The sequence below is a fragment of the Bacillus sp. AR8-1 genome (assembly GCF_008042345.1).
GTDB classification, from domain to species: domain Bacteria; phylum Bacillota; class Bacilli; order Bacillales; family Bacillaceae_G; genus Bacillus_A; species Bacillus_A cereus.
In genome coordinates this window covers 65,375-123,045 of record NZ_QNUB01000008.1, presented here as the reverse complement: position 1 = coordinate 123,045, position 57,671 = coordinate 65,375, and the positions used below count along the sequence as shown (strand labels likewise).

Genomic DNA, 57,671 nt, shown 5'->3' with positions numbered 1-57,671 from the left:
GGGACAATTCATGCTGTGAATCAAGCTATTCAAATGCAACAACAAGCATATTTTGCACAAATGTTGCAAAGTCAGTATATGCCGTATTCACAACTTCCGATGCAAATTGTACATTACGATGTACATCCAGCTGGTTTATTTTCCATTCCATATGGCGGGACATATTTCTTATGAAAGAAAGCGACTCAATAGAGTCGCTTTTTTTATATTCCACCTAGCTTCATCCCAAGGAATGCGAAGAGGATACCGATTATGTAAGTAGCACTTAAATATAAAAGGAAGATGTACAGTTTTTTAAGATTGAGAAGCTGAACAGATTCTAATTTAAACGTAGAAAATGTAGTGAATGCGCCCATAAATCCAGTACCTAATAATAGTTTCCAGCCTGTAGTGACCCCGTTGCCAATTATATATCCAAGTAAAAACGCCCCTGTTATATTAATAAGGAATGTAGCAATTGGAAATTGTGTTTTATTTCTTTTCTTAAACCAATTGCTAATTGCAAATCGTGTAATCGCACCGAAAAATCCTCCTGTTGCGACTAATAAAGCTTCTATCATGAGTAATCACCTTCCGTAAGAGATTTCTTAATTAAGAAATCTCCAAGTATATAGCCAAGGCCAGACATAATGAGGCCACCAAGTATGCTACATGATACATATAAGAAGGCTATGCTCCACTCAGAATGATTGATCAATTGCACAGTTTCTACACTAAATGTTGAAAAAGTCGTAAAGGAACCGATGAATCCAGTTCCGATGCCTGTGATAACCTCTGAAGGTAAGATGTTTAGCCGAGCGATATAAGTAGTTAGCCATGCTAAGAAGAAGCAACCGATTAAGTTAATGAGTAATGTTGCCAATGGAAATGAATGATGCCAAAATGTGTTGATATTAAGACCTAAATAATAACGAGAAAGAGCTCCTAATATACCAGCAATGCCAACGATAATATAAATCAATTTTCTCACCTCTTTAAATAGCTTGCTCAAAAAAATAGACTCCTACCAGTATCCATACTGGTAGGAGTCATTAGCTAAGCAGCGTTTATGGCGAACTCCATCGCCTATGATTATTACATATAGTGTACTAAATATACCGTTTAATTTCCAGTGAGGAGGAGGGTGTAACTTTTCTTTTTTTGATGTCTGAAGGCTTTTTAAGTAATTAAAATGGGATCGATTACTTATCAACTAAATATAGTGATATAAGGTTTTAATTATGATAAAATGTTTCTTATGTGTGTCGTTTTGTTTTATTTGACTGAAAATAAAGAAAAATAAATTCGCGTGAAAAGGAGTCATTTATTTGAAGAAATTTTTTAAAATCGTATTTATATGTGTTTTAGTAGTAGCGGGCATTGTAGGAGGATTTCTAGCGTATATGACACTTACTAAAGAACAGCCTGCTGATGTTACAAGCTTGAAGGTGGAGAATAATAAGGAGCGCGTATTAGCGACTGGAAATGAATTTAAAGTTACAACATTTAATATTGGATATGCTGGGTTAGATAAGGATCAAGATTTCTTTATGGATGGTGGAAAGGGATCTGGTTCAAGTAGTAAAGAGCAAACGGAAACTAATTTAAAGAATATGCTTTCGTTTTTACAAAATGAGAATAGTGATTTTGCGCTATTACAAGAAGTTGATATAAAGTCACTTCGTTCATTTGATGTAAATGAACATGAATTTTTGAAAAAAGGATTACCTGATTATGTTTCGTCATTTGGCAAGAACTACGATACGAAATGGGTTCCAGTGCCAATAACAAATCCAATGGGCTATGCGGAGGCTGGATTAAGTACGTTTTCTAAATACACTGTTCAAGAAGCGAAGAGGTTCCAGCTTCCTGGAATGGAGCCTTGGCCAAAGCGTTTGTTTGATTTAGATCGAGCAATTGTGGAATATAAAATTCCTGTTAATAATGGAAAACATGTTAGACTCGTAAATTTACATTTGTCTGCTTATGATGAAGGCGGGAAAATTAGAAAACAGCAAGTAGAGTACTTAAAAGAATATATGAACAAGCATTATGAAAATGGTGATTACGTAATAATGGGCGGAGATTGGAATCAATTAGTTTCAAACGCTCAATTAAGTGATCCGAAGTTCGTGAAAGAGCGTCCTGAGTGGTTAGTAGAGTTACCGAAGGATTTTACGGACGGTGGCTTTAAGTGGGCTGTAGATCCGTCTGTTATGACTGTGAGAGATGATGTAAAGAAATATGTAGAAGGTGAAAATTTCGTCACTATTATTGATGGCTTTATCGTTTCACCGAATGTAGAGATTGTAAATGTACAAGGGAAAGATTTAAAGTTTGAAAATAGCGATCATAACCCAGTAAGTGCGGTATTTAAACTGAAGTAATTGATATGTATAAGTAGAAGGTGGGGCTTCATATGGAGTGGTTAAAGAGGACTTGTTTTTCTAACCTTGAGAAAGAATCACAGAAAAATCATTTATTACTGTTTATAACGATTTGTAGTTTCCTCCTTGGGATAATCGCGATTGGGTATTATGGATATATTTTTACAGAGAGAGCAATAGCGTTTTGGATTTGTGGTATTTCTGTCGTTGCATTTGGAACGCTTTTTACTTTTATAAAAAGTATGGAATCAGCGTATAAATATATCATGATATTTATGTTGCTTACAATGTCTTACATTATGGTACAAGCTTTTAATGAAAGCCCGGCTGTATTTCAAATGGTCTATTTTACATTAGCTGTTTCACTTATTTATTTAAGCGAGCGCCTCATTTTAATTATTGGCGGGGTAGCTGTTGTGATCACATTTATCCTTTGTAGCTATTGGCCGGAGCAATTTTTTGCTTATACAGCCTCATCTGAAGCTGCTAATTTCGCAAGTTTGTTAGCGATTGTAACAATCGCTATGTGGGGCGTCACGAAAATCGGTTCTAATCTGCTCCTTCGTTTAAGTGATGAGAAGCAAGAAGTAATGAGAAAAGCTCAGGAGTTAGAAGAGACGCAAAGACTTATTGAAGAAACAGTTGTGAAACTAGATAGTAATTTCAATCATTTAAGACAAAATATGAACACGTCGATGGAATCGATGAGTGAAATTAATTTTGCCTTTGAAGAGGTAGCAGTTGGTACGCAATCACAATCAGAAATGATGTATCGTTCGGTAGAAGTATTGAATGATATGGAGGGAAATATTGAACAAATTATATCTCAAGTAAGAACTGCATCGGCTCGTGTGGATAAAAGTTTAGAAATTTCAAAGGGTAGCGTACATACTTTAAGAAATTTTGAAGCTAACATGAGAAGTTTAAATGATGTTGTTTCACAGTCTGGAATTATATTTAGAGATTTAATGATGCAATCGAAACAAATTAATGAAATTGTAGATGTAATAACGAATATTTCAAGTCAGACGAGTTTGCTAGCTTTAAATGCAAATATTGAAGCTGCCAGGGCAGGCGAGCATGGAAAAGGTTTTGCTATTGTAGCGAGTGAAGTGTTAAAGCTTGCTGAAGAATCAAATCGTTCTGCGGGAAGAATTCAAGGGATTTTGAAGGAGTTTAGTAATCAAGCAAGTAAGGTAGAAGTGCAGGTAGAGAAGTCAGAAAGAGTACAAGAAGAGTGTAACGAAATGTTAGCAAGCGTTTTAACAAACGTAACTGATTTAGGGAAGTTTATTGATGCGATTAATAAAGTAATGCGAGAGGTTGTTGTTCATCAAGAAAGTTTCCAAGTTAAAACGACGAATATTGTAAAGGATGTTACGCATGCTTCTAACGTAATTCAGCAAACTTCTACAGCTACAGAAGAAGTGCTAGCGAGTGTGGAAGAAGAAAAACATCGAAATGATATATCGGTGAAGACGTTACATACTGTTAGCGAGCAAGTGAAGTTACTAGAAGATATTCTAGAAAAGTAATATTTCTTGAAAAGGGCACACCATGTGTGCTCTTTTTTCATTTAAATAAATACTTGATAGTAATTTAATTGCTTTTCTGCGCGTTTTCTGCCAAGCTTAAGGAGATAAAGTGAGACTAATACCTACTGATTATTAGTTGAACCTCGCAAATAGCGGGATAAAATACTTCAAAGAAAGAATTATATAGGTGACGAATATGATTGAAGTTAAGACTTCTGAACTTAGTGATGGAGAATTTAATAGAGGTGTATTTGCAACTCGTGATATTAAAAAGGGTGAGTTGATTCACTCAGCACCAGTTATCTCTTATCCGAATGAACAGCATGAACACATTGAAAAAACGTTACTTGCTGACTACGCATTTGAGTATGGGGTAAATCATACGGCATTCCTGTTAGGATACGGCATGTTATTTAATCATGCATATAATCCGAATGCAACGTATGAAATTGTCTTCGAGAATCATACTTTTAACTTCTTCGCGTATAAGGATATAAAAGCGGGAGAAGAAATTTTAATCAATTATAATGGTGAAGTGGATGACGATGAGCTATTATGGTTTGATAAGGAAACAGAAGAGAACGAAAAATAATTTAATGAGTATAGAAAGAGCACATTCTGTGGAATGTGCTCTTTTTTCATTGATGTAAATAAAGTAAAAAGTACAAAAAAATACCACTTTCTTTTTGTATGGTATAGTAAGATACTGAGGGATAGTGTTTTGAAAAAGTCACATATTTTACAAATTGTTGTCTTTCTGATGACATGTCAAGTTTAGTAGTCCATTTGGGTTGCTTTATTATGCAATATATATTTTAATATGAGTGGCACCTCTTATAAATTAAGAGGTTTATAGGTGTCTCGAATTGATTTTGGGTACACTGTATCCACCACTTTAGGTTCTTTCATGTACGTGGGGATATTATGGGCCCGTATAACGGGATAAAATGAATATAGAAATAGAGGAATCGTAAAATGAATATGCAAGAGGTTTATAAATATTTAAGTACGGTATTGCCTGAAGGACATGTTAAACAAGATGAAATGTTAAAGAATCATACGCATATTAAAGTTGGCGGAAAAGCAGATGTTTTCGTTGCGCCTACAAATTATGATGAAATTCAAGAAGTTATCAAATATGCGAACGAATATAATATTCCAGTTACGTTTTTAGGAAATGGATCGAATGTCATTATTAAAGATGGTGGAATTCGCGGGATTACAGTAAGTTTAATTCATATTACAGGTGTTACTGTAACAGGAACGACGATTGTAGCACAGTGTGGCGCAGCAATTATTGATGTATCACGTATTGCTTTAGACCATAACTTAACGGGTCTTGAGTTTGCTTGTGGTATTCCAGGTTCAGTTGGCGGAGCATTATATATGAATGCTGGTGCATATGGCGGTGAAGTATCGTTTGTATTAACAGAAGCTGTCGTAATGACAGGTGATGGAGAGCTACGTACTTTGACGAAAGAAGCATTTGAATTTGGATATCGTAAGAGTGTATTTGCGAACAACCATTACATTATTCTTGAAGCGAGATTTGAACTTGAAGAAGGTGTACGTAAAGAAATTAAAGCAAAAATGGATGATTTAACGTTTAAGCGTGAGTCAAAACAGCCTCTAGAATACCCTTCTTGTGGTAGCGTATTTAAGCGTCCACCAAATAACTTTGCTGGTAAGTTGATTCAAGACTCAGGACTACAAGGTAAGCGAATTGGTGGAGTAGAAGTTTCTTTAAAACATGCTGGATTTATGGTGAATGTTGATAACGGAACAGCACAAGATTACATCGATTTAATTCACTTCGTACAAAAGACAGTTGAAGAGAAATTTGGCGTGAAGTTAGAGCGAGAAGTAAGGATTATTGGAGAAGATAAGGAATAACGAAATACGTATGAAGATATGAATTATTTTAAAATAATATTTGGGTATTGTTGACAATTTGTTTTCAATTCAATATAATGCTAATAATTTAACAAATAACATACGTTGAAAGAGCCCAGTAGCAGTTTGTCACTGTTAACGAGAGAGCTAGGGGTTGCTGGAACCTAGCACAAACAAACTTGCGAATTACACTCTGGAGTATCTTAGGTAATGCTAAGCGGACTAGCAATCGATATTATTGCTAAGAGTGGTATGAGTAGCTATGCTATTTATGCAAACTGGGTGGTAACACGGTGAATAATCGTCCCTATGTCTATCGTAGACATAGGGGCTTTTTTGTTTTTAAAAAATAAAGGGGATGACAAAAAATGAATATTATTGATGAATTAGAATGGCGTGGCGCCGTTAATCAGCAGACTGACGAAGAAGGCTTACGTAAGCTAGTAGAAGAGAAAAAGATTTCACTATACTGCGGAGTTGATCCGACTGGTGATAGTATGCATATCGGACATTTGATTCCGTTTATGATGATGAAGAGATTCCAATTAGCTGGCCATCATCCTGTTATTTTAATTGGCGGGGCAACAGGAACAATTGGTGATCCGAGTGGACGACAATCGGAGCGTCAACTTCAAACGTTAGAAGTGGTTCAGCATAATGTAGATGCGTTAACAGCGCAAATGAAAAAGCTATTTGATTTTGGCGGAAATAGCGAAGTGAAGATGGTAAATAACTATGATTGGACACATGAAATAAATATTATTGAGTTTTTACGTGATTACGGGAAAAACTTTAGCATCAATAGCATGTTAGCGAAGGATATTGTAGCAAGCCGTTTAGATACAGGTATTTCTTTCACAGAATTCACATACCAAATTTTGCAAGCAATGGATTTCCATCATTTATACACGAAAGAGGATGTTCAACTTCAAATTGGTGGTAGTGACCAATGGGGAAATATTACGAGTGGTTTAGATTTAATTCGTAAGTTAGAAGGTCATGAGGCGAAAGTATTCGGATTAACGATTCCGTTATTATTAAAATCGGACGGTACGAAGTTTGGTAAATCAGCAGGTGGTGCGGTTTGGCTTGATCCCGAAAAAACGACACCGTTTGAATTTTACCAGTTCTGGGTAAATACAGATGACCGTGACGTAATTAAATACTTGAAATACTTTACGTTCTTAACGAAAGAGCGTATTGATGAATTAGCAGCGAAGGTAGAAGCGGAACCTCATAAACGTGAAGCGCAAAAAGTGTTAGCGGAAGAAATGACGAAATTCGTTCATGGAGAAGAGGCATTATTACAAGCTGAGAAGATTACAGCAGCGTTATTTAGCGGGGATATTAAATCGTTAACAGCTGATGAAATTGAACAAGGCTTTAAAGAAATGCCAACGTTCCAGTCTTCAAAAGAGACGAAAAACATCGTAGAGTGGCTAGTCGATTTAGGAATTGAACCATCTAGACGCCAAGCACGCGAAGACATTAATAATGGTGCGATTTCTATGAATGGTGAGAAAGTAACAGATGTGGGTACGGATGTTACTGTAGAAAATTCATTTGATGGAAGATTTATTATTATTCGTAAAGGGAAGAAGAACTACAGCCTTGTGAAGTTAGGCGAATAGTTTGTGTGAAAGGATGGGAGTAGGAAGAATACTTCCATCTTTTCGTATACACAATTTGGACATAAAATAATCAGTAAATTTAGATAATTAAAAGGGTTATATTATTCTTCTGCCGAATAAATAAGTTAGAGAAAATTACGGATAAAAATAGCCCGAACCATGCTGGGCATGATTCGGGCTTATATTCAGATTAGTAAGCTAAGCTGAATAGACCTTTAATGTGTGATAAGTAACGAACGTTACTTGCTTCTTTCATTAATGATGCTGGTAAGCCTTTAAGTGGAGTATTGCTTGCTCCAATTGTAGCAACCGCATCTTTACGTCCTAGACTAGCAAGTGTTCCAGAGTTTACAGGTGCGAACTCTTCGAATGCTTTGCCTTCTAGTGCTGCGTATAAGTTGTATCCAATTAACTCACCCATTTGCCAAGCGATTTGTGCAGTTGGTGGGTATGGACGTCCGTCTGGAGCGAAGACAACTGCGCTGTCTCCAGCAACGAATACGTCTTTGTGAGAAGTAGATTGTAGGTATGCATCAACTGTTGCACGTCCACGGTTAACTTCAAGACCTGATTCACCGATTAATGGGTTACCTTGTACGCCGCCTGTCCAAACGAATGTGTTAGCAACAAGTTTTTGACCGTCTTTTAAGTCGATTTCATTGCCAGCAACGTTTGTTACAGGAAGACCAGTTAAGAATGTAACGCCGCGTGCTTCTAGGCTAGTAGTTGCACGTTCGATTAAGTGGTCTGGTAATACTGGAAGGATCTTTGGACCTGCTTCAACAAGAAGAAGTTTAACTTCTTTTGGATTTACGCCGTGGCTTTTTGCAAGTTTAGGCATAATGTCAGCAAGCTCACCAACTAGCTCAACGCCAGTTAATCCGCCACCACCGATTACGATTGTAGCATCAGCTTCGTTTTTCGTTTTCGCGTATTCACGAATACGGTCTTCAACGTGTTTGTAGATTTTGTTTGCATCAGCAGCAGATTTTAATACCATGCTGTTTTCTTCTAGTCCTGGAATACCGAAGTAAGCAGTTTTACTTCCTAAAGCAACTACAAGTGCATCGTAAGATAAAGTAGTGCCACCAGCTAGTTTGATTTCTTTGCTATCAACTGAGAATGACTCAACTGTTGCAATTTTAAGATCGATATCTTTACCTTTGAAAAGCTTTGTAAGTGGCATTGCAATTGCTTGCTCAGACACGTTACCAGCTGCTAGGCGGTGTAATTCAGTGATGATTTGGTGTGTTGGGTATTGGTTAATCACTGTAACTTGTGCTTCTGATTTGCTGTAATATTTACGTACGTTTAAAGCGGCAAGAAGACCGCCATAACCAGCGCCTAAGATGACAATTTGTTTTGACATAGTATGATATCCCCCGTCTTTACTAATTGTTGTTATAAGTTAAATTATTTATTGTTACGTTCTGCACTAATTTGAAGATATGCGTTCACAAAGCGGAACATTTTTTGTGCTTGTGGATCTTTTAGTAATTTTAACAGACCGAATAGGCCGATAACTTCGTTGCTTTCGTCAGCACGATCTTTCGCTTCGATTGCAGTTGCAGCCATGCTTTTCACTGTATCTTTTACAGGTTCTACAAGCTCTGTAATTGCACCAACAGTGTCGCTTTTTAATACTTCATCAGTAGCAACAGTTTGAGCGAAGTCATAAGACTTAGTTAAAATGTTAACAAGCTCAGTTAATTTTGGAAGCTGTTCTACTAGTGTTGTTAATGATTCTTGTACCTCAGGTTTTAACAACTGATCAAGTACATCAAGTTGTCCTTGGCTAGCAGAAATTTGTACAGTTTCTTGTTCTGGCTTTGTTTGAGTCATAGTTTCTGGCATCTCCAATTCTCCTTTACGATAGCAATACTCTTATTTTTTATAAGTAAGATAGTAAACGTTTACGAAACTTTATGCAAAGTTTCACAAAACACAATAAAATGCCTTTAAATTTATGACAGCAAGTAAGCTGCAAACATAAATCTAAAACCATAACGTCTTACTTATTATTTATGAACTGTCCGATATATGGCTTGTCCGCATAATGGAAAAGCTCCGTTACCGGAAAGTGTATATAATATATATCCTATATTATATACTATATACACCTATGTTAACATAAAAATGATTCCTAATTATTTGATATTGAGTGTATAACGTAGTGCTGACAAGGTATGAAAGCGTATAAAATATTTTGTTTCAGTTAGAAATGTACATATATATATAGAAAAAAAGGAAAAAACGAACAAATTCATGTTCGTTTTTTCCTTTTTCCTATTATTCACCTTCTGCAATTAGCATCGATGTGTTACCTTCTTTTTCAAGATGGCATTCGCCCCAAGAACAAAGAGAGTCAAGAATGGATTCTAAAGACCAACCGTAGTCGGTAAGAGAATATTCTACTTTCGGTGGGACTTGGTTGTATACTTTTCTTTGAATGACCCCGTCGTCTTCTAATTCACGTAATTGCTGCGTTAACATTTTTTGTGTAATACCAGGCATTGAGCGTTTTAATTCACTCGTTCTCTTTGTACCTTTCGTTAAGTGACAAAGAATAACAACTTTCCATTTGCCGCCGATAACTTCTAAAGTCGCCTCTACAGGAATATTGTATTTCTTCATATGAACCCCTCCCTTTTTGAGTAAAGTAAGTTTAATAATACAAATGTTACTTTTTAGTACCTATAGCACTTTAAAGTACGTACTTTTTATTATGTTAAATATGTTTCATAATAGCACATGTAAGAGGCAAATGAGTAGTACGGTACCAAAAAGTGACTATGTTACTTTTTAGTGCCTATCGTACTTTAAAGTGCGTTCTTCAAAAAAGGAATGAAACCATTCATAATAGCATTTGTAAGTATGAAATATATTTTTTAGAAGATAAAAGGGCCTTTTTATCATACTATTATGATTGGATTTCTTGTAATAAGGAGGAATTCAATTGAGTTCATATACAGTACCATCTTCGGAAGCTCAGACGAATCGAAGAAGTATGTTTGCTTTATTAGCGCTAGCAATTAGTGCGTTTGGGATTGGTACGACCGAGTTTATTAGTGTCGGTTTACTACCATCTATTTCAAAAGATTTAAATGTTTCGGTTACAACAGCCGGTTTAACGGTTTCCTTATATGCGTTAGGAGCAGCGGTAGGAGCTCCTGTTTTAACAGCGTTAACGGCTAGTATGTCGCGAAAGACATTATTAATGTGGATTATGGTTATTTTCATTATTGGTAATGGCATTGCGGCGGTAGCAACAAGCTTCACTGTATTAATTATCGCAAGAATTGTATCTGCGTTTGCACATGGTGTGTTTATGTCAATTGGATCTACAATTGCAGCTGCAATCGTACCAGAGAATAAACGTGCTAGCGCAATTGCGATTATGTTTACTGGATTAACAGTTGCGACTATTACTGGTGTGCCAATTGGAACATTTATCGGTCAAGAGTTTGGCTGGAGAGCGTCATTTATGGCGATTGTCGTAATTGGAATTATTGCTTTCATCGCAAACAGTATACTCGTCCCATCTAATTTAAAAAATGGTGTACCTGTATCGTTTCGTGATCAATTTAAATTAATTAAAAATGGAAGACTATTACTTGTTTTCATTATTACTGCACTTGGATACGGTGGTACATTCGTAACATTTACGTATTTATCACCCCTATTACAAGAAGTAACAGGATTTGAAGCAAGTATCGTTACTATCATTTTATTAGTGTATGGAATCGCCATTGCGATAGGGAATATGGTTGGCGGGAAATTATCGAATCATAATCCGATTCGAGCGCTATTTTACATGTTCTTTATTCAAGCGATCATATTATTTGTTTTAACATTTACAGCGCCATTTAAAGTAGCTGGATTAATCACAATTATTTTCATGGGACTATTCGCATTTATGAATGTTCCAGGGCTACAAGTATATGTAGTTATATTGGCAGAGCGCTTTGTTCCAAGTGCGGTTGATGTTGCTTCAGCAATTAATATTGCCGCATTTAACGGAGGAATCGCTTTAGGTTCTTATATAGGTGGCCTCGTAACGAATTCGTTAGGATTAATCCATACTGCTTGGGTAGGCGGTCTTATGGTAGTAGGTGCTGTGATTTTAACAGCATGGAGCATGACATTAGAAAAAAGAGATCAAGTAAAATAAAAGGAGCGAAAATAAAATGAAAAACTTACAAAGTAAAACAGTATTAAATAATGGTGTAGAAATGCCTTGGTTCGGTTTAGGTGTATTTAAAGTAGAAGAAGGACCAGAACTTGTAGAAGCTGTAAAATCAGCGATTAAAGCAGGATACCGTAGCATCGATACAGCTGCAATTTACGGAAATGAAAAAGCTGTAGGTGAAGGAATCCGTGCAGGTATTGAAGCGACTGGTATTTCAAGAGAAGAATTATTTATCACTTCAAAAGTATGGAACGCAGATCAAGGATATGAAGAAACAATTGCTGCATACGAAGAGAGCTTAAAGAAATTAGAATTAGATTATTTAGACCTATACCTTGTTCACTGGCCTGTAGAAGGAAAATATAAAGATACGTGGAGAGCGCTAGAAACACTTTATAAAGAAGATCGCGTACGTGCAATTGGCGTAAGTAACTTCCAAATTCATCACTTACAAGATGTAATGAAAGATGCAGAAATTAAGCCAATGATTAACCAAGTAGAATATCACCCTCGTTTAACACAAAAAGAATTACAAGCTTTCTGTAAAGAACAAGGTATTCAAATGGAAGCATGGTCACCACTTATGCAAGGTCAATTATTAGATAATGAAACGTTACAAGAAATTGCTGAGAAACACGGTAAAACAACAGCACAAGTGATTTTACGTTGGGATCTTCAAAACGGAGTAATTACAATTCCAAAATCAACGAAAGAACACCGCATTATTGCAAATGCTGATGTATTTAACTTTGAATTAACAAAAGAAGACATGGAAAAAATCGATGCGTTAAACCAAAATCACCGCGTTGGTCCAGATCCTGATAACTTCGATTTCTAAGATTAAAGTAAGAAAGAAAAAAGAGTGCTTTTATGCGCTCTTTTTTTTGCATAAAAATATTTTCTAATTAAATACTACTTAGTATTAAGTTTGTTATTAAGGGGCTGTAAACATGAATATAAAGCAATCGTTCAAACTTTTAGCTATGTTTTTAAGTGTCTTATTTGTATTATTCCCACTTCAAAAAGCATTCGCAGAAGTTATGGATCATACAAAGTATGAAATGAATTGGAGTTATAGTAAGTCAAAGAAGAAACCAATTCGAACAGAACTTATTAAAACGGCAGATGGAAAAATTGCATTTTGCTTAAATGTAGATTTAAAATCTCCGAGTGGTCAAGATTTACCAGAAATGGGTAAAGTGGATATTAATGTGTACCGTGTACTGTTGAATGGATATCCACAAAAGAGCCCACAAGAATTAGGAGTATCTGATTGGAGAGAGGCGCATTACGCAACGCAGCTTGCAGTATGGAATGCGTTAAAACAAATTGATGTTAATGATTTAGATTTCCGAAATAAAAATGTAGAGAAAGTAACAAAAGATATCGTTGCAAAAGCAAATGCTAGCGAAGAGCTACAAGAAATTACGATGAGTGTAACTCCTACAGAAGAACAAGAAGCAGTATTAAAAAATGATTTCTTTGAAACAGGTTTATATACGGTAGAAACAAATGCAAAAAGCGGAACGTATAAAGTGCAAGCAACAGGTGCACCAGCGGGCGTGAAATTTGCAAATGAAAAAGGCGAAACAAAAACAGAATTTAATGTAGGAGAGAAGTTCCGCATTTTAATTCCGAAACAAACGCCAGCTGGTGGATTTAGCTTTAAAGTATCAGGAAATTTAACGAAACTACAAGGAATTGCGCATAAAGGTACACCGACTATTCAAAATGCAGTAGTATTACTTGAGCGTAGTGAAGAAAAAACAAGTCCAGAGTTAGCGGTAAGTTGGAAAAAGGCTGAGGCTCCAAATAAACCAAATAAGCCATATACTCCAAATGAACCGCATAAACCGAATCAATATAAAAGGTAAGGATGAAAGCATTGGTGTTAACCAATGCTTTTTATATATGAGTTTTAAAGTTATATCAAAATAATTATTTACTATATAAAACGCTGTTTTAATGATAGGAAAACTATTTAGAAATAACAAAATATAATAAAATCTAAACGTAACGATTAATAGATTAAATTCACAAAATTGTAACATTATTCTAATTGAAAAGTCTATCAAACAAAGTGTAAAGCGTGTACAATTCATTTGGAAAAACTACCTATAGATGGTCATATATGAAGAAAATGTAAGATGATATTGTTGTTTTTATTTTTAGATGTATAGATGACAAGACTAAAATATATCATTTACTATACCCTTTTTATGTAGAAAGAGAACTCATCACACGAGGAAAGAAGTTAGGAGGATACAGTACATCAAAATTTTATAATATAAGAAAGCGAATACATAGGAAGAAATGCGGTAGCAATTGATATAGGTGCGCGAAGTGTTAGCCTATTCATTACATGTTTTTATAAAAATAATAGGATTTCTTATTAAACGAATATATAGGGTAGTTTCTTTAAATAAAGGAACAGGGGACACAGATTATGTCGAAGAAAAAGACGAGTAGGGTATTAGTAGCTGGTGCTTGTTTAGTTACGTTATTAACGCCATATGGACTTGAAGTACCTAAGGTGTATGCAGAGATGACGATGGAAGATAAGGAGAAAGAGCAAGAAGAGCGAGTGTATCAATTGCTGCCAAAAGGTAATGTAGAAGAGATGCGTGAGTTGCATCAGCGTCGAATGAGTTTTTCTCCTTATGAACCAACGGGCATTTATGTAAAGCCGGGTGAAGAAGTAGTTATTCAAGTAGAAGGGACTCAACAGATTAAAGCTTATATTGGTACATATTCTTATGAAAAAGAAGAACCTAAACAATTCAATTTAAATCCTGGTGAGAATAAAATTTCTTCTTCAAATGGGGGACTATTATACTTTTATAATTATCACAACACAGGAGAAGTAGTCGCTAAAGTGAAAAAAGGTGGTACAACAAATCCTTTATTTATTTTAGGAAAGCATACGACAAAAGATTGGAAACGTATGTTGGCAGAGAATCCTGATCCATATGCAATAGAAATGAAGGGAGAAAATAGTTTATTAACTATGCATCCTGAGACTGTAGCGGAGCATTTAAAACAAGAAGATCCAGCTGCGTTATTAAAGAAACACGATGAAATAATTAATATAGAACATAAGATATCAGGTTTATCAAAAGGTGGTGTGGGTGTTGCGAATCAAGGTAAACATTCCATTCATTTTGTTGAAGACTGGTATACGGACAATTATATGTATGCGACTTATTATCGAACAGCTTATAGTAAAGGGAATTTAGGGCCAGTACTAAATCTAGAAGAGTTAACTAATGATGGATGGGGGCCTTGGCATGAAGTGGGACATCAACATCAACAGAATACTTGGTTATGGGATGGACTTGGAGAAGTAACCGTTAATATTTATTCTTTGGCAGTTCAAACTACATTCGGGCATAAAACAAGGTTAGAGCAAGAGGGGCGCTATGAAGCTGCATTTGCTTATTTAGGTAAACCAGATGCACAAGAAAAGATGGATGTATTTGAGAAATTAGTTATGTTTTGGCAGTTACATTTAGCTTATGGGGAACAATTCTATCCGAATTTACATCAAATGTATCGTTTGTTACATGACACAGAACTGCCTAAATCTGATGAAGAGAAAAAGCAGATGTTTATTTATATGACGTCAAAAGTGGCAGGACAAAATTTAATTCCTTTCTTTGATAAATGGGGATTATTTGCAAATGATGCTACGAGAGAAAAGATTGAAAAATTAAATTTACCAAAATTAGAAAAAGAAATATGGTTATCTACAGATAGCAATCCAATTCGTGAAAAACAAACTGAGTTATATGAAGTTCCATATGGCGAGCCAAATAATGAAAAAATACAAAATGTAGTAATCGGTACTACACATGATGAGAAAAAAGCAAAGGAACTTGTACAGAATTTAGGAGAAGGTGTAAAGACAACAGGTGTGATTATGCAAGATAAGCCTGAAGTTGGAGAAAAAACTGTAAAAGTAGAAATTGTAGATGGAAAAGGAAATAAGAATTTCATTCCAGTTGTAGTGAATGTTGGATATGGGGATAGCCTACTTGTATATGGATTGAAATATACCGGGGAGGGAGACTTGAAGTCAACCGTAACTCTACACCATGGTACAAAAAAATTTAGTGCAACAGATACAAAAAATTTAATTCACGATTATTTTCAAGATGAGAAGTATTTTGAATTTACACTGTACGATAAAGAGGGAAAAAAGAAGAAAAATATAGCGGTAAAAGGGTTGGAGAATACAGAAGCTTTTGCCAAGGAAGTAAATGGATTAGCATTTGAATATGGAGATGTGGTGAAAGTATATCATGCAGAATCTTCACGCTTACATTGGTATCAAAAGGGTTTATATGTGGGAGAAGGAAAAAATAAAGAAATAAAAGAATTATTCTTCAAAATTACTGAAAATGGATTTGAGAGATTAAAAACATTGCAAGAAGTAACAGCAAAGCCACAAACAGTAGTAGTCGGAACAGAAGTAGAAAAGCTAGAAGCGAAAAACTTTGTTGAAGTGAAAGACGGAGAGGTAATTGGCTTTGTAGAAAAGCCAACTACAACGAAAATCGGAAAACAAACAGCCAAAGTAGAAACGAAAGATCGTTTTGGAAATAACCAAGTAACAGAAGTACCATTAGAAGTGGTTTATGGAGATAGCATTGCATATGCAGGATATAACAATGATATTGCTTCAGTGGTAACGTTAAAGCATGATGAGAAGAAATTCCATGTGACTGATATGAATAGCCAGATTCATAAGTATTTTAATAAAGAGCTATACATGGGAATCACGTTATATGATGGAGAAGGAAAAGAGAAAAAACGTGTAACAGCAGAAGGACAAGAAACTTCAAAAAACTTTGCAGAACAAGTGAATGGTACGCAGTTTGAGTATGGAGATGTAGTGAAAGTATTCCATGCAGAACCAGATCGTTTGAAATGGTATCAAAATAATACTCTTACTGGTCAAGGTAAGAAAAAAGGAACAAAAGAACTATTCTTCAAAGTGACAGAAAAAGGTTTCGAGAAAATGGATATGTTGCAAGAAGTAACAGCAGTACCACAAAAAGTAGTTATTGGAACTGACGTTGAAAAATTAGAAGCAAAAGATTTTGTTCAAGTGAAAGATGGAGAAGTAATTGGATTTGTAGAAAAACCAATTACGACAAAAATCGGTGAACAAAAAATAAAAGTGGAAACGAAAGATAGCTTTGGAAATAAGCAAGTGACGGAAGTTCTCCTGGAAGTAACATATGGAGATAGCTTACTTGTATATGGGTTAAGCTATGGTGGTGACGATATGAAATCAATTGTAACGTTACATCATGATGCGAAAAAAATGAGTGCGACGGATACGAGTAATTTGATTCATGATTATTTTGGAGATGAGAAGTATTTTGCATTCACTCTGTACAACAGAGAGGGAAAAGAGAAGAAAAATATAGAGATAAAAGGGCTGGAGAGTACAGAAGCTTTTGCTAAGGAAATAAACGGACTAGCGTTTGAATATGGAGATGTGGTGAAAGTGTATCATGCTGAATCTTCACGCTTACACTGGTACAAAAAAGGTGTATATGCGGGAGAAGGAAAGAATAAAGAGATAAAGGAACTAGTCTTCAAAATTACTGAAAACGGCTTTGAAAGAATGGAAGCTAAGCAAGAAGTAACAACTGTACCGCAAAAAGTAGTAATCGGAACAAACGCTGATAAATTAGATGCAAAAAACTTTGTTCAAGTAAAAGACGGAGAAGTAATTGGTTTTGTAGAAAAACCGGATACAACAAAAATTGGTGAACAAAAAGCAAAAGTAGAAACGAAAGATAGCTTTGGGAATAAGAAAGTGACAGAAGTATCTGTGGAAGTTACATATGGAGATAGCATAGTATATCAAGGTGTGTCGAATGTAACACGTTCAATTGTTACGTTAAACCACGCTGAAAAGAAATTACATGCAACATTTACAAATGAGGAGATTCATTATCGCTTTGTAAATGAGCAGTATATAGGCCTTACGATTTATGATCAAAATGAAAATGAGAAAAAGCATGTAACGGCAGAAGGACAAGAGACTTCAAAGAATTTTGCTGGGCAAGTAAATGGAACGGCATTTGAGTATGGAGATGTGCTGAAAGTATACCATGCGGAACCGAGTCGTTTGAATTGGTACAAAAAGAATGAGTTAGTTAAAAAAGAGGATGCGATGAAGGGGCAAGAAATATTCTTTAAGATTACTCAAAATGGATTAGAGCAAGTGCAATAATAAGAAAAAGCTCGTAAAACATAATGTTTTACGAGCTTTTTTTATTATTCAGCTTCAGAAACTACTGTGAAGCGTTCGTTTACATGTTTTGGGTTTTCGATTTCATCAAGTGCTGCAACTGCGAAGTCTTCGTAACTTACGTAGCTATCACCTTTTGCGTTCACAAGAAGATTGTCTTTGCCAGCTTTGTAAGAACCAGTACGTTTTCCTAATGCAAATAGTGCAGAAGGGCTGATGAATGTCCAAGTAATATCGTTTGTTTGTTGTAAGATTTCTAAGTTTTTACCTTGGTTTTGAGCTGTTGCAAGGTATTCGCCTGGGAAACCTGGTGTCTCAAATACACGTGTTGTTTTTTCTTCGTCTACAAATAAGCTTCCGGCGCCACCAACTACAAGTAATTTTGTATTAGGTGTACCTTTCATAGCTTCAATTAGTACGTTTCCTGCATCTACGTGAAGGTGTTCTTGTCCTGCTGGAGCGCCAAATGCATTTACAACTACGTCGAATGCTTGTAGGTCGTTAGATGTAAGAGAAAATACGTCTTTTTCTAAAACTTTTACGTTTTCTTCTGTAATTTTTGCAGCGTTTCTTACGATTGCAGTTACTTCATGTCCACGATCTAATGCTTCTTTTAAAATACGACTTCCTGCTTTACCAGTTGCTCCGATAATTCCGATTTTCATAATAAATCCCTCCAAAGTGTTTTGTTAAATTGTATATCTGAAAGTGAATGAATGTATTGTAATTAAGTTTGTTACAACCTGTTGTAATTATTATAGTTACAGGTTGGTGTTTTTGTCAATGGGGTAGTTTGTAGATTTATTTTTTGTTTTAGTATGCACAGTTAGAGGGAGGAGAGTCATAAAGATATTGTTACTTCGCGCTTGGCTAATATTTGGAAATTGCAAATTGTCGAAAAATGTTGATTTTTGAATGTTTTTTAAATATAATTCGTTTTATGGAGAAAAGGAGGGGTTAATTGTATGAATATTTTGGAACAATTCGTTTCATCAACGAATACGATTCTTTGGTCATATATTCTTATTGCAATGTTAATTGGTTTAGGGCTTTATTTTTCTATTAAATTAAAATTCGTACAACTTACTCATTTAGGGGAAATGATTCGTTTAATGAGTGATGGACTAACTGGCAAGACACGTAAAAAGGGCAGCGTATCATCGTTCCAAGCATTTTGTATGAGTTCTGCAGCTCGTATTGGTATCGGGAACTTAGCTGGTGTAGCGTTAGCTATTTCTATGGGAGGACCTGGAGCTGTATTTTGGATGTGGGTTATTGCGATTATCGGTGCGTCTTCAAGTTTCGTAGAAAGTACGCTTGCGCAAATTTATAAAATAAAAGATGGCAGTGGCTTCCGCGGTGGTCCTGCTTATTATATGGAAAAAGGTTTAAATAAACGTTGGATGGGGATTTGGTTCTCTGTTCTGATTACAATTAGTTACGGTTTAATTTTCAACTCAGTACAAGCAAATACAGTAACATTAGCGTTTGAAAATGCATTTGGCTTAGAGCGTTATATTGTTGGTATTGTATTAGCTGCATTAGTTGGGGTTATTATTTTTGGTGGTGTAAAAAGTATTGCACGTATGTCGGAAATGATTGTTCCGCCAATGGCGCTTATTTATATTGCAGTAGCTATTTTTGTTGTCATTAAAAACTTCTATTTAATACCAGATGTGTTTACGGAAATCTTTAAAGGTGCATTCGGTTTAGATTCAGCTGTAGGTGGCGGTATCGGTGCTGCGATGAAATATGGTATTCAGCGCGGATTATTTGCGAACGAAGCAGGTATGGGTAGTGCGCCGAACGCGGCGGCAACAGCTGATGTAACGCATCCAGCGAAACAAGGTTTTATTCAAACAATTGGAGTATTAGTAGATACATTCTTAGTATGTACATCAACAGCGTTTATCGTACTATGTTCTGGTGCATATAAAGCAACGAATTTAGAAGGTATTGAATTAACACAAAATGCATTAAGTTCACAAATTGGCCCATGGGCGAGCAGTTTCTTAGCGATTATTATTTTCTTATTTGCATTTAGTTCACTTCTAGGAAACTACTATTATGGTGAAACAAATATTGAATTCATTAAGCAAAGTAAAACGTGGTTAACAATTTACCGTATTGCGGTAGTTGGAATGGTATTATTCGGTTCTGTTGCGACGCTTCAAGTTGTATGGAATATGGCAGACTTATTTATGGGTCTAATGGTAATCACGAACTTAATTGCGATTACACTTCTTGGCCGATTTGCGTATGCAGCATTAGCAGACTATGTAAGGCAAAAGAAACAAGGGAAAGATCCAGTCTTCAGTGCAGATTCTATTCCTGGTTTAACGAATACAGAGTGCTGGGATAAGTCAGCGGTAACAGATAAAGAAAAAGCAGTGTAATTGAAAAGGCGAGCATCGAGGTAAATTCGATGCTCGCCTTTTTTGTTGTAGTAAATGATGAAAAGGGTGAGAGGTAATTATCAATATAACTTTTTTTGTTTGTTTCTCTCGTTATTTATGGGGAACGTACTATTTTAAAAGTATGACTGGTCGAAGAGGATAAGTGATTGAGTATTGGATAAATGCATGTAATAGCTATATTTTTATGAAAAAAACACGTATGTTAATATGGTTAACATACTCATGTCATAAAACCTTACATAAAGTTCTTGATTACTTAAAGTTTTTAGAATATAATTTTCTTATTGTTAGGAAGAGGGGGCAATACAAATATGGATTTTTTAGCTAGGGTAATTGGGGATGTAAATAATATCCTTTGGTCATATGTCATTATTGCGATGTTAATTGGGTTAGGGCTCTATTTTTCATTTCGTGTGAAATTTGTCCAAGTTCGTTACTTCGGTGAAATGATTCGTTTGCTTGGGGATGGAGCAAGCTCGAAAACGAGGAAAGCGCAAAAAGAGAAGAGCGGCGTATCATCATTCCAAGCGTTTTGTATGAGTACAGCTTCTCGTGTAGGTACTGGTAACTTAGCTGGTGTAGCTATTGCGATCTCAGCAGGTGGTCCAGGAGCAGTATTTTGGATGTGGTTAATTGCGGTAATTGGGGGTGCTTCTGCATTTGTAGAGAGTACATTAGCGCAAATTTATAAAGTAAAAGATGGGAATGCATTCCGTGGGGGCCCAGCGTATTATATGGAAAAGGGTTTAAATAAGCGCTGGCTTGGAGCTATTTTCTCTGTATTAATAACAGTAAGTTTCGGATTAATTTTTAACGCTGTACAGTCTAATACTGTAGCAGCTGCTTTTGATGGTGCATTTAAAACAGATAGCAGATTGGTAGGTCTTGTTATGGCTGGTTTACTTGCAGTTATTATTTTCGGTGGGGTAAAACGAATTGCTCGCGCGGTTGAAATGATTGTTCCAGTAATGGCAATTATTTATGTAGCAGTGGCATTATTCGTTGTTGTAACAAACATTACGGCAATTCCATATGTATTTAAAGAAATTTTCTTACATGCTTTCGGAATTAAAGAAGTAGTAGGCGGAGGATTAGGAGCTGCGATTTTATTAGGGGTAAAACGTGGGTTATTCTCAAATGAAGCAGGTATGGGTAGTGCGCCAAACGCAGCAGCGACTGCAAACGTAACGCACCCAGTTAAACAAGGTTTCATTCAAACTTTAGGGGTATTTACTGATACATTATTAATTTGTAGTTGTACAGCATTTATTATTCTTTTATCAGATGTGCATAATGCAGCTGATTTAAATGGAATTCAATTAACGCAGCAGGCGTTAAGTCAACATATCGGTCCATGGGCTTCTATATTTGTAGCAGTTGCGATCTTCTTGTTTGCATTTAGTTCATTAGTAGGTAACTACTACTATGGTGAAACAAATATTGAGTTCTTAAATGGAAGTAAAGTGTTATTAAATGCATACCGCATTGCTGTACTTGGTATGGTTATGCTAGGATCTGTAGCGACAATTCAAATCGTTTGGGATTTAGCAGATTTATTTATGGGAATTATGGCTGTTATTAACTTAGTAGCAATTGTATTCCTTTCTAAGTACGCTTTCGCAGCGTTATCAGATTATATTAAGCAAAAGAAACAAGGGAAAGATCCAGTCTTTTATGCGGAGTCTATTCCAGGTTTGAACAATACAGAGTGTTGGGATAAGCCAGCGGTAGCTGATAAAGAAAAAGCAGTATAATGAGGTGAGCATCAAGTGAAACTTGATGCTCATTTTTTGTTGGTCCAGCTATTTGTGTGAAGTGAAAATCCTGCTCATTAAAGTTTCGCTTTATAATGAAAAAGACGAACATTAATGAATGTTTCATAATAAAATGTATTTTTTTAAGAAAAGTGCGGATATGAGTTGTGATTTGTGTTAGAATGGAAAATGCCTTTGAAATAAGAGGTTTTATGATCTTTCCTATCCGATTGAAGGTTTTGGAGGAGAAATGGAAAGTTCGGATTATTTCTTGTTTCGAATGGTCAGACGTTCAACGTTAATGAAGAGTTAAATGGAGGATTTTATTAATGAAGTTTGTTATGTTCCTTGTAGGATTACTCGTTGTATTTGTACTCGGTTTTCTTATAAGTGCCGATCGAAAGAAGATTAAGTATAAACCAATCGCAATTATGCTTATTATTCAGCTAGTATTATCTTATTTCTTATTAAATACACAAGTTGGTTATATTTTAGTAAAAGGAATTTCAGATGGATTTGGCGCACTTCTTGGATATGCGGAAGCTGGAATCGTTTTCGTATTTGGTGGTCTGGTTAATAAAGGAGAGGTTTCATTCTTCTTAACAGCGCTATTACCAATCGTATTCTTTGCGGTTTTAATCGGAATTCTGCAACACTTTAAAATTTTACCGATATTTATTCGTGCTATTGGTACGTTGTTAAGTAAAGTAAATGGTCTAGGAAAACTAGAATCATATAATGCAGTAGCAGCTGCCATTGTTGGACAAGCAGAAGTATTTATTACAGTAAAAGATCAATTAAGTAAAATCCCAAAACATCGTTTATATACATTATGTGCATCTTCAATGTCGACAGTGTCGATGTCAATCGTTGGTTCTTATATGAAAATGATCGAACCGAAATATGTAGTAACAGCACTTGTATTAAATTTATTTAGTGGTTTCATTATCATTCATATTATTAACCCGTACGATATTACAGAAGAAGAAGATACACTGAAATTAGAAAATAAGAAAAAACAATCATTCTTTGAAATGCTGAGCGAGTACATTATGCTTGGTTTCACGATTGCGATTACAGTAGCAGCTATGTTACTCGGTTTCGTAGCATTAATTACAGCAATCAATAGCTTGTTTGATACAATGTTCGGTATTACATTCCAAGCTATTTTAGGATATATTTTCTCACCATTAGCATTCGTAATGGGCATCCCGCAAGCAGAAATGGTAACAGCGGGACAAATTATGGCAACAAAATTAGTATCAAACGAGTTTGTTGCGATGCTTGACCTTGGAAAAGTAGCTGGTGATTTATCGGCTCGTACGGTTGGTATTCTTTCTGTATTCCTTGTATCATTTGCGAACTTCTCATCTATCGGAATTATCGCAGGTGCAACGAAAGGTATCGATGAAAATCAATCAAATGTTGTATCATCATTCGGTTTACGCCTTGTGTACGGTGCGACGTTAGTAAGTATTCTATCAGCGATTATCGTTGGTGTTATGTTATAAAAAAAGGATGGCTCTAGCTCATAGCTAGGGCTATTTTTTTTATGGTAAGTTTGCATGAAAAAACCAATTAATTAGGAATATATTAACATATAAAAATCTTTTAAAATTTATATTGCATTTCACCTAGATAACGCTTACAATTTGATTTGTAGGTGGTATCAATTTCAGACTTTCAAGTATGGTAGGAGAGAAGAAGCTACCTTTTATAAATTGTAATTTATGTAAACGCTTACTGATTTTAGATGACAGTTGAATAGTTTTAGGGGTTTTAAATTTTTTTAACAACAATGGTCAGACGTCATTCGTTATACGTTATACGACCAATAACTCTTGGGAGAAGTGGGGGATTCACATATGAAAATAGTAATGTTTCTAGTCGGTTTACTTGTAGTGTTTGTACTAGGTTTCCTTATCAGTTCAGATCGTAAGAAGATTAAATATAAACCAATTGCACTTATGCTTGTTATTCAATTGGTACTTGCGTATTTCTTACTAAATACAAAGGTCGGATTTGTATTAGTAAAAGGGATCGCAGATGGATTTGGTTCTATTTTAAAATTTGCGGAAGCTGGGGTTAATTTCGTATTTGGTGGTCTAGCAAACGATGGACAAGCACCATTCTTCTTAACAGTATTATTACCGATTATTTTCTTAGCAGTATTAATCGGGATCCTGCAACATATTAAAGTTTTACCGATTATCATTCGTGCAGTCGGTTTCCTATTAAGTAAAGTTAACGGTTTAGGAAAACTAGAATCATATAATGCGGTAGCAGCTGCAATCGTTGGTCAAGGGGAAGTATTCATTACAGTAAAAGATCAACTAAGCAAATTACCGAAAAATCGTTTATACACACTTTGTGCATCTTCAATGTCTACAGTATCGATGTCAATTGTCGGTTCTTATATGAAAATGATTGATCCAAAATATGTAGTAACAGCACTTGTATTAAACTTATTTAGTGGATTCATTATTGTTCATATTATTAATCCATATGAAGTAAAAGAAGAAGACGATATTTTAGAATTACAAGAAGACAAGAAACAAACATTCTTTGAAATGTTAGGCGAATATATTATGCTTGGTTTCTCTATCGCTGTAACAGTAGCGGCGATGTTAATCGGTTTCGTAGCATTAATTACAGCAATTAATGGTGTATTCGATTCAATTTTCGGAATCACATTCCAAAGCATTTTAGGATACATCTTCTCACCATTAGCATTCGTAATGGGTATTCCAACATCAGAGATGTTACAAGCAGGACAAATTATGGCAACAAAATTAGTAACGAACGAATTCGTTGCAATGCTTGACCTTGGAAAAGTAGCTGGCGATTTATCAGCTCGTACAGTAGGTATTTTATCTATCTTCCTTGTATCATTTGCGAACTTCTCATCTATCGGAATTATCGCAGGTGCAACGAAGAGTATCGATGGCAAACAAGCAAACGTTGTATCATCATTCGGTTTAAAACTTGTATACGGTGCAACGTTAGTAAGTATATTATCAGCGATTATCGTTGGGGTTATGCTTTAATAAATTAAGAAAAGCAATGAGCGTAGGCTCATTGCTTTTTTTGTTTAACTGGCTTTATCCAAGTCTCTTTTAAAACGTGGTTTCTCTAAATAAGTTCCCAGTCTCCAGACATATTCCACTGGCCCCATTCGGTATTTCTGGAGCCAATAGGTGCTAACGAATAATTGAATCGTATAAATTCCGATGGTTAAAAGAATACCGAAGAAATAGCCGATTTTCCCGTATAAGCCAAATCCATATGCGTAAAAAATGGTTGTTGCGATAATAGATTGCGCTAAGTAATTACTAACGGACATTTTCCCCATGTTCGCCATGTATGTTAGTAGACGGGTTGCTTTTTTGTAATGGAATAATAAAATGATTGTGCTTCCGTAAAAGAAGGTCATAGTTACTGGTGTAAGGCCATCTTGTAACATAATTAAAACCGGGTGTTTTATGAACATAGCTAAGATTTTAATTGTAAAAGAGAAGAGACCGGTGGCAAACCATATTTTTTTGACAGCAGGTATATGTTTACTGACCTCAAATAGCCAGCCTTTTTTCCCTACATACATTCCGAGTAGGAACAGTGGAGACATAAAAATTATTGCGAAAACTGATATAAAAAATAATCCGAATGCACCGTCAATTCCCATGTAATCAAAAGGATTTTCAGTCAATCTAAAGTTGACGTGATCCATATAGCTTCCAGTTTGATGGACTTTATGTTCTTTTTCAGTATAAGGTGCGAAATCATTTATATTTGTAGATGGATCAGTTTGATAAGACATAAGTGTAGTAAGTGCGAGTAGAATAATCGCCCAAATAAGCAAAGTTTTCGGTTTTCGATTGATGAATATCATTAAAAAAATCCCGATTATTCCGTATGCAAATAAAATATCTCCCTCCCAAACAAAAGTGCCATGAATGTAGCCGAGTAGTAAAAGAATGATAATACGTCTTATGTATGTGGGGAAGAATTTTTTTCCTTTTGCGATAATACTTTTTTGTAACAAAATAATGCTAAGCCCAAATAGAAAAGAAAATAGGGATATAAAGTTATGTGTGCCGAAAAATTGAATAAACCAATTAGCACCTTTATCAAGATCGCCAAATAGATAAGTTGGTTTTTCACTGGTGAAGAACCCAAATTGAATTAATGTCATATTGACTAGTAAAATGCCAAACAAAGCGAAACCACGAATTGCATCAACAGCTTCTACACGTTGATTCATTTTTCCTCTCCTCGTATATTCGTTTTTATATTGAAAATAATACCATTTTATATCTGGCACTATGTCGAATATGAGGAAATTTAAGGTGATTTTAAGATAGAGAGCAAACAAAAAAATCACCTTAATACATGTATTAAGGTGATTGAAATATTACTCAGCTGGAGGCGTAAATGTACGTTTCTCTAATTCAGCATCTAGCATAAACAGTGCGTTTGAATCGCTTGTAATACGTTTTAGTTTTTGGATGATGCTATCGAATGAAGCTTCTTCTTCAACTTGTTCGTCAACGAACCATTTTAAGAATGTAATTGTTGCATGTTCACGCTCATCCCAAGCGATATCAGATAAGTTGTAAATACGTTTCGTTACTTCACGCTCGTGCTCAAGTGCGACTTCAAAAGCGTTTAATACAGATTCGTATTCGTTATTCGGATTATCAAATCCAGTAATAATAGCGCGCTCTCCGCGGTCATTAATATAGTTGTAAAGCTTCATTGCGTGGAAACGTTCTTCTTCAGCTTGTACAAGGAAAAAGTTAGCGAATCCATCATAGCTCTCAGCTGTACAGTAAGCAGCCATTGCCATATAAGCATGGGCAGAGTAAAATTCAAAGTTCATTTGTTCATTTAATGCGTCGCGCAATTTTTTTGATAACATAAAATCCCCCTTAGTATTGTGACAAGAATATTATACCATAATTGATAATATTCTCATTTAGATACTTCGAACCTTTTCGAAAGCTTTGTGACGTGTGCGTCCATAATGTCTTGTAGGTCTAAATCATATTTTTGCGAAAGAATAATAAGGTTAGATAGTACATCGCCAAGTTCTTCTTTTAGTTCTTGTTTTAGCTCTTCTTCTGTTTTCGCATCTTCATCAGGGCGATCGCGGCCGATTTCAATAGCACGAACGACTCGTGAAACTTCCCCAACTTCCTCGGTTAAGAAATTTAAGCGAATAAAGGCATTATACTGTGACCAGCTTCGTTTTTCGTAAAATTCCTCAACCCATCTTTGAAATGCAACGATATCCATTTCTTCCTCATCTCCTCAATATGTTGTACAATGTCAATTGTATCATAACAATATATAGTTTCGGGGTGTAGGAATGAGAAAGATTTGTGTGTTTGCAGGTTCTAATTTAGGGGAGAGACCAGAATTCAAAGAGCAGGCAATTCAGTTAGGTAAAATGTTTGTTGAGAACGAGTATGAGCTCGTATACGGTGGTTCATGCGTTGGATTAATGGGAGAAGTAGCAAACGAAGTTCTTCGTTTAGGTGGACGTGTAACAGGTGTTATGCCACGCGGTCTATTCCGAGGAGAAATTGTGCATACAGGATTAACAGAATTAATTGAAGTAGAGACGATGCATGAACGTAAAGCGAAAATGGCAGAGCTTGCAGATGCTTTTATTGCGCTTCCAGGCGGATACGGAACGTTTGAAGAACTATTTGAAGTTGTATGTTGGTCACAAATTGGTATACATAATAAGCCGGTTGGTTTATTAAACATAAAAGGTTTTTACGGACCAATTCTGCAAATGGTTGAACGTGCAGCAGAAGAAGGATTTATGCATCCATCAAATAAAGAATTGATCGTTTCAGCTGAGACGGCAGATAAACTAATTCATGCAATCCAAAATTATGAGCGTCCTGTTTTGGGAACGAAGTGGAAGCAACTATCATAGCAAATACGGAAACACATGTCGTTTTAATTTAAGATGGCATGTGGTTTTAATTTGGTTAAATATGTTAATTTTAATATATGACGTTTTTGGAAAAGGAGAAATTGATGGAGGAGTTCGTATATTTACGTCCGGTTTTTAAAAGTATTTTAGCAGCGTCTATTCTTGTTATGCTAATCGTTTCAACACAGAAGAAAGAGCTAATTAATGAATTTTCGCTTTGGTTTATTTCGATATTGTGTATCGGTGTTTCGGCGATAACACTCTTTATGATTGGCTTTATTGTTGATGAGTATAATTTGGCTGGAGATCCACAATCGTTTTGTATGTTTATTGCGATTGGTTGTATTAGTGGCCTGAATTTCATTATTTATTACAGAAGGCAATAAAAGAGGCATTCCATATTACTTTGGAATGCCTTTATCATTTTGATTGCTTTGTTTTTTATACAGGTACCAGCCACCCCAGCCGCCACCAATTGCTACGACAACGAGGAAAGCATAGTCTTTAACCTCGACACGTATATTGAAAATATTAGCTATAAGTAAGAGAATCCCGACTGTTATCAACGCAAAAAATGCTCTAATTAAGTAGTCTTTCAACTGAACCACTCCCGTCATTTAAGTAGTAAATGATGAATTTGGAAAAGCTAAAGGGTGTTTCCTATATTTTAACATAGATGAGATTGTAATATATTGATAAAAGTAGGGGAGAGGGGCGCTGATATTGTCTTGATTTGTCGGCAAATTGATATCCTTTGTCGAATCGTTGATATATTGCGGGTAATGATTGATATAATGAAAAAATCGTTGATATATTTCGAGTAATGATCGATATATTTGAAAAATCGTTGATATAATTTCGTGTACCGTTAAGTGCGACCATTACATAAAAAAGCGACTCTAAACGAGCCGCTTCTGCTTTAAAGTCTATTATTGATTCAAGAACGCACGTAGCATCCAAGCGTGTTTTTCTAGTTCTGTGTAGATGCCTAGTAGTAGGTCAGATGTCATTTCGTCGTCAGAGTCTTGAGCGATTTCCATGCCTTTTTTCAGTTCGACTAGCATCATTTCGTAGTCTTTCATGATTGCTTCGACCATCCCTTCTGCAGTTTCTCCGTATGCTGCTTCTTGAATAGAAGATAGTTCTAAGTATTCTTTCATTGTTGCTACTGGTTTGCCGCCAATTGCTAAAATACGTTCTGCAATTTCATCGATGTGAGTAGCTGATTCTGTGTAAAGTTCTTCGAATTTCTCGTGTAATGTGAAGAATTGAGGTCCTTTTACATACCAATGGAAGTTGTGAAGTTTTGTGAATAAAACGCTCCAGTCTGCTACTTGTTTGTTTAATACTTCGATTACTTGTTTGTTCATTATGATCAATCTCCTTTTGAGTTGTTATGTGATATCAATTACTAATTTATAATTATTATAATCTAGTAATGTCTATAAATCAACCCTTTTGCTGGAATTAATTTGAACAAATTATGAACTGTTATAAATAAAAGGCCCTATTACGGTGAAGTAATAGGGCCTTTGTTTATTAAACAGCCTTTTGTTTTTCTTCTACATCCTGCCCATCCCAGCACTCTGTATTCTTTAAGCCAGGGATAGAGTTTGCAACGAAGACAGGATCTTTGCCTTGTTTCTTTTGCCTCAAATAGTCTACTAATGCAGCGTAAGCAAATTTGCTAAGGAATGAGATGGCAATTAAGTTTGTGAATACCATTAGTCCCATGAATAAATCAGCTAAACTCCAAACTGTTTTAAGAGCAGCGATTGATCCGAAGAATACCATTCCGACAACTGCAACACGATAAATCATTAACCATGTTTTGCTTTCTTTAATGAATGCGATATTTGTTTCACCATAATAGTAGTTTCCTAGAAGTGAACTGAAAGCGAATAGGAAAATAATAATCGCTAAGAAAGTGCTTGCCCACGGTCCAATTTGTGAACTTAATGCGTTTTGTGTTAATTCGATGCCTTCTAAATTTGATCCTTTGTAAAGTCCAGAACATAATACGATAAATGCTGTTGATGTACATACTAAGAATGTATCTACGAAAACGCCTAATGCTTGAACAAGCCCTTGTTTTACAGGGTGAGATACATCAGATGTTGCGGCTGCATTAGGAGAACTACCCATTCCTGCTTCTGTAGCGAATAAACCGCGCTGAATACCGAACTTGATTGCTGCTCCAATACCACCAGCAATGGCTTGATCTAATCCGAATGCACCATTAAATATTTCCATGAAAATGCTTGGTAACATATTGAAGTTTTTTATAACAACAAAAACAGCCACACCGATATAAACGATTGCCATTGGAGGAACAATCATTTCGGTAATACGTGAAATACTTTTAATACCACCAAAAATAATGACTGCAACTAATACAGCTAATAGAGCTCCTACGATTGTTCGCTCTAGTCCAAAAGCATTTTCAAACGCTATTGTTACTGTATTCGCTTGCACTGAATTGAAAATTAATCCGTACGCAACTGTAATAAGAAGTGAAAACCAGACGCCCATCCAGCGTTTGTTTAACCCTTTTTCCATGTAATATGCTGGTCCACCACGGAACCTACTTCCATCTTTTACTTTATAAATTTGCGCAAGTGTACATTCTACGAAACTAGTAGCTGCTCCGATAATCGCGATAAACCACATCCAAAATATTGCGCCAGGTCCACCCATTGAAATTGCTAATGCTACGCCAGCTAAGTTTCCGATACCGATACGTGCTGCTGCACTTAAGCAAAATGCTTGGAATGGAGAGATGCTATCTTTCTTTTTTTCTTTTCGATTAAACCCTTTACTAATTAAGCTGACCATCTCACTGAAATGAGTAATTTGGACAAATTTTAATTTAAAAGAGAAGTAAAGACCGAAGCCGATTAGCATTGCAATAAGAATATATGACCATAAAATATTATTCGTTACCTCAAGGAATCTGCTAAAGATATCAACCATATAATACACTTCCTTTTTTTCGTAATAAGAAAATTATATGCAAAAAATATACGAGAATCAATTTTTCTAAAAAATTATGTTACTTAAGTCATTTTTGTGTTATGATTATGTTACATCGTAATATTTTTAGAATTATTTACATTTTAAAAAACTAAATTTAAAGCGAGAAGGTGGGGATAATTTGAAAGAAGATTCTTTATTGAAAGTAAGCCTTGAGAGTTTGAAAATGAGAAGTAATATATTTTTTATCATTACATCTTTAAGTATCTTTTTAGGGTCCACTTATTATTACAATAAAAGATTTCCAAATCACAAATATCCTGAGTGGTTAGAATTTCTAAAGCTGATTGGATGAATAAAAGACAGAAAAACAGAAAATTAAAATAAATAAGTTATGGAGGAGCTAAAAATGAATATTAGAGAAAGTGAACTTCCGGGTATTGGTTATAAGTTTCAAATCGTTACAAAAGGTAATGAAAAGATGGTAATTGTCATTCATGATGATGGTCGTAGAGAAATGTATCATTTTGATTCAGACCATGAAGAAAGCATCTCAAGTATTTCACTACGTGACTCAGAGGCAAGACAAATCGCGGCAATATTAGGTGGAATGGTATATAAGCCTAGGGCGTTAGAAAATGTTGAGATGGTTTTTGAAGGTTTAGCGATTGAGTGGTTCAAAGTGGAGAATACAGCTCCAGCAATCGGAAAAACAATTGGCGATCTTGAAATAAGAAAAACATATAGCGTAACGATAATCGCAGTTATGAAGAAGAACATGAAGAAGCTATTTAATCCAGGACCAGAAACAGTAATTGAAGAAGGAGATATGCTTGTAGTTTCAGGTGAGAGAGAAGAAATTAAAAAAATCATTAATGAATTACTTTCAAATAGGGGGGACTGATTAGATGGATACGTTAATTTTTGAAGTTGGTACAGCTTTAGTTTTAGTGGCAATTGCAGCAGTAATTGCTGGAAAGTTTAAATTCTCAGTAATTCCTTTTCTAATCGTTCTTGGAATGTTAGTAGGACCGCATGCACCGACAATAGGTGTTATCGATCTCAAATTTATTGAAAGTGCAAGTGTAATTTCCTTCCTTGGACGGATTGGGGTTCTATTCCTTCTATTCTATCTAGGATTAGAATTTTCAATGAAAAAACTAATTAAATCTGGACGCTCTATTGCGATTGGTGGAACGATTTATATTTTAATTAACTTTTCACTTGGTTTGTTATACGGATTTATAATGGGATTCCCATTACTAGAAATCTTAATTATTGCGGGTATTATTACGATTTCTTCTAGCGCTATCGTTGCTAAAGTGTTAGTGGACTTAAGAAGAACTGGTAATAATGAAACCGAATTAATTTTAGGAATTATTATGTTTGAAGATATATTCCTTGCTGTATATTTATCAGTTGTTTCTGGTTTAGTACTAGGGGATCACGCTTCCTTCTTAGGTGCCCTTACTTCAATTGGAATTGCTTTAGGATATATGCTTCTATTCTTTATAGTAGCTAGAAAGGCTACGCCGTTATTAAATAAATTGCTCAATATTAGCTCAGATGAAATCTTTATTATTGTAGTATTTGCTTCTTTATTCTTCATTGCTGGTTTTTCAGAAACAATTCACGTTGCAGAAGCAATTGGAGCACTTCTTCTAGGATTAGTTTTCTCTGAGACGGAGCATAGTGACCGAATTGAACATCTTGTTGTTCCATTTAGAGACTTTTTCGGAGCTATTTTCTTCTTCAGCTTCGGGTTAAGTATTGATCCGTTCTCATTAGGCGGAGCGATATGGTTAACATTAGGCGCTGTCCTTCTTACGATAATCGGTAACTTTGTAGCAGGAATGATCGCAGGAAGACAAGCTGGATTATCTCATAAAGCATCAACAAATATCGGATTAACAATCGTTTCAAGAGGAGAGTTCTCCATCATTATGGCTAATATCGGTATCGCCGGTGGTTTAATGTCAGTACTGAAACCATTCTCAGCACTATACGTGCTTATACTATCCATTTTAGGCCCACTTTTGACAAAAGAGTCGAAGAATGTATATAAATTCTTAAATAAAATCTTTAAGTGGGATACGAAAACTAACTAAATTAAAAAAAATAAAAGTACAAGATATTTCCTGCTTGTACTTTTATTTTTGTAATGAAAACAGTAAAGAGAGGTAAATGATGTTAGGAGAGTTGATTCATTCGGTTTTAGTTTTTTTAGAAGGACTTGGTTATTGGGGAATTATGCTTGGATTAATGCTAGAGGTTATTCCAAGTGAAATCGTATTGTCTTATGCAGGTTATTTAGTATCAACAGGAAGCATTACATTTTGGGGCGCTGTCGCGTTCGGTACAATTGGTGGTGTAATTGCACAACTATTCATTTATTGGATTGGTCGATATGGGGGAAGACCTGTTCTTGAGCGATATGGAAAATATATTTTAATTCAGAAGAAACATATTGATTATGCTGAAGATTGGTTTAATCGTTATGGAACTGGCGTTATCTTTACCGCACGTTTTATTCCGGTTGTGCGTCATGCTATTTCGATACCAGCGGGTATTGCGAAAATGTCACATGCTAAGTTTATTACGCTAACTACATTAGCTGTTATTCCGTGGTCCATTGTGTTTGTATATTTAGGTTTTAAATTAGGAACAGAGTGGGAAAGTATTAATAAAGTTGCGGGGCCATATGTGAAATACTTTGCACTTGCTGCTATTGTTTGTGCAATTAGTTATTTTGTATTAAAAAAAATGATGAAAAAAAAGTGATTACAGAAAAGGAATCTATGTCGACGTAGATTCTTTTTTATTGGCATTTTTTCAAGGATGAAAGAATACGTTTAATATTTACCATATTGTGGCATACATATAGAAAAAGGGTGCTTGGAAAGGGGAATAAAGAGAAATGGAACTCCAGTTTGAAAATGTATATCAACAGGTAGAGAATTGGTATGTGTTGGATTCGGAGCTTCCTTGGGATGTCAAAAAGTTGAGAGAGGATTTGTTTTCTCTTATTGAAGTATGTAAAACGCCCGTTATTTTTTGTGATACGTGTGATGCAAACGATGTGCTTCTATCATTAGGAGAAGAGGAAGAAGAGTTCCTATTCCCAGTAGGTGGTTTTTATCATAAAGAAAAGCAATTAATTTTCGTTTGTATATGGGAAGAGTATGAGCAAGTTCTCAAAACGCTACTGCATGAATTCCGCCATGCGATGCAGCATAAGAGAGATATATTGTATGTGGGAAGTGAACGGTACGAAGAGCGGTGGATTGAAAAAGATGCGAGGAAGTTCGCGGAGAGGAAATTGGATGAATATAAGAGTAGAAAGTTAATGTAAAGCATAGTGGAGAAATAGCGCTGTGCTTTCTTTGTACTTATTAAAAATAAGTATTTGACTTTTATAAAGTTTAGTTCTAAACTAATGGTATGAAACAAGCGAGGTGATGAAATGAAAACAGAAGATAGACTAGGGCTACTATTATGGTTTCGTTTATCACGTTTTTATAATAAGAGTATTCGTGAGACGAATCAGCATTTGAAGAAATGGAATGTATCTGCCGCCCAGTTTGATGTGTTAGCTCAAGTTGGAGGACATGATCGTTTAACGCAGCAAGAACTTGGAAATAAGCTATTTGTTACGAAAGGAAATGTAACGCAGCTTTTAAATAAAATGGAGCAGCTGGAGTGGATTTCGCGTGAACAAGAGGGTACTACGAAATATATTTCTTTAACAGAAAAGGGAAGAGCTTTATATGAGGAAATCGTCCCACCTCAAGAAACGTTCCAAGCAGAGAAGTTTCATAATTTAAATATAGAGGAACAAAAGCAATTATTAACACTACTAAAAAAGTTACAGTAAGAAAAAATTTTAAAATAAATCTCGAATTCGAGATAGTATGAGGTGAAGGCTATGTTTAGAAAAGTTGATCATAAAAATATGGGCAGAGCAAATCATGGCTGGTTAAATACACATTTTCATTTCTCTTTTGCTAATTATTATAACCCAAATAACATGAACTTCGGAGCGTTACGTGTTATTAATGATGATCTAGTAGCGGCACAAACTGGTTTTGATATGCATCCGCACCGTGATATGGAGATTATTTCTTACGTTGTAGATGGTGCTTTAACACATGAAGACAGCATGGGAAATCGCGGAACGATTGAGCGTGGACATGTTCAATATATGAGTGCTGGCACGGGTGTATTTCATAGCGAGCATAATTTAGGCAATGAAACGCTGCGTTTATTACAAATTTGGATTTTACCAGACCGTGCGGATCATAAACCAAACTATGGTGAGTTTAAATTTGATTGGAGCAAGCGCGAAAATGAATGGTTCCATATGGTATCTTCAGTAGAAGGAAATGCACCAATTCAAATTCACCAAGATGCGAATTTATACTCCTTATCATTAGAGGCTGGAAAAGAAATTCATTTTCCAGTGAAAGAAGGCCGTCAATTGTACCTTGTACAAATTGAAGGAAGCAGTGTAATCAATGGTGAAAATCTTGTTATGCGTGATGCAGCAGAAGCGGTAGAAGATATTCACATTCAAGCGAAAGAGCAATCACACTATTTAGCAATTGAATTGAAAAAACAATAAAAGGTTTATAGAAAAGAGGACATCCGATAGATGTCCTCTTTTTTGATTGGAATTGTCTGAAAAATGTTTCTCAATTTTTTGGTAGAGGTATCGGTTGTAAAAATCAGAATTTTATAAAAGTGTCAAAAATCTTTATGGGAATGGGGAATGTTATAGTGAAAAAGCAAGTCATTTCATCAGCATTAGCGTTAACTGTTATCGCCGGGGGATTTGGAGCGTTTGGGGCAACGACAACGAAAGCGGAAGAACAAAAAATTCAATATCATCAAGAATTTAAAACACCTGCATACATAGGTGAAGAATGGAAAGCACCGGAAGGGCTAGATAAAAAAGAGACGGTCTTTCAATACTTAGAGAGTAAGAAAGATATGTTTAAATTAGCAGGAAATATTGAAAAGCATTTTAATATCGTTGGGGAAGAAAAAGACGCTGAATCTGATACGACACATGTAAAGCTAGTTGAGAAACATAATAACATTCCTGTGTACGGTTCTGATCAAACTGTTACACTTGATAAAGAGAATAATGTAAAAGCATTCTTCGGACAAGTTATTCCGAATTTAGATGATAAAAATATTCCTGCAGCTGCAAGCATTACTGCGGAACAAGCAGAAACAATTGCTAAGGCAGATATTGAGAAAGAAATTGGTAAAGTAAAGAGTTATGACGGTGTGAAAAAAGATTTATTTGTATATGAAAAGGACGGTAATTACTACCTTGCATACTTAGTTAAGGCATCGATTTCAAAACCAGCTCCAGGGTATTGGCATTATTTTGTTGATGCAACAAATGGAAAAGTTATTGAGAAATATAATGCTGTAGATCACGTTACAGGGTTTGGCTACGGAGTATTAGGTGCTAGACAATCATTTGAAATTGCTCAAGATGAGAAAACAGGAGCATTCAATTTATTTGATGGTAAGCGTGGACAAGGTGTTCATACATTTGATGCAGAAAATATGGATGAAAACTTGTTTAATTTATTCTCACAATGGCTTGGATATACAGGCGAAGAAGTTGAAAGTAAATCTAAGTTCTTCGAGGATAAAGCTGCAGTCGATGCGCATGTAAATGCAGGAAAAGTATATGATTACTACAAAAAGACATTTAATCGTAACTCTTTCGATGATAAAGGTGCGAAGCTTATTTCTACTGTTCACGTAGGGGAGAGCTGGAATAACGCAGCTTGGAATGGTGTGCAAATGATGTATGGTGATGGCGATGGAAAAACATTCATTCCATTATCTGCGGGACTTGATGTTATCGGTCATGAATTAACGCATGCTGTAACTGAACATACAGCAAACCTTGTTTACAAAAATGAGTCAGGGGCGTTAAATGAATCATTATCTGACATTATGGGTGTTATGGTTGAGAAGAAGAGCTGGGATTTAGGTGCTGATATTTATACACCTGATAAACCTGGTGATGCACTTCGTTCACTAAAAGATCCGGCATCTATTCCAAACCCATTAAAACCAAGTGAAGGTTACCCAGATCACTATAGTAAACGTTATACTGGAACAGCTGATAATGGCGGCGTTCATATTAACAGTAGTATTAATAATAAAGCTGCTTATTTAGTATCTGAAGGCGGAGATCATTACGGCGTGAAAGTAACTGGAGTGGGCCGTGAAGCGACAGAAAAAATTTACTACCGCGCTCTTACGAAATATTTAACTGCAAACTCTGACTTCAAAATGATGCGTCAAGCTGCTCTTCAGTCAGCTGAAGATTTATATGGTAAAAACTCTAAAGCTGTACAAGCTGTAACGAAAGCTTATGATGCAGTAGGCGTAAAATAATAAGAGAAAAAAACCTGACTAGAGTGTCAGGTTTTTTTTCTTTATCCAGCTAGTCGCGAATACCTAATGCGATTTTCGCCATACGTGACATACGTTCTTTCGACCACGGTGGATTCCAAACGACATTTACTTCTATTTCATTGACTTCAGGTACGTTCGTTGATAATACTTTTTTAACGTCTGATACGATTTGCCCAGCCATTGGACAACCGATAGAAGTCATAGTCATCGTAATGACAGCATTATTATTTTCATCTGCTGTAACATCATACACTAATCCAAGATTAACGATATCAACACCTAGTTCAGGGTCAATAACAGCTTCTAAATTGGCAAATAATTTATTTTCAAATGCTTCTTGTGACATAAGCAGCCCCTCCTACATTTTAATGATATCGATTCTCATTATAACGGAAATGAGCATAATGTGCAGGAAATGAGCTCAAAAAAATATCCCTCTTTGAAAGAGGGATATTTTTTTGAAAATCTATTCTGTTTTAAAATGAGATACGAGTTGATCTAACTCTTCAACTGTTTGTTTCATTTTTCCAGCAGTTACTGTCATTTCATTCATAACGATAACTTTCTGTTCAGCAGATTGTGCCGTTGCGGCGGTTTCGCTGGATACTTCAGTCGAGATAGAAGCGATGTTATTAAGTGAAGCGTTCATTTCTTCAGCACTTGCAGCCATCTCTTCAGCAGTTGCTGATATATCTTGCATTTGAGTAGATACTTTATTTACTTGTTCTACAATTGTTGAGAAAGAAGTACCAGCTTCACGAATAACATTAATGCCTTCAAATGCTTCAGAACGGCCTTGAGACATCATAGAGCTAGCAGTTTCTGTATCATTTTGAATTTGATGTAGTAATTGATTAATGTCTGTTGCAGCTGTTTTAGATTGTTCAGCAAGTTTTCGAACTTCGTCAGCTACGACAGCAAATCCTTTTCCTTGCTCGCCAGCACGAGCTGCCTCAATAGAAGCATTTAAAGCAAGTAAGTTTGTTTGCTCAGCAATATTAGAAATAGATTGTACAGCAGTATCAATATATTTCGTATGAGTGATTAGACGTTCAACCACTTCTGACGTAGCATTTACAGCTTCGTGTATCGTTGTCATTTGTGAAACAGATTTTTGGATAACGGTACTTCCATCGCTAGCATGTTCAGATGTGGCAACAGCAAGTTCCGCTACAGATGAAGCAGATTCAGCAATACGCTGAACACTTACTGCCATATCGTCCATTGCAGTTGAACTTTCTTCCATACTAGAAGTTTGTGATTGAATACTTGCATTTAAGTTAGACATCGAGCTTTGGACTCTTACTGTCGCCTCACGTGATGTATTCGTTTTTTCTAGCATATTTTCAGAAGCAGTTTGTACTTCCACTGATGTTTTTTGAACACGATTAATGATATGTTGTAGGTTTTCTAACATTTTATTAAATGATGCTGCGATAGCACCGATTTCATCGTTGCTATTTACTTGTAGACGTGCCGTTAAGTCACCTTCTTGAGAGGCTAATTCTTTTAGTTTCGTGTCAATTTGTTGAATCGGTTTCACAAGTTTACCAGAGAACCACCATGCAAGAATAATTGCAGCGACAATACAAATAACAAGTGATAAGAAAATAACATATTCGATTAAGAGTGCAGATTGGTCAATTTTTTCAATAGATTGTTCACGTAATTTAGCTTGTTCATTACTGTAATTTGTGAAGTCACCAATTACTTTATAGACAGTTCCGTTCTCTGAAGAAGCTACTTGTAAAGCTTCTTCCCATTTTTGTTCTTTTGCAAGAGTGAATACTTTTTCTTCAACGAACTTTCTCCAAGTAGACCCTAATTCCATTGTGCTTTTTACGGACGAAGAAGCATTTGGATTAGAAAGAAGTTTATCTTTTGAATCCTCAAGACGTTTACTCATCTCATTAAACTTGTCTAATTCGACTTGATCATGTTGTAGTAAATAACCTCTTAAAGCAGAGAGCTGTACTTGATAAGCGTCTCCACGTTCTTTCAATTCTGTTGCCAGTGGAGAAATTTCTTTTTGTAATGTTTCAGCTTTACGAGATTGGTCGATAGCAAAAAATAAAATAAAAGCTAAGGCGATACCAAATAAAGCGCAAATCGTTCCCATCATGAACATAAGTTTTTTTCTGATACTTACAAAATTCATATGATAAAAAGCCTCCTTTGTGAAATCTTAGTATTAGAATTAATTAATGTAAAAAATTGAAAGAAAGCTTTACTCCAGTTGGAATAAAGCTTTCTTATTTCCTTTAGGAATTATAGCAGACGGAATGAGAGATAGAAAGAGATATTTTAAAGTGAAAAAAGAGAGACTGTAAAACTTTCTTTCTTATACCTTTGAGCTTGTGTCATTTTCACTTTAAGCGTTTGTTTTGAAATGAGAAACGAGAACTTCAAGTTCTTGTACGATTGTTTTCATTTCAGATGATTTGTTAGCCACGATACTCATTTTGTTTACTTGATCACCAGCCGAATGTGCTGTTTGTGATGTTTCTGCAGCAACTTCATTTGAAATAGAAGCGATATTATTTAAAGCTGCGTTCATTTCTTCAGAGCTTGCAGCCATCTCTTCAGCAGTTGCAGACATTTCTTGCATTTGCGTAGAGACTTTGTTAATGTGGTTAACAATTTCTGAGAATGAAGATCCAGCGGTACGAATAACCGTAATTCCTTCAGAAGCCTCTGCTTGACCTTGTGTCATCATGTCATTTGCTATTTTTGTATCAGTTTGAATTTGATGCAGTAAATGGTTAATGTCAGTTGCGGCTAGTTGAGATTGTTCAGCAAGTTTTCTAACTTCATCGGCAACAACAGCGAATCCTTTTCCGTGTTCACCAGCACGAGCTGCTTCAATAGAAGCATTTAAAGCAAGTAAATTTGTTTGTTCGGCGATATTCGAAATAGATTGAAGTGCAGTATCGATATGATTTGTATGTGTAATGAGTCGCTCAACTACTTGTGATGTAGCGTTAACGGCTTCGTTAATTGTATGCATTTGTGTAATAGATTTCTCAATGACTTTATTCCCATTATCTGCTTTTTCTGAAGTTGTGACAGCTAAACTAGTAACAGAAGAGGCGGACTCAGCGATACGCTGAACACTCGTTGCCATGTCATCCATTGCGGTTGAACTTTCTTCAATGCTAGAAACTTGTGAACGAATATTGTGTTCAAGAGCATTCATAGTTTCTTGGGTCCTTGCGGTATTTTCCATAGAAGCGGTTGTTTCAATAAATACATTTTCGGAAGCTTCTTTTACACTTGTTGATGTTTGTTGAACTTGTTTTATTATATGCTGTAAGTTAGTGAGCATTTGATTAAAGGAATTTGCAATGTCACCAATTTCATCTTTACTCGTTACGTGTAATCTAGCCGTTAAATCTCCATCTTGAGAAGCTAATTCTTTTAACTTCTCATCAATTTGTCGAATTGGTTTAACGAGTTTACCAGAGAACCACCATGCTAATAAAATAGACGTTAATGTACATGTAATGAGTGAGAAGAAAATAATATATTGAATAAGTGATGAAGAAGACTCGACATCAGCAATTAATGCGTCACGTTTCTCATTTTCTTCATTTGTATATTTATTAAAACGACCTAAAAGATCATTTACATAATCTGTTTGTGCTAAAGCAATTCTAGATGCTTCGTCCCATTTTCCTTCACGCGCAAGAGGGAGTACCTCATTATCTATGACGCTACGCCATTTTCCTCCCATTAAAATGGCTTCTTTCATTCCTTCTGGGAGCTTTTTGTCACTTGTTACTTTCTCTCTAGTATCAGCTAATTTTTTCCCTTCTCGGTTGAACTTATCTAATCCTTTTTGATCATGTGATAGCAAATATTCTTGTAAACCAGCAACTTGTCCTTGGAACCAATCGCCACGTTCTTTTAAAATCGTCGCTCTTTTCGATACATCATTTTTTAACGTTTCGATTTCACTTGCTTGATTCATGGCGAATGAAAGAATAACAATAAGAGCAATGCTAAATAAAGAAGAAATGCTTAAGAGTGTGAACAGTAGTTTTTTTCGAATACTAACATATTTCATCGTTACCCCTACTCTCATTTAAACTGTTTATTATGATTTATAGATATTTAAAACGAAATTAATAAAAACATTATTATGAAGTTATTAATCTGTTCAATAAAAATTATAGCAGATAATGGAAGGAGTCAGATTGGTATTAGAAAAAGTTCTTAAAATGTATACATTTGCATATCATAAAATTCATAAATAAATATTAGAAATGCTATTGAAATTTGAAATGACATCATGTATACTTCTAATTAGTTGATAACGATTATCAGTATCAACTAAAAAACATTACTCTTCGTTATGTTGGTCATACCCCTTTTTGACGACGTAAGTCAGAGACGAAATGTTGAAATATCTTGTGTCCTATTCTACAGAATTATGGTAATCTCCAACCTCAACTTATATGCGTGAGCATGCAAAAAGGATCCTATCCGTGAAGGGATCCTTTTTTGCATGCTGTCGCAATTATTGTATATAGACCAGGGATACGTTCTTCGATTCCTTCTGGTGCAGTAGAAGGGAAGACCCATCTTTGATGAGATCCATGTTCTTCAACTAGTTTTTCAATTTTAAAACGTTCTTCCGCAAGTGTTGTAATGATTTCTCCTAGCGTCCAGCGACGGATGGCTGTTTTAGGTAGCGATTCTTTCTGTGCTTCTGTAAGAAGGATGCTATAAGCAACATCATCTTCAATTAATTCTTCATCGAAATAATTTCCACTTGCTCGAAATGATGGATGGTCTACTCCTAATAGCTTTGTGTATATTGGATGGTAATCGCGAAGGATAAGTATCCCACCTGGCTTTAGTAGTTGAGAAATTTTTTTGAAAAGTGGTTTTAAATCTAGAAAGTAATGAAGTACACCAAGCTCCAGTAATACGATATCAAATGACTCGGAGAGATTTACATCTAGTACATCAGAAACGATGTAATGAATAGAGACGTCTGCGGCGGCAGCAAGTTCATTTGCATATTTTGCATTACTTGCTGAAATATCAACAACTGTTACGTCAGAGCCTAAAAGGGCGAGAGCAACAGCTTTATTTCCTTTTGAGCCGAGTAAATTAATAATACATTTTCCTTTTGGAGATTGTATGTAAGGTAAATAATGTGCTACTTCGCGTGTGGGATCTTCCATGATTTTTTTCGCATAATCCTCCGGTGCCCCATGGCGATTCGTCCAAGCTTCATAAGCAGCTGTATTCCAGCTTTTTTCATTTATAGTGCTTAGTTGTTTTTGGTTCAATGTTATCACTCCTTTTGTGAACGTATAGGTATTCGGCGGGAGGATGGGATTTCCTTTTCGTTCCGGATAAAAGTTTGATTTTTCTGTGATTAAGTCGTAAAATACTTGTTATACGTAAAAGCGTTGAAAAGGAAAAGTAGGATGAACACATTCTTTCCAGAGAGCTTCGGTAGCTGAGAAGAAGCAAGAATATTCATTTGAACAATGGCCTTTGAGCTTCGTCCTGAACTTATCAAATGATAATAGTAGGCGGCGACGAGAGTTGGTACTCGTTATCAAAACCACAGTATAAGAGCATAGAGCTCCGTACTTGTTAAGGCTAATTATGTGAGTGATTGGCGAAATAAGGTGGTACCGCGACTGTTTATACAGCCCCGCCCTTATCTTTTTTAAGATAGGGGCGGGGCTTTTTATATTTTAAAGGAGGAATATAAGATGAGTATTTTTATTGGAGGCGCTTGGCCGTATGCAAATGGTTCGTTACACCTTGGCCATATTGCGAGTTTATTACCTGGAGATATTTTAGCGCGTTATTACAGGGCAAAAGGTGAGAATGTGCTGTATGTTTCAGGGAGTGACTGCAATGGAACACCGATTGCAATTAGAGCAAAACAAGAAGGTGTGACAGCAAAAGAAATTGCTAATAAGTATCATGAAGAATTTCAGCGATGTTTTCGTGATCTCGGTTTTACGTATGATTGCTATACACGTACCGATAGCGAGCATCATCATGAAACTGTTCAAAAAGTTTTTTTACGTTTATTAGAAGAAGGCTATATTTATAAAAAAACAGTGGAACAAGCGTATTGTGAAACGTGTACGCAGTTTTTACCGGATCGTTATGTAGAAGGAATATGTCCATATTGCCATGAAGCAGCAAGAGGAGATCAATGCGATGCTTGTTCTGCTATTTTAGATCCTCTTGATTTGTTAGAAAAGAAATGTAAGTTATGTGGTAGTACGCCATCTGTAGAGGAAACAGAGCATTTCTATTTTGCATTGCATACATTTCAGGAGCAAATTAAAAAAGTTGTAGAAATCGCAAAAGAAAAAGGAACATGGCGTGATAATGCAATTCAATTAACGGAAAGATATGTAAAGGAAGGGTTACAAGATAGGGCTGTATCAAGAGATTTACCAATCGGGGTATCAATTCCAGTGAAAGGGTATGAAGATAAAAAAATTTACGTATGGATTGAAGCAGTGGCAGGATATTATTCAGCGAGTAAACATTGGGCTGAAGAAACAGGAAAAGATGATCAAGAGTTTTGGAATAGCGATGCGCAAACATATTATGTACACGGCAAGGATAATATTCCATTTCACTCCGTCATTTGGCCAGCGGTATTACTTGGAATAGGGGAAGAAGCAATCCCGCGTCATATCGTTTCGAATGAATATTTAACAGTTGAAAAAAGAAAATTATCTACAAGTAAAAACTGGGCAGTATGGGTGCCTGACATATTAGAACGCTATGATCCAGATTCTATCCGTTACTTCTTAACAGTAAATGCACCAGAAAATCGTGACACTGATTTTTCATGGCGTGAATTTATTTACAGTCATAATAGTGAATTGTTAGGAGCATATGGAAACTTCGTGAACCGCACATTAAAGTTTATTGAAAAATATTATGATGGCACTGTACCAAAGGGGACTATTAATATAGAGCTGAAAGATAAAGTAGAAGGATTATATAAAAATGTAGGAGAGGCGATTGAGCAAACTAAATTTAAGGTGGCGTTAGAGACAATATTTGATGCAGTACGTTTTGCAAATAAATATTTTGATGAAAAGCAGCCTTGGAAACAAAGAGAAGATGATCCAGTTTCGTGTGAAGAAACGATTTATAACTGTGTGTATCTTATCGCTAATTTTGCAAATCTCCTTGAACCGTTTTTACCATTTTCAAGTGAAAGAGTTAGAAGCACATTGTCGATTATTAAACGAAATTGGGAACCGCAAAATACGTTGCCAAGTAGAATTGATAGCGTGCAGCCACTATTTGAGCGAATCGATGTAAAACAAATTGAGCATGAGGTAGGGAAGCTATATGGAGCGGTAAAGTGAAATATAGAAAAAGACCTTTCAAGTAAATGAAAGGTCTTTTGTTATGCAGTATGATTCTCTTTCTTATCTTTCAAAAAGAAAAGTACGGCAAGGATTACAAGAATAATAGCTGCAATATCATACGTTATTTTAAATGTAGTATTAAAGTTTAAGTACTCTACGAAAGGAGTTTTCACTGCTCCTGCATATATACAAACGGGAATGAGAAGTAAATCGTAAAATTTCTTTTCTTTCATATATCTTATTAGGAAGAAGATACACATAATAGCAAAAAATATGATGCTTAAAATAGTCATTTATACCTCCAGATAAATTTACTTATTTTAATTGCAGTTATATCTTTTATATAAATTCTGTATTTTTTCAAGCGCTATGCACGCGATTGTGTTTCCTTTCTTTCTTAGCCGTAAGCAGCTGAGGAGTGAAAATCCCAACCAATATAAAAATAATACCAATCCACTGCATGAATGTTACGACTTCATGTACAAGTGTAATAGAAGCGATAATAGCAGTTGGTAATTCAGCTGCACCTAATATTGTACCGAGTCCTGTTCCAACCTTTGGTACACCGATTGAAAAACAAATGACAGGTACAACAACGCCGAATAATCCGAGGAAGAAAGCATATTTCCATAGACCGGCTTGGAGGGCACCATCTGTTAAAAAGGTTGGTGGGAAGAATAGACATACGATAAGAGTCGCACTTGTTGTCATGAGAAAGCTTTTCGTATAAGGGGGAACATCTGTAGCAACGCGTCCGCTTGCAAAAACATAGAATGAAAAAGAGACTGCAGCTAATAGTCCAAAGATAATCCCTTTCGTAGAAAAACTTTGTCCGAGGCCTTCAAATACACCACCTGCAAACAATGTACCAGCAAATAAAATAAGGATAGATATGATCTTATCGCGGCTTGGAAAGGTTCGATTTGCAATCGCTTCGATAATGACACCAATCCAAGTGAACTGAAAGAGTAGGACGACAGCGATAGATGCGGGTAGTTCTTCTACAGAAATAGCGTAGAAAATCCCAGTCATACTCATTGTTGTTCCGACGGTTAGTAATGAAAAGAATTGTTTTTTTGTTACTTTATGACGTGAAAAGAAAAGAACGAGTAGAAATAGTCCAATCCATCCGAAGACATATTGTCCCCCTAATAGTTGATGTGCTGAAAATCCATTTATGAATCCGAGTTTGAAAATAGTTGAAAGTATGCCGTAGCTGCAAGCACCGAATAAAACGAGCAATGAATATTTAAACTTATCCATAAAAAATCCTCCTTTTAAGTAATAAAAAACGCCCGCTATCCAAATAAGGATAACGGGCGAACGAAACAGAGTAAGACACTCTACAAAATTCCGCCACTCACACATGAAGTATGAGTTTGGGGTATGTAATTATAGTGAATGTTACATTGCTTTTGGGAATACAATGGAGCATTTTACACCTTGAGCTGTGTTTTGTATCCCGTAAGGAAACTGATGTTTATCTAATATTTGTTTCACGATATATAATCCAAGACCACTACCTTGTACTAAACCGTGTTTATCAGGGTTTGCGCGATAGAAAGGCTCAAATAAATGAGCAAGTTTATCTTCATCAATTTGTGAACCTGTATTCAATACTTCTAATGCGTAACCGTTTGGTTTTTCATAAAGCTTTATATATACGTGCTGATGGTCAATTGTATAATGAATTGCATTTGAAATAATGTTAAAAATAGCAGTTTGAATAAATTTAGGATCAGCTAAAATTTGTACGTCGTGTTTAATATTAGATTGTACATTTAATTGTTTTACAGATACAAAGTAATCTACTTTCTTTATAACATCCTCAATAATATTAGATAAAGAAATGACTTCTAAATTCGGTTTAAATTGAGGGTTTTGTATTTTGGATAATTCCAACATTTTTTCCGTTAATATGTTAATGTCTTGCATCATCTCGTAGGAACGTTTCAAATACTTATCTCTATCTTTATAAGCTCCAATTCCGTGAATCATGCCATCTAGTTGTCCCATAACGGCTGCGATGGGTGTTTTTAATTCATGGGATACCATAGACATAAATTCTTTACGAGATTGTTCTAATTGTTGTTCCTTCTTGAGCTCATTTCTTAAATCTTGATTGCTTTCATGTAAATTCTTCACAATATTTGGTACTTGTGAAGCGGCTACTGACAAATTAAAATCTGTTTGATCTGTATTTTTGTTAAGTAGCTTTTTATCTGAGAAATCAAGATTCATAATATCTTTTAAAGCATCGCTCATATATTGAAAAGGTTTAGCAATTAGTTTTGCGTACATTAAAGATCCGAGTAGAGATAATGCAAGCATTGTCGCGCCAACCTGTGGAGCTAACTGCTGCAACGCATCTGCTAACTTTGGATTATCATTTGTATCATTTGTTTTACTTGCTGCATTTTGTGTATGTAAGGCATCATTATTAGCGGCTTTCTTTTCTGCTTCTGTAAGCTGATTAGAAGTGCTATTTTTCCCCGAAAGGTTTTGTGTATGTTCTTTTGCTTTTGCAGTTTGGCTAGGCTGCAAAAGGTGATTGATAGCTGCAGAAAGAGATTTATAATCTACAATAGAAGATTGGAAATTAGAAATGTTCCCTTCTGACACAGCTTTATTTTGATTCGTTTTACTTTGATCGTTTTGCTTATCTGAATCCGCCTGTTCTGTAGTCGGCGTTCCATTTTCTTTCGCAAAACGTTCTTTATCGTAGTTTGAAGCTAGAAAGTAAATAATTTGATAAAGACAAAGTGATAAAAGAATACAAAATAATAAGGTTTTGATGAAAATATTTTTGGTGATGTTGTCTTTACTACGATTCGATTTTGTAGCCAATACCTTTCACCGTTTTAATATAAGTAATTCCTAATTTTTTTCTTAAGTTTTTAATATGTGTATCTATAACTCTTACATCACCATAATGTTCATAGCCCCATACCTTATTCAACAAATCACTTCTTGATAATACTTTTCCTCGATTTTGCAGTAAAGTATAAATAATTTCAAATTCTTTTGTTGTCAATTCAATTTGATTACCATGAACATAAGCTGCATATGCTGTAGAGTTTAACATCAATTCATGGAATTGTAGTATAGTTGCAGCTTCTGCTTCCTTCGTTGCTGCCCTTCTTAATACAGCCTCTACACGCTTAATAAATACAGTGTAATGGAACGGTTTCGTAATATAGTCATCAATACCTAACTCAAATCCTTTAATTTCACTTTCTTCATTATGTAAGCCTGTTAACATAATGATTGGTACATCAGATTGTCCTCGCATAATTTTACAAATACTATAGCCATCTATATCTGGTAACATTACATCGAGGAGGACAAGATCATATGAATTTTTTTGGAAAAGAAGAATACCTTCTGTTCCAGCACCAACTACATCAACGGTAAAGTTTTGTGCCATTAGAAATTCACGAATAAGTTCTTGTATATCTGGGTTGTCTTCAATCACCAGTATATGCGTCATAGTAACACCTCCTAAATAACGCTTTTTACTGCAATATTCGAATTCATCATTTTTCGAGTGACTCAGATTGTTTATACATATAATAAGCCCCCGCTATAAAATAATCATGAAGGTAGCAAGGGGAATAGTTTAGTGTTACTGAATAGTTCAGAATTACAGTAGTTCTATTATAGTATGTATTATAAAATTTATAAAACATTATAACTGTATAATTTTAATATCTACGTTTATCAATGTTTAGATATTAGCTAATCAAATCTATTCCTATTATATATGTAAATACAGTTGTTTTGCTACTGTAAATGAATAAATAAAATAAGCCAAGACATAAAATTCTTGGCTACACATAAATCTTGTTTTTAGGCTATTTGACAGTGACAGTAGCTTGCTGCTGAACGCGCTCAAATAACCAGTGTATATCATTATTATACATACGAATACAACCAAGTGTTGTCCATTTGCCGATTGCTTGATTATTGTTAGTTCCGTGAATCGCATAAGTTGTTCCGTAAGTTCCTGCCATATTTAATCCAAGCCAACGGTCACCAAGTGGATTACGTGGATCCCCGCCTTTAATTTTGCCTGTATAATAAGGGCGGTTTTTAATTTTATTTACGATTTGAAAAGTGCCTTTAGGTGTAGGCGTTGCAGCTTTTCCAGTAGCGACAGTAAAACTTTTTATAAATTTTCCATCCTGATAATAATCCATTTTATTTAACTGAGTGTCTACAATTAATTGATCTTTCGTTGTAGCGGCCTCTGCGCTAGCGAATGGAAGAGTTAAAAATCCTAATGATAATAGTGCGCTTAATAATAATTTTTTCATTGTTATTCTCCTTTTACTATCGTAATAGTCTTACATACAATGAAGTTGTAATCCTCGTAATGCTTTATTTACATTTTCATCTAATGTTTCAAAGAATGTAGTGATTTTGCTGTTGTGTTTGTTGTTTTTATCAATAAGTAATCTTTCGTTCAATAAAAGCTCACCACGTAGTCCAAAACTTTGAACTTGAATATTTAGCTCATCTTCATTTTCAGAAATAATTGGTAAGAAATAGTGAAAAGCTTTCGTTGGAATGATGTAGCTTTTGCCAATCATGCTTTCTTGGTTTGAGTTAGTCCATTTTTTCGTGACAATTTTAATATTCTTTTTTGAAACGATAAAAGATAGTGTTGTAGATTTTGTTAAACTTACGTCAAATTCACTTGTTTCACATATGTGTAAATTAAAAACGGTTTCATTTTGATGAGATTCAACATTTGTATTAATAAAATCGTGCATTTTATATGCTTCCATTTCGTATTCACCCTTTTTTCAATTTCGAAAAACGACTTATATTTATTCAAATTAATGCTTAGTCATATATTAGTTAAATTTTTCAACAAATTCCGATATAATCTTACAATACGTATATGAAGCTAATATGAAGTTAGCATGAGTTTGTGGTGGTTTTTTATTGAGAACAAAATAAGAAAGGTTTTTCAGTGTTAAAAAATGGATAAAATTTGCATGTTATTAATGCGTCTTTTTGTTATTTCGACTTGAAAAATGCTTTTAGCTACTTAATAAAGAACGGAAATCATTAGTGTGACCCTTACAAAAATGTAATAAAAATGTAAGCTATTGTGATAGTTATTTCGACAATTTTTTTATACAATAATAGTAAGAAGTTGTACGTGATTGAAAGGAGAGATGACATGGAATGGATTCATGAATTATTTCAGCAATACGGGTACTATGTTGTACTTGTAGGTTTGCTGTTAGAATATATTGCACTTCCGTTTCCGGGAGAGCCAACGTTAGCATATGCGGGATTTTTAGCACATAAGGGTGATTTAAGTTTACCGATTTTAATTATGCTATCCTTTATTGGGACAAGTGTAGGAATGACGATTCAATACTTTTTAGGAAATAAATTAGGTATGCCTTTCATTCAAAAGTATGGGAAATACGTATTTTTAACACAAAGAAAAATTGACTTAACGAGAATGTGGTTTGATAAGTATGGGTACTTCTTAATTTTTATTGGTTTCTTTATTCCTGGTGTACGTCATTTCACAGGATACTTTGCAGGAATTATTAATTTACCATTCCGTCGTTTTGCCATTACAATTTATTCAGGTGCTCTATTTTGGGTATCATTCTTCTTAATCGGTGGTTACTGGTTAGGTGGAAATTTACATGATATCTTTGGAGTGCTAGAAGGTCATATCGGTAAAATCATTTTTGGAGTTATTGTGATTGTAGCGGTTACGTTAGGTATTCGTTTCCGTAAGCAGCTAAAACGAGTATTACTACAAAACGCAAGCTAATATGAAATCCATTCTATGTCAGAATTTAGGAAGGCAGTGCAAAAGCACTGCCTTTTTTATTTTATTGTTAAGACTATGTTTAATGCACATTTTACATTCTTTATAGGAATTTGATACAGGATAAGAAATAAGTATCTTGTCAATTATTATAGTCGTAATGACAATTATAATTGACAAAAATAAGGATATTATTTACAATTTTAATTAAATAAATGAAAAAGAGGGAAGACATGAAGCTTCAAAATCGAGTGAGGGAATTGCGAGCAAAGCATCGTTTATCACAAGGGGATTTAGGAAAAGTAATTGGATCATCACGGCAAACGATTAGTTTAATTGAACGTGGGGATTATGCACCATCTATTGTATTGTCTTTAAAAATCGCGCAAATTTTCAATGTACCAGTGGAGGAAATATTTACGTTAGTAGAGGGGGAAGAGGACGATGAAGAGTAAGCGAAAAAAACAATTTGATTCTGTGGGGAAAATAGCAGTAAGTATGATGGGTGGCTTTTTAACGTCTTATATAGCTTTAAATTTACTCTCGGATGAACCGAGAAAATTATCATCTAATACATTTATAGGTATATGTACTATTTTTGGAATCTTAATGATGTACTATACTTGGAAGAATACACGTATGTTAGCAGAGGCACGCGATGAAGAAGAGAGCGTACAAGGCAGAAAATTAGGCATTATAAGTATATATTTACGTGTAGGTGATATAGTTACGCAGGCATGGTTTGTATATGCAGTTATTACATGTAGACGTGCACTGTTGCAGGATACAAATGTTTCATTTGCGGTGTGGAATTTAGTAGCTTCTATTGTTTGTTTAACTACTGTAGTAACTATCGGACTCATAACAAAAAATCGTTATAATAAGCTATATCCTGAACAAGGTGTAACGTATATGGAATCTATGAAAATGTGGACGAAAAATGCAGATGAAGGATTAAAGCACATTGTGCATGAGGCTGGATATAAAGCGTATGAATTTACGAATACAATATTGGCATATGTATGGTGGGCTGCCGTTATATATACAGCTGCTAGTGATATCGATTTTGTATTAATTGGCTTAATCTCATTTATTTGGATATTGCATCTCGGGAAGTTCATGTACGAAATGCAGAGAAAAATGATTTATTAAGGGGAGAAAAAGGTGGATATTTTAAGAAGGCCAGCTGGCTCAATGACAGTGGCGCTAATTCTGTCCATTTTATACGGAGTAATCCGAACTGGGAAATTAGAAGTAATTTTGAACCTATGGGCAATAGTTGGAATTTCATTGTTAGTGTTAGCCATTCATGAGCTAGGACATGTAGTATTTGGTGTAATAGGTGGTTTAACATTTAAATTTATGACAGTAGGACCCATTACTATTCAAAAAGAAAAGGGAAAATTACGCATTCGAGAAAATAAATTATGGGTGTACTTTGGAGGTGTTGCAACATTAGTACCACCTTCTATAGAGACACCGAATCTTTCGAAAAAGTGGGCGTGGCTCACTTTAGGTGGACCGATTACGAGTTTACTATTTGGTATTACTTCCGGTTACATATACATGGTGAGTTATTATCAATATCTTTTATATTTTTCCTTTTTCCATTTTGCAATCTTTGCGGTTACAATTGTGCCAATAAAAGGAATGCTTATGAGTGATGGGATGCAATTTCTTATTTTAATTAAAGATGATGAAAGAGCTAGAAATCACTTATATGAGATTCAAATATCGAGTGAGTTATTTAGTTATAAAAGACCGAAAGATTGGGATGAAAGATTAGTAGAATTGAGTGAGGAGAAAATAAAAGAGAATAAAGGGATAAGAGAGATAATGAGTAGACTTATGCTCGTCTTTTTTGCTCGTGCAGATCAAGAGGGAATGGAAAGAGCGATACCGTATATAGAACGAATTGTTCAACTACCTGTAACGAAAGAAAATAAGTTTTTCGTTAGTAGTTTTCATAGTTGGTATCTTTTATATAAAGCCCTTTATCAGATGGATAGTCTTTCTTTGCAAGAAGCACAGGAACATGCAAAGGCTATTACAAAAATGGACCTAAGTGGATATTACCGTACACAAGGAATTATTAAATATGTAGAGGGCAATATGGAAGCGTCCCGTACTTATATGAAGAAAGCCGATCAAGAATTAAAGAGCGCCGAGAAGAGTGAGATGGGATATTTACAATTAGAAAGAGAATGGTTTAAGCAGCTGAAAGAGAGGGTATCTTACGATGGGTGAGGTATCCTCTTTTTTATATGTCATCTTATGCCGTTCCATAAACAGCCTAGGGCGAGTAAAATGAGATAAGAAGAGCAAAGCTTGGAGGAAGTAAATATGGAAATCTTATCAATTATTTTGATAGTCTTGCTCATTTATGTTGTTTTTAAAGTGGCATATGTAGCATTAAAGATACTCGCGATCCTATTAATTATCTTTTTAATCGTAGAGTTCGGCAGTAAGTTGCTTGGGGGATAGGGTATGTTGTGCGTTTTGAGTGTCGAAGGATGTCGGTAAATCGATATCTTGTGTCGAAGCGTTGATATAATGAAAAAATCGTTGATATAAGTGGAGAAACAATCGATATATTTGAAAAATCGTTGATATATTTTAGTGAATACGAAGTGGGGTATATGGAAAAGAAGTTGCCGTGAGGGTAACTTCTTTTTATCGTGATGCGGGGATATGCAAACCAACATAAAAAAGCTGGAAGAGTATCTTCCAGCTTAAGAGTTACTTTCGATTTGGCGACCGCTATCTTCTTCATTGTCTTGTAATAGGTTGAATACGTCTGCTAGGCAGAATGCAATGAACCAAGTCCATAGACCGTGGAAGAAAGCTGAGCTTAATTGAAGTGGTAATGTATAGTTTGTCATTGAGTAGGAAATACATCCACCAACGATTCCGATCATTGTTAATAACATTGTTTTTTGAGCATTTTCTTCTGGATTGAAGAGGAAGTAAATGTATCCACCTAAAATTGAAGCGCTTACAAGTGTTTCGATTCCATTAAAAATGATATTCTCTCCAAGCTGTGTGTTTGTCCAGAAGCAGATTGTTCCGCCGATAATAGCAAACAGGAAAGCTATTGTATATCGTATATATTGATTCATATGTTCATCTCCTTATGTAATAAGATGATTTGGAAGTCAAAAAGGTAGGTATAGTATATTGAAGTGAGTTTTAATTGTACGTATCTTTTTATAAAAAGATCATTGAAGAGTAACTAAGATGATCGGTTGTTTAAACCGTTACGTGTATGGTGTCTGAAATATACCCGACTGCTCGTTTCTTTTTGCTTGTAAAATAAGAGAAACTTCCAAGTCTATATACTCTTTTTTTGTGAGTCTGCTTTCATTATAACACATTTAGAGACATAATAATAGAATTATCTGATTTTGTAATAAGTGTAAAAAATAAAAAGCGCAAGGAAATACCATTAACGGTGCAGTTTAGTGGAAGAAGGATTTTAATTTATTCTGATGAAATATGTAATCAAGGTGGGATCTAAGAAGGAGGCTTAAATACTATAAAAAATTTTTTATAGCATGAATGTAAGGGAGGAGAGCTAACTTGGAGTTCACAACAGAAAGATTAATAATTAGACCTTTTAAGAGTACTGATTTACAGGATGTGTTTGCTATTTATAATAGTGATGATACATGTAAGTTCCTATTACATAATAAGTGGACTCATGAAGACATGCAGAAAAGATTTAATAAGAAGCTAGCAAATAATGTACTTACTAAAGAATCAATATTAAGTTTGGCAGTTATATACAAAACTAAAGTAGTTGGTGATTTATCCGTATGGTACACAAATATGAAAGACACTGTTGAGATTGGTTATAGTTTTTCAAATGAAGTAGCTGGGAGAGGTTTGGCGACAGAAGCAGTAAGTAGTTTGGTATTGAAATTATTTAATGAATTTAATGTACATCGTATACAGGCTAATCTTGATGCACGTAATACAGCTTCACAAAAATTGTGTGAACGAATAGGCATGAGAAAGGAAGCCCATTTCATACAAGATTTTTGGAATAAAGATGAATGGACAGATAGTATTGTATATGGGATGCTATCCTCCGATTTGTAGTAATAAACTTAGTGATTTTATTATGCTAAAAGGTACGTGAGTTGAATAACAAAGGGCATAACATATTATATATGACTAATATGTTATGCCCTTTAATTTATTAACCTTTTTTATATGCGTTTGAAACGGCCGACAATTTCAACTGTTTCAGTAATGTTCATAAATGCTTTGTTATCCACTTGACGGATAATACGTTTCATTTCGCCTAACTCATAGCGAGTCACGACAGTGTAAATCATTTTTTTCTTATGGTTTGTATAGCCGCCGACAGCGTCTACCATTGTCACCCCGCGTATGCCGTGATGTAGTAGTGCGCTTTTTATTTCCTCACCTTTTTCTGTAACTGTCATTATCGTTAATTTAATATGTTTCGTATGCACAGCATCGATAACTTTGCTGACTACAAACCGGCTAATTAACGTATAAAGTGTAATATCCCATCCGAAAATAAAACCTGCTGCAACAAGTAAGACTAAGTTGAATACAAAGATGATTGCTCCAATTGAAATATCTCGATGTTTCGCTACAATCAATCCAACAACATCAAAGCCACCTGTTGAAGAAGCAAATCGGAATATGATTCCGGAAGCTGCTCCGCAGATTACACCACCGAATACAGAAGATAGTAAAATATCGTCTGAAACCTGGTGTACAGGGATAATGTTCATCGCTAACGATGATACAGCTACAAAGTAAGCTGTTAAAAAGGTTGTCTTCTTGCCTAAGTAAAAGTGACTTAAAATAAGAAGAGGAATGTTTAGTAAAAAGATAAGTGCACCGATATTGTAGTGCATTAAATAACCGATAATCATCCCTACACCAGCGAATCCACCGCTAATCATGTTATGCGGGATAAAAAACATATTCATAGAAATTGCATACAAAATAGAAGCTATAAAAATAACAACCAACTGTATCATAAATTCTAAGTGAAATGTTTTAGCTGCTGGGAAGGATAAAAAGGCGGTGTCGGGAACGTAATCGGCGTCTCCTAGTTGACCCATAGTATGTTTCATCTCCATATTCATTTTTGATTACAAGAAGAGAATAAAGGTTTTTTCAAAAACTGGCAATAGTTTTATTATAATGCAAAAATTTTATAAATTTCTAATAAATCAAGCCTATTCATTGAGGTGCGTGAATATACTAAAGAAAGCGAATACAACGTTTCTTAATTATTATTTTCTTGAGAAAATATGCAAAATACTTTTTTTGAAAATAAAAGGAAATAGAGAATGTTTGCCTAATGTGCTAAAATGACCTTATTAAGGATGTGAAGCGATGGAATTTTTATTGCAGGATGCAATTCTATATATATCGTTTGTAACGACGGCACTTTGTTTATTAGAAGTTTTCTTCCTTGCTAATGTTTCTCGCTTTGTGCGTCAACAAGCATCAAGCGGTAGACAAAGAGCTTTTGCGCTAGTTGATACATGTGAAGATAGTGCGGGAAATGTACCGCTATTTTCTATTTTTTATAAATATGGAATGATTCGTTCTGTACGCAGACAAGAATCAAGTGAAGAGAATGACGAGGTCGGTCCGTATACACCAATGTTTCGCTAAATAATTACGAAACATTGGAGGAATGAACATGTTAAAATCATACCGAGCTGTGCTCGTTAGTTTATCATTATTATTTGTTTTTGTTTTATCTGGTTGCAGTAATGCAGCCCCAATTGATGCACATAGTACTGGGATTTGGGATCATTATTTTGTATATCCAATCTCGTTTATGATTCAATTTGTCGCTCATCATATACCTGGAGCTAGCTTTGGGATTGCCATCATTATTATGACGCTCGTTATTCGTTCAGCAATGATTCCATTAGCTGTTTCGCAATATCGCAGTCAAGCGAAAATGAAGAAAATGCAACCTGAACTGCACAAGCTAAAGAAAAAGTACGGTGATGTAAGCAAAGACCTTGAAAAACAAAAGCAGTATCAAAAAGAAATGTCAGAACTAATGAAATCAGGCGGTTGGAATCCACTTGCTGGTTGCTGGCCATTATTAATACAAATGCCCATTTTCTCTGCTTTGTATTATGCGATTAGCAGAACGGAAGAGATTCGCACATCTTCGTTTTTATGGGTGAACCTAGGACATGCAGATCCATATCATATATTACCGATTATTGCAGCGTTAACGACATTTATTCAGATGAAAGTTTTCCAATCGAATATTACATCTGGAGAACAAGTACAGATGCTAAAGATGCAGCAAATTATGATGCCGGCAATGATTCTATTTATGGGGTTTGCGGCGCCATCAGGACTTGTGTTGTACTGGATAACAGGTAACTTATTTACAATGACACAAACAATTGTATTAAGAAAAATAATGGAACGTGAAGAGTTACAATTACAAAAAGCATAGAGAAACACCGCTCATTACGAGCGGTGTTTTTTTGTTAAGTCGTTAAGGAAATGTTAAGAAACCGACATTACTATAGGCATTGTATACGAAAGTGTACATGCATTAGAAATATGAAGGAGGAAATTTCCTATGAAGAAGAAAACAGTTGGGTATTTAGCGATTGCAGGTGCGTTATCATTCGGAATCATTGGAGGAGTCGGCATTCCGGCATTCGCGGCAACGAATACTCCAGCAGTGGATCAGCCTGCAAAAACGGCGAAAAAGGATTTGGATGACGCTACAAAACAAAAATTAAAAACAATTATGGACGATACAAAGAAACAGTTAGAGGAACTAGGTGTAAAGCTTCCAGAGAAAGAGAAGCGTAAAGACATGTTTGCAGGATTAGATGAACAGGCGAAAGAAAAAGCGAAGTCCATTTTAGAGCAAGAGAAATCCGGAAAACTAACACGTGAACAAGCAAAAGAGGAATTAACAAAGCTAGGCGTGAAAATGCCGGAGAAAGGTAAGCGTGGAGACATGTTTGCTAACTTAGATGAACAGGCGAAGGAGAAAGCGAAGGCGATTTTAGAGCACAAGAAATCTGGACATTTAACG

General features: G+C 35.3%; 57 protein-coding genes, 1 riboswitch and 2 other annotated features (1 of these 60 cut by a window edge). Of the genes, 33 read left to right on the top strand and 24 right to left on the bottom strand.

The window, feature by feature from the left end; all coding sequences use genetic code 11:
- Positions 1–174, top strand: partial view of a DUF3947 family protein gene (locus DN400_RS04365; protein ID WP_000980931.1) — the 3' portion only. 66 nt of this gene lie to the left of the window's left edge; only the last 174 of its 240 coding nucleotides appear in the window; the start codon falls outside the window, past its left edge; the stop codon is at positions 172–174.
- Between the two features lie 29 nt (positions 175–203).
- Here DN400_RS04365 and crcB (DN400_RS04360) read toward each other — a convergent pair whose 3' ends face one another.
- Entirely contained in the window at positions 204–560 is a 357-nt protein-coding gene (crcB, locus tag DN400_RS04360; protein ID WP_065229534.1) for a fluoride efflux transporter CrcB, read from the bottom strand.
- A complete protein-coding gene (gene crcB, locus DN400_RS04355) occupies positions 557–961 on the bottom strand; it encodes a fluoride efflux transporter CrcB (protein ID WP_044783105.1) in 405 nt (134 codons plus the stop codon). The genes crcB (DN400_RS04360) and crcB (DN400_RS04355) overlap by 4 nt, the downstream gene beginning before the upstream one ends.
- 54 nt (positions 962–1,015) lie before the next feature.
- A riboswitch (Fluoride riboswitch) is annotated at positions 1,016–1,075 on the bottom strand.
- Between the two features lie 232 nt (positions 1,076–1,307).
- Between crcB (DN400_RS04355) and DN400_RS04350 the strand changes: the two genes are divergently transcribed.
- The 5 genes from DN400_RS04350 to tyrS all read left to right on the top strand — a co-directional run bounded on the left by DN400_RS04350 (position 1,308) and on the right by tyrS (position 7,425).
- Positions 1,308–2,366: an endonuclease/exonuclease/phosphatase family protein gene (locus DN400_RS04350; protein ID WP_000713106.1), complete on the top strand. Its 1,059-nt coding sequence runs from the start codon at positions 1,308–1,310 to the stop codon at positions 2,364–2,366.
- A gap of 32 nt (positions 2,367–2,398) precedes the next feature.
- Positions 2,399–3,901, top strand: a complete 1,503-nt coding sequence (locus DN400_RS04345) for a DUF4077 domain-containing protein (protein WP_147801558.1) — start codon at positions 2,399–2,401, stop codon at positions 3,899–3,901.
- 196 nt (positions 3,902–4,097) lie between these two features.
- A complete protein-coding gene (locus tag DN400_RS04340) occupies positions 4,098–4,493 on the top strand; it encodes an SET domain-containing protein (RefSeq protein WP_147801557.1) in 396 nt (131 codons plus the stop codon).
- A gap of 383 nt (positions 4,494–4,876) precedes the next feature.
- Positions 4,877–5,794 (top strand): UDP-N-acetylmuramate dehydrogenase, encoded by a 918-nt coding sequence (murB, locus tag DN400_RS04335; protein WP_147801556.1) that lies wholly within the window; start codon positions 4,877–4,879, stop codon positions 5,792–5,794.
- A gap of 96 nt (positions 5,795–5,890) precedes the next feature.
- Positions 5,891–6,106 (top strand) — a binding site (T-box leader).
- A gap of 56 nt (positions 6,107–6,162) precedes the next feature.
- Positions 6,163–7,425, top strand: coding sequence for a tyrosine--tRNA ligase (tyrS, locus tag DN400_RS04330; RefSeq protein WP_016513209.1), 1,263 nt, complete (start codon positions 6,163–6,165; stop codon positions 7,423–7,425).
- 190 nt (positions 7,426–7,615) lie between these two features.
- Here tyrS and DN400_RS04325 read toward each other — a convergent pair whose 3' ends face one another.
- From DN400_RS04325 to DN400_RS04315, 3 genes are all read right to left on the bottom strand, one after another.
- The gene (locus tag DN400_RS04325; protein ID WP_000043198.1) at positions 7,616–8,794 is read right to left on the bottom strand and encodes an NAD(P)/FAD-dependent oxidoreductase; all 1,179 of its coding nucleotides are present in this window, start codon (positions 8,792–8,794) and stop codon (positions 7,616–7,618) included.
- 44 nt (positions 8,795–8,838) lie between these two features.
- The gene (locus DN400_RS04320; protein WP_001115309.1) at positions 8,839–9,279 is read right to left on the bottom strand and encodes a DUF1641 domain-containing protein; all 441 of its coding nucleotides are present in this window, start codon (positions 9,277–9,279) and stop codon (positions 8,839–8,841) included.
- A gap of 435 nt (positions 9,280–9,714) precedes the next feature.
- Complete coding sequence (locus tag DN400_RS04315; protein ID WP_000760481.1) at positions 9,715–10,059, bottom strand: winged helix-turn-helix transcriptional regulator; 345 nt, start codon at positions 10,057–10,059, stop codon at positions 9,715–9,717.
- 373 nt (positions 10,060–10,432) lie between these two features.
- On the opposite strand from DN400_RS04315, the gene DN400_RS04310 reads away from it, so the two are divergent.
- The 4 genes from DN400_RS04310 (at position 10,433) to DN400_RS04295 (ending at position 17,864) form a co-directional block, all read left to right on the top strand.
- Entirely contained in the window at positions 10,433–11,596 is a 1,164-nt protein-coding gene (locus tag DN400_RS04310; protein ID WP_179953499.1) for an MFS transporter, read from the top strand.
- Positions 11,597–11,612: 16 nt separating this feature from the next.
- Positions 11,613–12,452 carry an aldo/keto reductase gene (locus DN400_RS04305; RefSeq protein ID WP_065229531.1) on the top strand — a complete coding sequence of 280 codons (840 nt, stop codon included), beginning with the start codon at positions 11,613–11,615 and terminating at the stop codon, positions 12,450–12,452.
- A 112-nt stretch (positions 12,453–12,564) separates the two neighbouring features.
- Complete coding sequence (locus tag DN400_RS04300) at positions 12,565–13,488, top strand: thioester domain-containing protein (protein WP_001022533.1); 924 nt, start codon at positions 12,565–12,567, stop codon at positions 13,486–13,488.
- Positions 13,489–14,060: 572 nt separating this feature from the next.
- On the top strand, positions 14,061–17,864 hold the full coding sequence (locus DN400_RS04295; RefSeq protein WP_098907517.1) for a putative mucin/carbohydrate-binding domain-containing protein: 3,804 nt from the start codon (positions 14,061–14,063) through the stop codon (positions 17,862–17,864).
- 44 nt (positions 17,865–17,908) lie between these two features.
- Here the strand turns inward: DN400_RS04295 and DN400_RS04290 are convergent, their stop codons facing one another.
- Positions 17,909–18,547 carry an NAD(P)-dependent oxidoreductase gene (locus DN400_RS04290; RefSeq protein WP_000689909.1) on the bottom strand — a complete coding sequence of 213 codons (639 nt, stop codon included), beginning with the start codon at positions 18,545–18,547 and terminating at the stop codon, positions 17,909–17,911.
- A gap of 300 nt (positions 18,548–18,847) precedes the next feature.
- On the opposite strand from DN400_RS04290, the gene DN400_RS04285 reads away from it, so the two are divergent.
- The 4 genes from DN400_RS04285 (at position 18,848) to DN400_RS04270 (ending at position 25,100) form a co-directional block, all read left to right on the top strand.
- A complete protein-coding gene (locus DN400_RS04285) occupies positions 18,848–20,278 on the top strand; it encodes an alanine/glycine:cation symporter family protein (RefSeq protein WP_001022954.1) in 1,431 nt (476 codons plus the stop codon).
- A gap of 332 nt (positions 20,279–20,610) precedes the next feature.
- Entirely contained in the window at positions 20,611–22,053 is a 1,443-nt protein-coding gene (locus DN400_RS04280) for an alanine/glycine:cation symporter family protein (RefSeq protein WP_063538002.1), read from the top strand.
- 329 nt (positions 22,054–22,382) lie between these two features.
- Positions 22,383–23,564 (top strand): NupC/NupG family nucleoside CNT transporter, encoded by a 1,182-nt coding sequence (locus DN400_RS04275; RefSeq protein WP_000673847.1) that lies wholly within the window; start codon positions 22,383–22,385, stop codon positions 23,562–23,564.
- Between the two features lie 354 nt (positions 23,565–23,918).
- Entirely contained in the window at positions 23,919–25,100 is a 1,182-nt protein-coding gene (locus tag DN400_RS04270; RefSeq protein ID WP_000706853.1) for a NupC/NupG family nucleoside CNT transporter, read from the top strand.
- 44 nt (positions 25,101–25,144) lie between these two features.
- Here DN400_RS04270 and DN400_RS04265 read toward each other — a convergent pair whose 3' ends face one another.
- The 3 genes from DN400_RS04265 to DN400_RS04255 all read right to left on the bottom strand — a co-directional run bounded on the left by DN400_RS04265 (position 25,145) and on the right by DN400_RS04255 (position 27,348).
- Entirely contained in the window at positions 25,145–26,314 is a 1,170-nt protein-coding gene (locus DN400_RS04265; protein WP_071731072.1) for a DUF418 domain-containing protein, read from the bottom strand.
- Between the two features lie 150 nt (positions 26,315–26,464).
- A complete protein-coding gene (locus DN400_RS04260; protein WP_065229528.1) occupies positions 26,465–26,971 on the bottom strand; it encodes a ferritin in 507 nt (168 codons plus the stop codon).
- Between the two features lie 53 nt (positions 26,972–27,024).
- Positions 27,025–27,348: a MazG nucleotide pyrophosphohydrolase domain-containing protein gene (locus DN400_RS04255; RefSeq protein WP_000355749.1), complete on the bottom strand. Its 324-nt coding sequence runs from the start codon at positions 27,346–27,348 to the stop codon at positions 27,025–27,027.
- A 73-nt stretch (positions 27,349–27,421) separates the two neighbouring features.
- Between DN400_RS04255 and DN400_RS04250 the strand changes: the two genes are divergently transcribed.
- Together DN400_RS04250 and DN400_RS04245 are read left to right on the top strand one after the other, a co-directional pair.
- Positions 27,422–28,000, top strand: a complete 579-nt coding sequence (locus DN400_RS04250; protein ID WP_097996594.1) for an LOG family protein — start codon at positions 27,422–27,424, stop codon at positions 27,998–28,000.
- A gap of 104 nt (positions 28,001–28,104) precedes the next feature.
- Positions 28,105–28,386, top strand: a complete 282-nt coding sequence (locus tag DN400_RS04245) for a hypothetical protein (RefSeq protein ID WP_000390916.1) — start codon at positions 28,105–28,107, stop codon at positions 28,384–28,386.
- A gap of 15 nt (positions 28,387–28,401) precedes the next feature.
- On the opposite strand, the gene DN400_RS04240 is transcribed toward DN400_RS04245, so the two are convergent.
- The 3 genes from DN400_RS04240 to DN400_RS04225 form a co-directional block, all read right to left on the bottom strand.
- Entirely contained in the window at positions 28,402–28,599 is a 198-nt protein-coding gene (locus DN400_RS04240; protein WP_000656312.1) for a hypothetical protein, read from the bottom strand.
- A 330-nt stretch (positions 28,600–28,929) separates the two neighbouring features.
- Complete coding sequence (locus tag DN400_RS04230) at positions 28,930–29,370, bottom strand: Dps family protein (protein ID WP_001041895.1); 441 nt, start codon at positions 29,368–29,370, stop codon at positions 28,930–28,932.
- A 169-nt stretch (positions 29,371–29,539) separates the two neighbouring features.
- Positions 29,540–30,973, bottom strand: a complete 1,434-nt coding sequence (locus DN400_RS04225) for an alanine/glycine:cation symporter family protein (protein ID WP_098312703.1) — start codon at positions 30,971–30,973, stop codon at positions 29,540–29,542.
- A 409-nt stretch (positions 30,974–31,382) separates the two neighbouring features.
- Between DN400_RS04225 and DN400_RS04215 the strand changes: the two genes are divergently transcribed.
- The 7 genes from DN400_RS04215 to nprB all read left to right on the top strand — a co-directional run bounded on the left by DN400_RS04215 (position 31,383) and on the right by nprB (position 37,399).
- A complete protein-coding gene (locus DN400_RS04215; protein ID WP_001026075.1) occupies positions 31,383–31,877 on the top strand; it encodes a cation:proton antiporter regulatory subunit in 495 nt (164 codons plus the stop codon).
- A 4-nt stretch (positions 31,878–31,881) separates the two neighbouring features.
- Entirely contained in the window at positions 31,882–33,081 is a 1,200-nt protein-coding gene (locus DN400_RS04210; RefSeq protein WP_000380223.1) for a cation:proton antiporter, read from the top strand.
- Between the two features lie 79 nt (positions 33,082–33,160).
- Positions 33,161–33,754 carry an undecaprenyl phosphate transporter UptA gene (uptA, locus tag DN400_RS04205; RefSeq protein WP_000900218.1) on the top strand — a complete coding sequence of 198 codons (594 nt, stop codon included), beginning with the start codon at positions 33,161–33,163 and terminating at the stop codon, positions 33,752–33,754.
- A gap of 136 nt (positions 33,755–33,890) precedes the next feature.
- Positions 33,891–34,325: a DUF3920 family protein gene (locus tag DN400_RS04200; RefSeq protein WP_097912945.1), complete on the top strand. Its 435-nt coding sequence runs from the start codon at positions 33,891–33,893 to the stop codon at positions 34,323–34,325.
- 111 nt (positions 34,326–34,436) lie between these two features.
- Positions 34,437–34,847: a MarR family winged helix-turn-helix transcriptional regulator gene (locus DN400_RS04195; RefSeq protein ID WP_000845480.1), complete on the top strand. Its 411-nt coding sequence runs from the start codon at positions 34,437–34,439 to the stop codon at positions 34,845–34,847.
- A gap of 51 nt (positions 34,848–34,898) precedes the next feature.
- Positions 34,899–35,594 carry a pirin family protein gene (locus tag DN400_RS04190; RefSeq protein ID WP_000488934.1) on the top strand — a complete coding sequence of 232 codons (696 nt, stop codon included), beginning with the start codon at positions 34,899–34,901 and terminating at the stop codon, positions 35,592–35,594.
- 155 nt (positions 35,595–35,749) lie between these two features.
- Positions 35,750–37,399 carry a neutral protease NprB gene (gene nprB / locus DN400_RS04185; protein WP_000745120.1) on the top strand — a complete coding sequence of 550 codons (1,650 nt, stop codon included), beginning with the start codon at positions 35,750–35,752 and terminating at the stop codon, positions 37,397–37,399.
- A gap of 49 nt (positions 37,400–37,448) precedes the next feature.
- Here nprB and DN400_RS04180 read toward each other — a convergent pair whose 3' ends face one another.
- The 4 genes from DN400_RS04180 to DN400_RS04165 all read right to left on the bottom strand — a co-directional run bounded on the left by DN400_RS04180 (position 37,449) and on the right by DN400_RS04165 (position 42,720).
- On the bottom strand, positions 37,449–37,766 hold the full coding sequence (locus DN400_RS04180; protein ID WP_000076418.1) for a metal-sulfur cluster assembly factor: 318 nt from the start codon (positions 37,764–37,766) through the stop codon (positions 37,449–37,451).
- 120 nt (positions 37,767–37,886) lie between these two features.
- The gene (locus DN400_RS04175) at positions 37,887–39,578 is read right to left on the bottom strand and encodes a methyl-accepting chemotaxis protein (RefSeq protein ID WP_016513203.1); all 1,692 of its coding nucleotides are present in this window, start codon (positions 39,576–39,578) and stop codon (positions 37,887–37,889) included.
- Positions 39,579–39,791: 213 nt separating this feature from the next.
- Entirely contained in the window at positions 39,792–41,486 is a 1,695-nt protein-coding gene (locus DN400_RS04170; protein ID WP_016513202.1) for a methyl-accepting chemotaxis protein, read from the bottom strand.
- Positions 41,487–41,901: 415 nt separating this feature from the next.
- Entirely contained in the window at positions 41,902–42,720 is an 819-nt protein-coding gene (locus DN400_RS04165; protein ID WP_001072258.1) for a class I SAM-dependent methyltransferase, read from the bottom strand.
- A gap of 114 nt (positions 42,721–42,834) precedes the next feature.
- Positions 42,835–43,105: a binding site (T-box leader), on the top strand.
- Positions 43,106–43,155: 50 nt separating this feature from the next.
- Here DN400_RS04165 and metG point away from each other — a divergent pair.
- On the top strand, positions 43,156–44,790 hold the full coding sequence (gene metG / locus DN400_RS04160) for a methionine--tRNA ligase (RefSeq protein WP_098312702.1): 1,635 nt from the start codon (positions 43,156–43,158) through the stop codon (positions 44,788–44,790).
- Between the two features lie 41 nt (positions 44,791–44,831).
- Here the strand turns inward: metG and DN400_RS04155 are convergent, their stop codons facing one another.
- The 6 genes from DN400_RS04155 to DN400_RS04130 form a co-directional block, all read right to left on the bottom strand.
- Positions 44,832–45,086, bottom strand: a complete 255-nt coding sequence (locus tag DN400_RS04155; RefSeq protein WP_000154123.1) for a hypothetical protein — start codon at positions 45,084–45,086, stop codon at positions 44,832–44,834.
- 67 nt (positions 45,087–45,153) lie between these two features.
- A complete protein-coding gene (locus tag DN400_RS04150; RefSeq protein ID WP_147801554.1) occupies positions 45,154–46,056 on the bottom strand; it encodes an EamA family transporter in 903 nt (300 codons plus the stop codon).
- Between the two features lie 141 nt (positions 46,057–46,197).
- Complete coding sequence (locus DN400_RS04145; RefSeq protein WP_147801553.1) at positions 46,198–47,640, bottom strand: sensor histidine kinase; 1,443 nt, start codon at positions 47,638–47,640, stop codon at positions 46,198–46,200.
- Complete coding sequence (locus tag DN400_RS04140; RefSeq protein ID WP_000148834.1) at positions 47,618–48,283, bottom strand: response regulator transcription factor; 666 nt, start codon at positions 48,281–48,283, stop codon at positions 47,618–47,620. Before DN400_RS04140 ends, DN400_RS04145 begins: the two co-directional genes overlap by 23 nt.
- 364 nt (positions 48,284–48,647) lie before the next feature.
- Entirely contained in the window at positions 48,648–49,109 is a 462-nt protein-coding gene (locus DN400_RS04135; protein ID WP_000735058.1) for a L,D-transpeptidase, read from the bottom strand.
- A gap of 30 nt (positions 49,110–49,139) precedes the next feature.
- The gene (locus DN400_RS04130) at positions 49,140–49,583 is read right to left on the bottom strand and encodes a DUF3978 family protein (RefSeq protein WP_000388762.1); all 444 of its coding nucleotides are present in this window, start codon (positions 49,581–49,583) and stop codon (positions 49,140–49,142) included.
- A gap of 401 nt (positions 49,584–49,984) precedes the next feature.
- Between DN400_RS04130 and DN400_RS04125 the strand changes: the two genes are divergently transcribed.
- The 5 genes from DN400_RS04125 (at position 49,985) to DN400_RS04105 (ending at position 53,080) form a co-directional block, all read left to right on the top strand.
- Positions 49,985–50,599 (top strand): DedA family protein, encoded by a 615-nt coding sequence (locus DN400_RS04125; RefSeq protein ID WP_098312701.1) that lies wholly within the window; start codon positions 49,985–49,987, stop codon positions 50,597–50,599.
- Positions 50,600–50,829: 230 nt separating this feature from the next.
- Positions 50,830–51,051 carry a helix-turn-helix transcriptional regulator gene (locus DN400_RS04120; protein ID WP_000776173.1) on the top strand — a complete coding sequence of 74 codons (222 nt, stop codon included), beginning with the start codon at positions 50,830–50,832 and terminating at the stop codon, positions 51,049–51,051.
- The gene (locus DN400_RS04115) at positions 51,041–51,748 is read left to right on the top strand and encodes a DUF3169 family protein (protein WP_000837721.1); all 708 of its coding nucleotides are present in this window, start codon (positions 51,041–51,043) and stop codon (positions 51,746–51,748) included. Before DN400_RS04120 ends, DN400_RS04115 begins: the two co-directional genes overlap by 11 nt.
- Positions 51,749–51,790: 42 nt before the next feature.
- A complete protein-coding gene (locus tag DN400_RS04110) occupies positions 51,791–52,843 on the top strand; it encodes a zinc metalloprotease (RefSeq protein ID WP_141560632.1) in 1,053 nt (350 codons plus the stop codon).
- Positions 52,844–52,939: 96 nt separating this feature from the next.
- Entirely contained in the window at positions 52,940–53,080 is a 141-nt protein-coding gene (locus tag DN400_RS04105) for a DUF3985 family protein (protein ID WP_000404758.1), read from the top strand.
- Positions 53,081–53,328: 248 nt separating this feature from the next.
- Here the strand turns inward: DN400_RS04105 and DN400_RS04095 are convergent, their stop codons facing one another.
- Positions 53,329–53,715 (bottom strand): DUF3938 domain-containing protein, encoded by a 387-nt coding sequence (locus DN400_RS04095; protein ID WP_098312698.1) that lies wholly within the window; start codon positions 53,713–53,715, stop codon positions 53,329–53,331.
- A 460-nt stretch (positions 53,716–54,175) separates the two neighbouring features.
- Here DN400_RS04095 and DN400_RS04090 point away from each other — a divergent pair, with 460 nt between their 5' ends.
- Positions 54,176–54,697 (top strand): GNAT family N-acetyltransferase, encoded by a 522-nt coding sequence (locus DN400_RS04090; RefSeq protein ID WP_098312697.1) that lies wholly within the window; start codon positions 54,176–54,178, stop codon positions 54,695–54,697.
- Positions 54,698–54,807: 110 nt separating this feature from the next.
- Here the strand turns inward: DN400_RS04090 and DN400_RS04085 are convergent, their stop codons facing one another.
- Positions 54,808–55,701: a YitT family protein gene (locus DN400_RS04085; protein WP_000530043.1), complete on the bottom strand. Its 894-nt coding sequence runs from the start codon at positions 55,699–55,701 to the stop codon at positions 54,808–54,810.
- 277 nt (positions 55,702–55,978) lie between these two features.
- Between DN400_RS04085 and DN400_RS04080 the strand changes: the two genes are divergently transcribed.
- The 3 genes from DN400_RS04080 to DN400_RS29765 all read left to right on the top strand — a co-directional run.
- Positions 55,979–56,263: a hypothetical protein gene (locus tag DN400_RS04080; RefSeq protein WP_000394930.1), complete on the top strand. Its 285-nt coding sequence runs from the start codon at positions 55,979–55,981 to the stop codon at positions 56,261–56,263.
- Between the two features lie 28 nt (positions 56,264–56,291).
- Entirely contained in the window at positions 56,292–57,074 is a 783-nt protein-coding gene (yidC, locus tag DN400_RS04075) for a membrane protein insertase YidC (RefSeq protein ID WP_097912936.1), read from the top strand.
- Between the two features lie 129 nt (positions 57,075–57,203).
- The coding region (locus tag DN400_RS29765; protein WP_255477867.1) for a hypothetical protein at positions 57,204–57,671 on the top strand (468 nt) is incomplete at its 3' end.

What these genes read in the sequence shown, in the direction of transcription:
- crcB (WP_065229534.1), bottom strand. Translation starts at nt 560, where the DNA reads ATGATAGAAGCTTTATTAGTCGCAACAGGAGGATTTTTCGGTGCGATT.
- DN400_RS04345 (WP_147801558.1), top strand. Translation starts at nt 2,399, where the DNA reads ATGGAGTGGTTAAAGAGGACTTGTTTTTCTAACCTTGAGAAAGAATCA.
- DN400_RS04340 (WP_147801557.1), top strand. Translation starts at nt 4,098, where the DNA reads ATGATTGAAGTTAAGACTTCTGAACTTAGTGATGGAGAATTTAATAGA.
- murB (WP_147801556.1), top strand. Translation starts at nt 4,877, where the DNA reads ATGAATATGCAAGAGGTTTATAAATATTTAAGTACGGTATTGCCTGAA.
- tyrS (WP_016513209.1), top strand. Translation starts at nt 6,163, where the DNA reads ATGAATATTATTGATGAATTAGAATGGCGTGGCGCCGTTAATCAGCAG.
- DN400_RS04325 (WP_000043198.1), bottom strand. Translation starts at nt 8,794, where the DNA reads ATGTCAAAACAAATTGTCATCTTAGGCGCTGGTTATGGCGGTCTTCTT.
- DN400_RS04320 (WP_001115309.1), bottom strand. Translation starts at nt 9,279, where the DNA reads ATGCCAGAAACTATGACTCAAACAAAGCCAGAACAAGAAACTGTACAA.
- DN400_RS04315 (WP_000760481.1), bottom strand. Translation starts at nt 10,059, where the DNA reads ATGAAGAAATACAATATTCCTGTAGAGGCGACTTTAGAAGTTATCGGC.
- DN400_RS04310 (WP_179953499.1), top strand. Translation starts at nt 10,433, where the DNA reads ATGTTTGCTTTATTAGCGCTAGCAATTAGTGCGTTTGGGATTGGTACG.
- DN400_RS04305 (WP_065229531.1), top strand. Translation starts at nt 11,613, where the DNA reads ATGAAAAACTTACAAAGTAAAACAGTATTAAATAATGGTGTAGAAATG.
- DN400_RS04300 (WP_001022533.1), top strand. Translation starts at nt 12,565, where the DNA reads ATGAATATAAAGCAATCGTTCAAACTTTTAGCTATGTTTTTAAGTGTC.
- DN400_RS04295 (WP_098907517.1), top strand. Translation starts at nt 14,061, where the DNA reads ATGTCGAAGAAAAAGACGAGTAGGGTATTAGTAGCTGGTGCTTGTTTA.
- DN400_RS04290 (WP_000689909.1), bottom strand. Translation starts at nt 18,547, where the DNA reads ATGAAAATCGGAATTATCGGAGCAACTGGTAAAGCAGGAAGTCGTATT.
- DN400_RS04285 (WP_001022954.1), top strand. Translation starts at nt 18,848, where the DNA reads ATGAATATTTTGGAACAATTCGTTTCATCAACGAATACGATTCTTTGG.
- DN400_RS04280 (WP_063538002.1), top strand. Translation starts at nt 20,611, where the DNA reads ATGGATTTTTTAGCTAGGGTAATTGGGGATGTAAATAATATCCTTTGG.
- DN400_RS04275 (WP_000673847.1), top strand. Translation starts at nt 22,383, where the DNA reads ATGAAGTTTGTTATGTTCCTTGTAGGATTACTCGTTGTATTTGTACTC.
- DN400_RS04270 (WP_000706853.1), top strand. Translation starts at nt 23,919, where the DNA reads ATGAAAATAGTAATGTTTCTAGTCGGTTTACTTGTAGTGTTTGTACTA.
- DN400_RS04265 (WP_071731072.1), bottom strand. Translation starts at nt 26,314, where the DNA reads ATGAATCAACGTGTAGAAGCTGTTGATGCAATTCGTGGTTTCGCTTTG.
- DN400_RS04260 (WP_065229528.1), bottom strand. Translation starts at nt 26,971, where the DNA reads ATGTTATCAAAAAAATTGCGCGACGCATTAAATGAACAAATGAACTTT.
- DN400_RS04255 (WP_000355749.1), bottom strand. Translation starts at nt 27,348, where the DNA reads ATGGATATCGTTGCATTTCAAAGATGGGTTGAGGAATTTTACGAAAAA.
- DN400_RS04250 (WP_097996594.1), top strand. Translation starts at nt 27,422, where the DNA reads ATGAGAAAGATTTGTGTGTTTGCAGGTTCTAATTTAGGGGAGAGACCA.
- DN400_RS04245 (WP_000390916.1), top strand. Translation starts at nt 28,105, where the DNA reads ATGGAGGAGTTCGTATATTTACGTCCGGTTTTTAAAAGTATTTTAGCA.
- DN400_RS04230 (WP_001041895.1), bottom strand. Translation starts at nt 29,370, where the DNA reads ATGAACAAACAAGTAATCGAAGTATTAAACAAACAAGTAGCAGACTGG.
- DN400_RS04225 (WP_098312703.1), bottom strand. Translation starts at nt 30,973, where the DNA reads ATGGTTGATATCTTTAGCAGATTCCTTGAGGTAACGAATAATATTTTA.
- DN400_RS04215 (WP_001026075.1), top strand. Translation starts at nt 31,383, where the DNA reads ATGAATATTAGAGAAAGTGAACTTCCGGGTATTGGTTATAAGTTTCAA.
- DN400_RS04210 (WP_000380223.1), top strand. Translation starts at nt 31,882, where the DNA reads ATGGATACGTTAATTTTTGAAGTTGGTACAGCTTTAGTTTTAGTGGCA.
- uptA (WP_000900218.1), top strand. Translation starts at nt 33,161, where the DNA reads ATGTTAGGAGAGTTGATTCATTCGGTTTTAGTTTTTTTAGAAGGACTT.
- DN400_RS04200 (WP_097912945.1), top strand. Translation starts at nt 33,891, where the DNA reads ATGGAACTCCAGTTTGAAAATGTATATCAACAGGTAGAGAATTGGTAT.
- DN400_RS04195 (WP_000845480.1), top strand. Translation starts at nt 34,437, where the DNA reads ATGAAAACAGAAGATAGACTAGGGCTACTATTATGGTTTCGTTTATCA.
- DN400_RS04190 (WP_000488934.1), top strand. Translation starts at nt 34,899, where the DNA reads ATGTTTAGAAAAGTTGATCATAAAAATATGGGCAGAGCAAATCATGGC.
- DN400_RS04180 (WP_000076418.1), bottom strand. Translation starts at nt 37,766, where the DNA reads ATGTCACAAGAAGCATTTGAAAATAAATTATTTGCCAATTTAGAAGCT.
- DN400_RS04175 (WP_016513203.1), bottom strand. Translation starts at nt 39,578, where the DNA reads ATGAATTTTGTAAGTATCAGAAAAAAACTTATGTTCATGATGGGAACG.
- DN400_RS04170 (WP_016513202.1), bottom strand. Translation starts at nt 41,486, where the DNA reads ATGAAATATGTTAGTATTCGAAAAAAACTACTGTTCACACTCTTAAGC.
- metG (WP_098312702.1), top strand. Translation starts at nt 43,156, where the DNA reads ATGAGTATTTTTATTGGAGGCGCTTGGCCGTATGCAAATGGTTCGTTA.
- DN400_RS04155 (WP_000154123.1), bottom strand. Translation starts at nt 45,086, where the DNA reads ATGACTATTTTAAGCATCATATTTTTTGCTATTATGTGTATCTTCTTC.
- DN400_RS04150 (WP_147801554.1), bottom strand. Translation starts at nt 46,056, where the DNA reads ATGGATAAGTTTAAATATTCATTGCTCGTTTTATTCGGTGCTTGCAGC.
- DN400_RS04140 (WP_000148834.1), bottom strand. Translation starts at nt 48,283, where the DNA reads ATGACGCATATACTGGTGATTGAAGACAACCCAGATATACAAGAACTT.
- DN400_RS04135 (WP_000735058.1), bottom strand. Translation starts at nt 49,109, where the DNA reads ATGAAAAAATTATTATTAAGCGCACTATTATCATTAGGATTTTTAACT.
- DN400_RS04130 (WP_000388762.1), bottom strand. Translation starts at nt 49,583, where the DNA reads ATGGAAGCATATAAAATGCACGATTTTATTAATACAAATGTTGAATCT.
- DN400_RS04125 (WP_098312701.1), top strand. Translation starts at nt 49,985, where the DNA reads ATGGAATGGATTCATGAATTATTTCAGCAATACGGGTACTATGTTGTA.
- DN400_RS04120 (WP_000776173.1), top strand. Translation starts at nt 50,830, where the DNA reads ATGAAGCTTCAAAATCGAGTGAGGGAATTGCGAGCAAAGCATCGTTTA.
- DN400_RS04115 (WP_000837721.1), top strand. Translation starts at nt 51,041, where the DNA reads ATGAAGAGTAAGCGAAAAAAACAATTTGATTCTGTGGGGAAAATAGCA.
- DN400_RS04110 (WP_141560632.1), top strand. Translation starts at nt 51,791, where the DNA reads ATGACAGTGGCGCTAATTCTGTCCATTTTATACGGAGTAATCCGAACT.
- DN400_RS04105 (WP_000404758.1), top strand. Translation starts at nt 52,940, where the DNA reads ATGGAAATCTTATCAATTATTTTGATAGTCTTGCTCATTTATGTTGTT.
- DN400_RS04095 (WP_098312698.1), bottom strand. Translation starts at nt 53,715, where the DNA reads ATGAATCAATATATACGATATACAATAGCTTTCCTGTTTGCTATTATC.
- DN400_RS04085 (WP_000530043.1), bottom strand. Translation starts at nt 55,701, where the DNA reads ATGGGTCAACTAGGAGACGCCGATTACGTTCCCGACACCGCCTTTTTA.
- DN400_RS04080 (WP_000394930.1), top strand. Translation starts at nt 55,979, where the DNA reads ATGGAATTTTTATTGCAGGATGCAATTCTATATATATCGTTTGTAACG.
- yidC (WP_097912936.1), top strand. Translation starts at nt 56,292, where the DNA reads ATGTTAAAATCATACCGAGCTGTGCTCGTTAGTTTATCATTATTATTT.